Raw genomic sequence first — 50,103 nt, forward strand, 5'->3', positions numbered from 1 at the left:
TTTTAGAGAAGTGACCAGAGATAATGTCATCCATATGTTTTTGGAATAATGGACGCATGATGTCTTTTAATTCTTCAGCAGCATTGAAAGCAGCAATTTTAGCAGGATTAGATAAACGATCCATCATGTTAGTAATACCACCGTGTTTCAATCCTTCAGTAATAGTTTCCCAACCGTATTGGATTAATTTAGAAGCATATCCTGGCTCAACACCTTCAGCTACCATTTTGTCGAAACATAAAATAGAACCAGTTTGTAACAAACCACAAAGGATAGTTTGCTCACCCATTAAATCTGATTTTACTTCAGCTACAAAAGAAGAACGTAAAACACCAGCTCTGTGACCTCCTGTAGCAACAGCATAAGCTTTAGCTTGATCTAAACCTACTCCGTTTGGATCATTCTCAGGGTGAACAGCAATTAATGTAGGTACACCAAATCCTCTTTTGTACTCTTCACGTACTTCAGATCCTGGACATTTAGGCGCACACATAATAACTGTTAAGTCTTTACGAATTTGCATTCCTTCTTCAACAATATTAAAACCATGAGAGTAAGCTAAAGTAGCTCCTTGTTTCATTAATGGCATGATTGCAGTAACTACAGCCGTGTGTTGTTTATCCGGAGTAAGGTTACATACTAAATCAGCTGTTGGAATTAATTCTTCATAAGTTCCCACATTGAAACCATTATCAGCAGCGTTCATGAAAGAAGCTCTTTTTTGAGCAATAGCTTCTGCACGTAAAGCATAAGAAATATCTAAACCTGAATCTCTCATGTTTAAACCTTGGTTCAAACCTTGAGCACCACAACCAACGATAACTACTTTTTTACCTTTTAAGGCTTCGATTCCGTTAGCAAATTCTGATTGATCCATGAATTCGCAAACGCCTAATTGTTCTAATTGTAATCTAAGTGGTAATGAATTGAAATAATTTGCCATTTTTTAATATTTAATTTATGATTTTAATTCTTCTAATAATAAACTTGTTACTTCCATTTTTTCTTTTGAAACAGAAATTCTTCCTGAACGTACAAACTGCATGATTCCAAATGGTTTTAATTTAGCATACATTTCCTCGATTTCAGAACGTCTTCCTACTTTTGATATAACAAAAAAGTCTCTCGATACAGTAACAATTTCAGAGTGACTTTCTTTGATGATATTTTGAATTTGTCTTTCGTCAAATAGCAAATTGGAAGCAATTTTAAACAAAGCACTTTCCATATAGATAGTCTCTTCATCTACATGATAAAAAGCTTTAATAACCTCAATTTGTTTTTCAATTTGTCCAACAATATTGCGTACCCATTTTTCAGTTGTATCTACTACAATTACAAATCTCGAAACATTTTCAATTTCAGATTCAGATACATTTAAACTTAAAATATTGATATGACGTTTTAAGAATATCACAGATATTCTGTTTAATAAACCAACGTTATTTTCTGTATAAACAGATATAGTAAATGTTTTATTTTCTTCCATAATATTAACTTAATCGAATGTCAGAAACCGAAGCTCCTGTTGGAATCATTGGGAATACATTGTTTTCTTTCTCTACCATAACTTCAAGGAAGTAAGCATCTTCAGAAGCAAGCATTTCAGCAATTGCTTCATCTAATTCTTCTCTTTTCGTTACTTTACGAGCTTTGATATAATAACCTTCGGCAATTGCACAGAAGTTTGGATTAATCATTACTGTTGATGCATAACGGTAATCAAAGAATAATTCCTGCCATTGTCTTACCATTCCAAGGAATTCATTGTTCAATACCACAATTTTGACTGGAACTTTAGTTTGATGGATTGTTCCTAACTCCTGAATGTTCATTTGGAAACCACCATCACCAATAATTGCAACCACTTCGCGATCCGGTCTTCCCATTTTAGCACCAATAGCCGCCGGTAAAGCAAATCCCATGGTTCCTAAACCTCCCGAAGTTACATTACTCTTAGTTTGATTGAATTTAGCATAACGACAAGTAAACATTTGATGTTGACCTACGTCTGAAACCATAATAGCATCTCCATTTGAATGCTTGTTAATCATTTCGATAGTTTCTCCCATAGAAATCCCTTTTCCTTCTGATGGTGCTAACTCTTCATTGATAACAGCTTCTAATTCGATGTCGTATTTCTTTTTGAATTCATTATGCCATTCTTCATGTGAATTTTTTTCAATTAAAGGCAATAAAGCAGTTAATGCTTCTTTCAAATCAGCTAATACAGCGACATCTGTTTTTACGTTTTTATCAATTTCTGCAGAATCGATTTCAAAATGAATAACTTTAGCTTGTTTAGCATAAGTTGCTAAATTACCAGTAACACGGTCATCAAAACGCATTCCTAAAGCAATTAAAACATCACATTCGTTAGTTAAAATATTAGGACCGTAATTTCCATGCATTCCAACCATTCCAACATTCAACTCATGATCTGTTGGCAAAGCAGATAAACCTAAAATAGTCCATGCTGCAGGAATTCCTGATTTTTCAATTAAAGCTTTTAATTCTTCTTCTGCTTTACTCAAAATAACCCCCTGACCAAAAACAATCATTGGTTTTTTAGCCTTATTCATTAATTCAGCAGCTTCTTTAACCTTATCCATTTTCAGGACAGGCTTAGGATGGTAACTTCTGATGTCAGAACATTTTTTGTAACTAAAATCTAAAGTGTCAAATTGAGCATTTTTAGTAATATCTACCAATACCGGTCCCGGACGTCCTGAACGTGCAATATAAAATGCTTTTGCCATAATTTCAGGAATTTCATCAGCCTCAGTGATTTGATAATTCCATTTTGTTACCGGAGTTGAAATTCCGATAATATCTGTTTCCTGAAAAGCGTCAGAACCTAACAAATGTTTACCTACCTGACCTGTAATACATACCATTGGTGTAGAGTCAATTTGCGCATCAGCAATACCTGTAACCAAGTTTGTTGCTCCTGGTCCTGAAGTTGCAATAGCCACACCTACTTTCCCTGTAGCTCTGGCAAACCCCTGAGCAGCGTGTGCAGCTCCTTGTTCGTGACGCACCAATACGTGGTGTAACTGATCTTGAAATTTATATAATTCATCATAAACCGGCATAATAGCTCCACCTGGATAACCATAAACCAAATCTACGCCTTCGGCTAATAAGCATCTGATAACTGCTTCTGCTCCTGATATTTTCATTCTTTTTTTATTTATATTTTGACAATTTTTTAAAATCAAATTGTCTGTTATTTATCTGTTACGCAACCTTTAGAGGCGCTTGAAACTGATTTTGCATATTTTAATAAAACTCCTTTTGAAGCTTTTAATGGTGGTTGAACCCAATTTGCTTTTCTCTTAGCAAATTCTTCTTCAGAGATTTTTAAATCGATGGTGTTTTTAACTGCATCAATTGTAATCACATCTCCATTCTCAACTAAGGCAATCGCCCCTCCATCATAAGCCTCTGGTGTAACGTGTCCAACCACGAAGCCATGTGAACCACCGGAGAATCTACCATCTGTAATCAAAGCAACGCTATTTCCTAATCCTGCTCCAATAATAGCCGAAGTTGGTTTTAGCATTTCTGGCATCCCCGGACCACCTTTTGGTCCACAATACCTGATGACGACTACATTACCTGGCTGAACCATTCCTTTGGCAATTCCTGGAATAACTTCGAATTCACTTTCAAAAACTACTGCAGTTCCTTCAAAAAATTCTCCTTCTTTTCCACTAATTTTTGCTACACAACCTTCAGAAGCCAGATTTCCGTATAAAACCTGAATGTTTCCTGTAGGTTTTAAAGCTTTGTGAATTTCATAAATCACTTCCTGACCGTCTTGTAAATCTGGAACTGATTCTAAATTTTCGGCTAATGTTTTTCCTGTTACAGTTAAACAATCACCATGAAGATAACCTTCTTTTAGTAAATATTTCATCACAGCCGGAACACCTCCTACTGCATATAAATCTTCCATCATGTATTTACCACTTGGCTTTAAATCAGCCAAAACCGGTGTTTTATCGTTGATAGCCTGAAAATCATCTAAGGTAATTTCAACATCTACTGAATGTGCCATAGCAATTAAGTGCATCACCGCATTCGTTGAACCTCCTAAAACAGCAACTATTGTAATTGCATTTTCAAAAGCCTTACGAGTCATGATATCTCTTGGCTTAATATCTTTTTCAAGTAATACTCTAATTGCTTTTCCTGCTTCAGCACATTCCTGTTTTTTTTCGGGACTTAATGCAGGATTAGATGAACTATAAGGTAAACTCATCCCTAAAGCTTCAATTGCCGAAGCCATCGTATTAGCCGTATACATTCCGCCACAAGCACCCGCTCCTGGACAAGAATTTTGAATTACTCCTTTAAAATCTTCAGGAGTAATGGTGTTATTTAATTTTTTTCCTAAAGCTTCAAAAGCAGAAACAATATTTAAAGATTCACCTTTCCATTTTCCGGAATGAATGGTTCCACCATACACCATAATAGCAGGACGATTTACTCTACCCATTGCCATTACTGCTCCAGGCATATTTTTGTCGCATCCTGGAATTGCTATCATACTATCATACCACTGCGCTCCCATTACAGTTTCAATAGAATCTGCAATTACATCACGAGACACTAATGAAAAACGCATTCCGTCAGTTCCATTAGAAATTCCGTCACTTACACCAATAGTATTGAATATTAAACCAACTAAATCAGCATCCCAAACTCCTTGTTTTACATCTTTAGCTAGGTCGTTCAAGTGCATATTACAAGTATTACCTTCGTAACCCATACTTACAATACCTACTTGTGCTTTTTTTAAATCTTCTTCATTCAAACCAATTCCATACAACATTGCTTGCGCTGCCGGCTGAGTCTGATCCTGAGTGATCGTTTTGCTGTATTTATTCAATTCCATTTAACTAATGTTTTATATATTTAATATAAATCCAAAAAAAAACTCCCAATTTATGGGAGTTATATAATATTAATTTTCAATTATATTAATAGCTTCCCTTATGCGTTTGTTTTTACAACAACGACATTAATGACAGAAACTAATACGATTGAATTTTTCATTTTTTTATTTTGATGGAACAAAAGTATAAAAACCTTTATATTTAAAAAAATAAAAAATGAAATTTTACGAATTTCTTATCATTAATTTTAATTATCTGTCAAAATAGTATTTATACTATTGTTGACTGTCCTAAATGTACATTATCATTATTAAAATACATTAGGTCATCTTTGTTTAAAATAAAATTCGAAATAAACTCCCCTACTTCATTAGTCCCAAATTTAGAATCCGGATTTAAATCTATAGTAACAACGTTATACTCTATTGCTTTTTCAACTCCCTCACATACTTTTTTAGCTTCTTCAGTTAGACCAAAATGTTCCAACATCATAGCTACCGAAAGTATTGATGCAAATGGATTAGCAATGTTTCTTCCTTTTGCATGAGGATAAGAACCATGAACCGGTTCAAATAAGGCATTTTTTTCTCCTAATGAAGCCGAAGCTAAAACCCCTATAGATCCCGTTATTACACTTGCTTCATCCGACAAAAGATCACCAAATAAATTACTAGTTAAAACTACATCGAATTGCTTAGGATTTGAAATAATTTGTTTAGCGGCATTATCAGCTAATAAGAAATCTAAACTTACTTCGGGATAATCTGCACTTATTTTATACACTACTTTTCGCCACAAACGAGAAGTCTCCAAAACATTCGCCATATCAACTAATGTCAATTTTTTTCTTCTTTTTTGTGCTGACTGAAATGCTAAATGAGCTATTCTTGTAATTTCATCTTCAGTATACTCACATAAATCAGAAGCAATGGTTCCCGCCTCATTTAATTTTTTTTTACCAAAATAAATACCAGCTGTTAATTCTCTGAAAATCACAAAATCAACTCCTTCCACAATTTCTCTTTTCAAGGGAGAAACATCAAGCAAACCTTTAAAAGGCTTTAAAGGCCTGATATTAGCAAACAATCCTAATTCTTTTCTCAATCGCAACAATCCTTGTTCTGGTCGAATATTTGAATCTGAATTGTATTTTGGATCCCCAATGGCTCCAAATAAAACCGCATCAGTATTTAAACAAAGATTTAAAGTTTGTTCAGGAAGAGGCGATCCCGTTTTATCTATTGCAATTGCACCAATTAGTGCATCTTCAAAAATAAAATCATGTTCATATACAACTCCAATAGCAGACAAAGCTTTTTTTGCCTGTAAAATTACTTCAGGTCCAATTCCGTCACCAGACAAAACTGCTATCTTTAAGTCCATGAGATTATATTTTTAAATTAAAATCTGAAATTTAATCAATTTTAAAACCTTTATCCCGAAACTACTCTAAATTATCGTTTGATTAAATCACCTTCAATTTTAGAAGCTGCAATAATTAAATGAATATCATCATCTAAAATTTCCTTTTTTACATCAGCAAATTTCAAAAACTCAACATAAACTACATCTAACTGTGCTTTTGTTAACTCGTAACCTACTTTTTTAGCACGATATGCTAATGCAGCTCTACCACTTCTTGCTGTTAAAACGATTGATGATTCATTCACTCCTACATCAGCAGGATCGATAATTTCGTATGTTGCTCTGTTTTTAATAACTCCATCCTGATGAATTCCTGAACTATGTGCAAATGCATTTGCTCCTACAATTGCTTTATTAGGCTGTACCATCATACCCATACTCTCTGAAACCAAACGACTCATTTCGTTTAATTGTTTTGTATCAATATCGGTATACAAATTCAAATCTGGATGTTGTCTAAAAATCATTACCACTTCTTCAAGAGCAGTGTTACCAGCTCTTTCCCCAATTCCGTTAATAGTACATTCTATTTGTCTGGCACCATTAATAGCACCTGATATTGAATTAGCGGTAGCCATTCCTAAATCATTATGACAGTGACAAGAAATAGTAACATTTTCTATACCTTTTACATTTTCTTTAAGGTATTTAATTTTCGCTCCGTATTCATCAGGTAAACAATAACCAGTTGTATCGGGAATATTAAGTACAGTTGCTCCTGACTTAATAACTTCTTCACAAACTTGAGCTAAGAATGCATTATCAGTTCTTCCGGCATCCTCAGCATAAAACTCTACATCTTCTACATAGGATTTTGCATGAGCAACAGCTGCTTTAGCTCTAGCTATGATATCTTCTCTAGTTGTGTTTAATTTATGTAATATATGAGAATCAGATGTCCCGATACCTGTATGTATACGAGGTTTTTTAGCATGTTTCAATGCTTGAGCTGCTACGTCGATATCGTTTTTTACCGCTCTTGTAAGACCACAAACTGTTGCATTTTGAACAATTTTACTAATCTCAGTAACAGATAAAAAATCACCAGGACTTGAAACCGGAAAACCAGCTTCAATAATATCAACACCCATATTGTCTAAGCGTTCCGCTATAACAAGTTTTTGTTTGGTATCTAATTTACATCCCGGAACTTGTTCTCCGTCTCGCAAAGTGGTATCAAAAATTTGGACTTTATCTCTATTCATTTTAATTAATTTAATGTAATTTCACATCTTGATAACAAAAATATATTCTTTACTTTGAACTGAAAATTCATTTTCATTGAATATACTGTTTATAAGTCAAATAAAGACAATTTAAACAACTGAAAATCAATAATTTACATCTATTTATTTTACAATGGCTAACCATCAAAAAGATTTTTTATTCGTTCTTATAAAGTCCTTATCTAAATCTGAAAAACGACAATTTAAAATTTTTGCCAGTCGTTTAGAGACAAGTTCGAATACAAAATTCATTGAATTGTTTAATATTTTAGACAAATCTGATAATTATGATGAAAAACTTATTCTTAAAAGTGGAAGCATAAAAAAAGTACAATTATCAAATTTAAAATCTTATTTATACAAACAAATATTAGTTAGTATCAGACTAAATATTCCAAGTCAAAACATCCGATATCAATTAAGAGAACAAATTGATTTTGCTACAATTCTTTATAACAAAGGATTATACAAACAGAGTTTGAAAATATTGGACAAAACCAAAACACAGGCCATTGAAAACGACGAAAAATTAATGGCTTATGAAATTGTCGAATTTGAAAAACTAATCGAATCTCAATACATAACAAGAAGTATTCAAGGAAGAGCTGATGAATTAGTAGTTCAAGCTAAAGAGCTGAATTATCAAAATATTATTTCGAGTAAACTCTCTAATTTATCGCTTCAATTATATGGTATCATGCTTAAAACAGGTTATGTGAAAAGCGATGAAGAATATACTTATATTGATGATTATTTTAATAAACATACCGCAAAATTAGACGAGAATAAATTTGGTTTTCGTGAAAAATACTGGTTTTACAATGCTAATCTTTGGCGCAGTTTTTTGGTTCAGGATTTTTTAGCCAGCTATAAATTTGCCTCAAAATGGGTAACTCTTTTTTATGATAATCCCAATATGATTTTCTTAAATCCTGTTTTCTTCTTAAAAGGGAATCATTATTTACTGGAATCATTGTACATGTTAAAATACCAGACGAAGTTTAAAAAATACCTTGCATTGCTTGAAGACACTATAAGAGATTCTCGTTTTCCTATAAATGACAATATCGCCTGCCTTTCATTCCTGTATGTTTATAACAATAAATTGAATTACCATATCATGGAAGGTACATTTGCAGAAAGCGAATATTTAATTCCGGAAATTTTAAATAAACTAAAAATTCACAATGAGCATTTGGACGAACATCACGAAATGCTGTTTTTCTATAAATTTGCCAGTATTTATTTTGGAATAGGAAAATACAACGAATGTATTTTTTATTTGGAAAAAATAATAAACAATAAGAATTTGAGTATGCGCGAAGATTTAATGTGTTTTGCTCGTATTTTATGTTTAATTGCTCATTACGAATTAGGTAAAGATTACTACTTAGAAACACAATTAAAAAACACCTACAAGTTTTTAATTAAAATGAACGATTTGCATGAAGTACAAAAAGAAATCATTCGATTTTTGAAAAACTTAAATTCAATTTATCCAACCGACATTAAAAAAGAGTTTATTAAAATGAAAGAACGTTTTACTGAACTAGAGCAAAACACCTATGAAAAGAGGGCTTTCTTATATCTCGATATTATCTCTTGGTTAGAAAGTAAAATTGAAAATCGAAAAATTAGTGATATAATTAAGGAAAAAGCTAAGCTTTACAACCGATAAAACAGAAGAGAGAAACTTCCCTTCTCTCTTTTGTTATTGGTTAAATTCTTTTCGTCCCCTTATAATATCTTCAAAAGAACAGCATTTTACTAACTCTTCTACCCCATCAATCAACATAGGTAAGTGGATATATTCAACTTCTGATAAATCTTCTTTTAAATAAAATACAATATCTTCAAAACTAAAAAACCATTCTCTGTCGAATTGTACCTTATTTATAGTAGCATCTTTTATTAATAATTTCTCTTTTAAAATTCTCATAGTACTGTTTTCTATTATTTCTCAAAAATATATTGGTCATTTTGTAAAAACAAATAATCTAACACAAACAAAAAAAAATCATTAAAAACACCTGTATATTTACAGGATCCATTTAATAATAAATAACATTAATTATAACAAAAATTTAGCGATTAAAATTGCTGCTGTTTTATAAATTTAAATACTTTTGCAGACTTAACTAATTTAACTAATTAATAATGAAAAAATTATTTTTATTTCTTTCTGCCTCTGCTCTACTAGTTTCATGTAGTAAAGTTGGTAAAGGTGAGTACATCATCACAGGAACTGCAAAGGGAATTGAAAACGGAAAAACGATCATTCTTCAAACACAAGATCCTAGCGGAATGGGTGGTTTGATTAATATTGATACTGTAAAAGTTGAAAATGGAAAATTTGAAATTTCAGGAAAAGTTACTGAACCTTCTTTCCACGTACTTCAATTAGAAGCGGCTAATCAGCCTATTCCATTTATCCTTGAGTCAGGAGAAATCAATATTGAAATTAATAAAGATAGTATTCAAAATACTAAAATTTCAGGTACTTACAACAATGATGAGTATGTGAAATTTAACGAAGAAATGAAAGTGGTTCAAAAGAAATTAATCGATTTCCAAAAAGCGAATACACTTAAAATGAACCAAGCTCAACAGGCTAAAGATACTGCAACAATTAATAGCTTAATGGGTGAGTTCCAAAAATTGCAACAAGAAGTTGGTGAAAAATCTAAAGCGAAATACATCACTTATTCTGAAACACATCCTAAATCACTTATTAGTGCTTTAATTCTTCAAAGTATGTTAGGAGATCCAACTGCTGATATCAAAAAAGCAGAAAAAATCTACGATGGTTTTGAAGAAGAATTAAAAAACACTAAACCAGGTAAAGCAATCAAAGAAAGATTGACTGCAATTAAATCTTCTGTTCCTGGAGCTGCTGCAATGCCAGCTGCACCAGCTACTAAATGAAGAGCTCCTAATTTTTCAGCACCAAACACTGAAGGAAAAGTAACTTCTCTGAAAGAAAGCTTAGGAAAAGTAACTATTATTGATTTTTGGGCTTCTTGGTGTGGACCTTGTAGAAAAGAAAATCCTAATGTGGTTGCGATTTACAAAGAGTTTCATTCAAAAGGTCTTAATATAATAGGTGTTTCTTTAGATCAGGATGCAAACAAATGGAAAGAAGCAATTGCTAAAGATCAATTAATCTGGACGCAGGTTTCTAACTTAAAAGGTTGGGGAGATCCAATTGCGGCTCAATATAAAGTAGAAGCTATTCCAGCAACTTTTATCTTAGATGCTTCAGGAAATGTAGTAGCGAAAGATTTAAGAGGTGATGAACTAAGAGCAAAAATCAAAGAACTTTTAGGAAAATAATCGCTTTTTAAGCACATAATAAAAAAATCTCCCTTGCGGAGATTTTTTTATTATATTAAAGACCAACACTTTAAAAAAAGATTAAAAAAACTTTAAAATTAAGCACTGAAAATGTTTGCAAACGTCAAAAGTGTTGCTATATTTGCAACCGCTTACAACAAGTAAGACAAGCAAAAAGTCGGTCCGGGAAGATACTCAAGCGGCCAACGAGGACGGACTGTAAATCCGTTGGGAAACCTTCGCAGGTTCGAATCCTGCTCTTCCCACCAAAAACGCTTCAAGCAATTGGAGCGTTTTTTATTAATAAATTTAGTTCTTTAAAATATAGTTTGCATAGGTCAAAAGTGTTTCTGCCTTTGCAACCGCTTACAACAAGTAAGACAAGCAAAAAGTGGGTCCGGGAAGATACTCAAGCGGCCAACGAGGACGGACTGTAAATCCGTTGGGAAACCTTCGCAGGTTCGAATCCTGCTCTTCCCACTAAAAACGTTTCAAGAAATTGAAGCGTTTTTTTTTGCTCAATTCTTTTTAGGATTTTAACTTTAAAATTCTAATTAAACTTTTTATTAAATACATTTGTGAACCAAAGAAAATAGTTTCTAATTTATAAACGTAAATACTCCATGCAAAATATTCCCAGTGTTGATTTAGGTGACTTTCTTTCCAATGATCCTATTCGCAAAGAAAAATTCGTTAAAGAAATAGGACGTGCTTTTGAAGAGATAGGTTTTGTTGCTTTGAGAGGGCATTTTTTAAACCAGCAATTAGTAGAAGAATTATACAACGAAATCAAAGCTTTTTTCAATTTACCTTTAGAAACTAAAAAAAAATATGAGTTCCCTGAAAATGGTGGACAAAGGGGGTATGTTTCTTTTGGAAAAGAACACGCCAAAGGGCGAAAAGAAGGCGACTTGAAAGAGTTTTGGCATTTTGGTCAATATGTTTCACCTGAATCAAAATACGCAGTAGAATATCCTGAAAACATTCTGGTAGAAGAATTACCTCGTTTTAATACAATTGGAAAAGAAACTTATCAAATGCTTGAAAAAACTGGAATCTATGTTTTGAGGGCTTTGGCATTACATTTAGGTCTAGATGAATTTTACTTTGACAAATATGCCTATGAAGGAAATTCTATTTTAAGACCAATACACTACCCGCCTATTACTTCTGAACCTCAAAATGCTATCAGAGCAGCTGCTCACGGTGACATTAACCTGATTACACTTTTAATGGGCGCTCAAGGTAAAGGTTTACAGGTACAAAATCACGATGGAGCATGGATCGATGCTATTGCCGCCGACGATGAGTTGGTTATCAATGTTGGAGACATGTTATCCAGACACACCAACAATAAATTAAAATCGACAATTCATCAGGTGGTAAATCCGCCAAGAGAATTATGGGGAACTTCAAGATATTCGATTCCTTTCTTCATGCACCCTGTAAGCGATATGCCTTTAAACTGTTTAGAAAACTGCATCGATGAAAATAATCCAAAGTTGTATGAAGATATTACAGCTGGTGAATTTTTACATGAGCGATTAGTAGATTTAGGATTAATTAAAAAATAAACCGAAAAATTCCAAAATTTAAATTCCAAATTCCAATTATCAGTTTTGGATTTTTAGATTTTTAAAATTTAATCTTATTTTTTAGCATAAAAAAATTATGGACTTACAAGACCAATTAAAAAACTTATTTCCAGACCACGTACCTAGTAACGAACCGGAAACAACTGAAGATACAAAACACGAATTATTTGTTCAAAAAGAACCTATGATTTGCAAATTCGAAAAAAGAAAAGGCAAACCAACAACCATTATTGAGGGTTATGAAGGTGAAGATGAAGATTTTAAAATCCTCGCCAAAGAAATCAAAACCAAATTAAGTGTAGGAGGAAGTTTCAAAGACGGAGCAATAATTATCCAAGGTGATTATCGTGACAAAATCATGAAACTTTTGCAAGAAAAAGGATTTAAAACAAAACGTGTTGGTGGCTAATTAATTATAGAATTTAGAATTCAGATTTTAGACTTACAGAAACAGAAATATTGCAAAGCCTATAATCTCTAAGCACCCCAGAATTTCTTAAATTATAAAAATGATTGCAGCATCTGAACTCATATTAAATCCTGACGGTAGTATTTACCACTTGAATCTTAAGCCTGAAAATATTGCTCAGGATATTATTTTCGTAGGCGATCCTGATCGGGTTGAAAAAGTCACATCCTATTTTGATTCAATTGAATTTTCTACCCAAAAACGAGAATTCAAAACACAAACCGGACATTACAAAGGCAAAAGAATTACAGTGATTTCAACAGGAATTGGTCCTGACAATATTGATATTGTTTTAAACGAATTAGACGCTTTAGTTAATATTGATTTTAAAACAAGAAAAATAAAAGAACAATTAAGTTCTTTGAATATTGTTCGAATAGGAACATCAGGCTCTTTACAGGCGAATATTCCAGTTGACAGCTTCGTAATGAGTCAATACGCCATCGGTTTGGATAATATGCTTCGGTCCTATCAAATTAATTCCGTTTCCGATATAGAAATTGAAACAGCTTTCATTAAACAGACGAATTGGCAGCTGCAAAAAGGTCAACCTTATGTAGTTCACTCCAATGAAAATTTAAAACAAAAATTTGATTCAGTAGAGATACACAAAGGTTTTACCGCAACGGCTGGCGGATTTTACGGCCCTCAGGGAAGAATATTGCGTTTGGATATTCAGGATAATGAACTCAATAGCAAAATGGATCAATTTGAATATAATGGCATACAAATGACAAATCTCGAGATGGAAACCGCTGCCATTTATGGTTTAGCTGCACTTTTGGGACATAAGGCTATTTCTTTGAATGCTATTATTGCAAATCGCGCCAATGGAACTTTTAGCGATAATCCATATGATGTAGTTGAAAAATTGATTTGTTATACTTTAGAAAAGTTGAGTAATTGAATTATTTGAAGAAATGTTAAACAAAATTGAAATTCAATTTTTTAAACTAAAAATTAGCAATAAAATAGGTACTTTTGATAAAATAGTCAAAACAGTTTCGTTTTACTTTTTTGCTTCGCATGATAAATTTTAAAAGATTTAATTTTCAAGATATTAAACAAAAGCTTCAGCTCAGAAAACCTTGGGATGAAATAATTATTTTTGTTTTAAATATTTTAATTAGTATCCCGACTTTTATCATTGCGCATCAAAATTTAATCGAATTCAACTGGCCTTTCAATCTGGATCGTTTCCTTTTATTTATTTTTATTTTAATTGGAATTCAGTTATTACTTCGACTACTTAGAACAATAATTATTATTTGTATCGTTTTTTATATTTTAATTCTCTTATACGGAACGATATCCGGAAATTATGGATTTCAAAGTGTTTACGAAGATTATGATTCAATGGTTTACACCATGTCTGACAATCCATTTCCACAGGATATTATCATTTCAAAACTATTACCATTCCCAAATAAATCATTAATAATTAATGCCATTGAATATCAAAATCCTAAGGTTCGAAATTTTGCCGTTATGGCTGTCAATAAAAATTTTAAAGATCTAAAAGGCTATTCAGATTACAGAACAATCATTCAATGTTTTGCTGTTTTCAAAGAAATCAATAGCAGATGGAATTATGTTAGCGATCCTAAAGACGGAGATTATATTGCTACTGCTAGTGAATCTTTAAATTATTTATCCGGAGATTGTGATGATCATTCCATTTTAATGGCAGCCTGTGTACGTGCTATTGGAGGAACACCACGTTTAATACATACTAAAGGTCATATCTATCCCGAAATTCTTATAGGAAATAAGAACGATCTTGAAGCAGTCAATTTTTTAATTAAAAATAAACTCTTTGAAAAAGAAAGCTACGGCAAACAATTGCATTATCATATAGACGAACGCAATCAGGTTTGGTTGAATTTAGATTACACCGCTAAATACCCCGGAGGACCTTTTATGTCCGAAGAAATTTTAGGGGCTTTAACACTCAATTAAATTTGTTTCTCTTTATGCAATTCGCTCAAAATTTCAAATGAGCGCAATCTGGCGTCATGATCGTAAATAGCACCAGCAACCATTAATTCATCAATTTGAGCAAATTCAATAAAACGATTCAAATCGGCTTTAATTTTTTCTGGTCCACCAATAAAAGTATATTGAGTCATTTGTTGTAAAGCGGCTTCTTCCATTGCGTCTCTAAAATCTTCTTCAGGTTTTACAGGCGGTTTTAGTTGTTCTCTTTTACCAGTAATTATTCCCCAAAATAATCGTTTAAAAGAAGTAGCTTGTTTTTGTGCTTCGTAATCGGTATCTCCGGCAATTACATTAACACAGGTAATCACATAAGGCTTTTTTAAGTTTTCAGAAGGTTTAAAATTATTTCTGTAAATAGTAAGTGCTTTATACAATTGTGCCGGAGCAAAATGACTCGCAAATGCATAAGGTAAACCCATTGAAGCTGCTAAATAAGCACTATCTGTACTAGATCCCAAAATCCAAATAGGAATATTTAAACCTTCACCTGGAATCGCACGCACTCTTCCGTTTTTATTCCCTTCAGACAAATACAAATGTAATTCTTCCACATTGGCTGGAAATTCCATTGCGGCGTGATCATCTCTTTTTAAAGCTGCTGCAGTAAATTGATCCGTTCCCGGAGCACGTCCTAATCCTAAATCAATTCGGCCAGGAAAAAGTGTTGCAAGGGTTCCAAATTGTTCCGCTACCACCAAAGGAGCATGATTAGGAAGCATAATTCCACCCGAACCTACTCTTATAGTGGAAGTTCCTGAAGCAATATGACCAATCAATACTACCGTAGCACTACTAGCTACACCTTGCATATTATGATGTTCAGCCAGCCAAAAACGTTCATAACCCCATTTTTCAGCATTTTGTGCCAAATCCATACTGTTCTTAAAAGTATCGGATGGATTTCCTCCGTCTCTTACGATTGCTAAATCCAAAACGGATATTTTAACTTGTGAAAGTGATTTTGAAGCCATGAACTAAAATATAAATTAGGAATGACAAAAATAAACATTGTTTCAGTCTTTCATTCGCAAGGAAATACTAATGCTAAGTTAAATTTGAATATGAAACAAAAAAAACTCCAACATTTCTGTTGGAGTTTCTTGTGGGCGATGAGGGGTTCGAACCCCCGACCCCCTCGGTGTAAACGAGGTGCTCTGAACCAGCTGAGCTAATCGCCCTATTTTAAATAAATCTTTCGATTTGTGGGTAATGAGGGGTTCGAACCCCCGACCCCCTCGGTGTAAACGAGGTGCTCTGAACCAGCTGAGCTAATCACCCTTGTGCTATCATTTCCTGATTGCGACTGCAAAAATACAGTTAGATTTTGTATTTCCAAGCAAAAAAAGAAAATAAATTTACATTTTTTCAAACTTATTTTCTTTATCACTCAAAAACAACTGATTAGACAACATCTCTAACTTCACTTTTTTTTGCAATCACTCGCTGAGAGTAGTATTTTTGTAATCTAATTTAAAATTAAATGGCAAGATTCAAAGAAAATGATTTACCCAAATCAAAAATAACCGCTACTTCGCTAACTAAAGCAAAAATTATTTTTAAATACGCCGGTAACAACAGTTGGAAATTCTATGTTGGACTACTTTTTTTATTATTAACTAGTGTCACCGCCCTAGCCTTTCCTAAATTCATGGGAATGCTTGTAGATTGTGTCAATAAAAAAGACGCTTCTTCAGCCAATCAAATTGCTCTGGGACTAGGATTAGTTTTAATATTACAATCAGTGTTTTCATTTTTCAGATTGTACTTATTTGTCAATTTTACAGAAAATACCTTAGCTAATGTTCGTTTAGCCTTATACACCAATTTGGTTAAACTGCCGATGACTTTCTTCTCTCAAAAAAGAGTTGGCGAACTAAATAGCCGTATCAGTAATGACATCACACAAATTCAGGATACTTTAACGACAACAATTGCTGAATTTCTCCGTCAATTTATATTGATCATCGGAAGTTTTGTAATGTTGGCCAGTATTAATATCAAATTGACCATTATGATGGTTTCTATTGTTCCGTTAGTGGGAGTTGCTGCGGTTCTTTTTGGTCGTTATATTCGAAAATATTCCAAAAAAGTTCAAGATCAGGTTGCCGAAAGTCAGGTGGTAGTTGAAGAAACCATGCAAGGAATTAGCATTGTTAAAGCTTTTGCCAATGAATGGTACGAAATTGCCCGCTACAGAACAAAAATCAAAGAAGTTGTCAAAGTTGCCATCAAAGGCGGACAATTAAGAGGATACTTTGCTTCTTTTATCATCATTTGTTTGTTTGGAACAATTGTAGCAGTTGTTTGGTACGGAGTACAATTAAGTATTGCTGGCGAAATTACCGTTGGTGAACTTTTTACCTTTATTTTATATTCCAGTTATGTGGGTGCTTCTTCAGGTGGAATTGCCGAATTGTATGCTCAGGTTCAAAAAGCGATTGGCGCTACCGAACGTGTATTTGAATTATTGGATGAAAAACCAGAAGAAATCAACGCTGTTGCTCACATTCATAATATAGAAAAAATAAAAGGAGATGTTAGTTTTCAAAATGTAGCCTTTAGCTATCCATCCCGAAAAGAAATTCAGGTTTTAAAAGACGTTAATTTTACTGCCGGATCCGGACAAAAAATTGCCGTTGTAGGACCTAGTGGTGCCGGAAAATCGACTATTGCTTCTTTGTTGTTACGCTTTTATGATACTGACAAAGGAAGCATTCTTATCGATGATAAAAACATTTATGATTATGACCTGGAAAATCTTCGTGGGAATATGAGTATTGTTCCTCAGGATGTAATTTTGTTTGGTGGTACCATCAAAGAAAACATTGCTTATGGAAAACCAAATGCAACCGATGAAGAGATTATTTTGGCGGCCAAACAAGCTAATGCCATTAATTTTATTGAAAGTTTCCCTGAAAAAATGGATACTATTGTGGGAGAAAGAGGAATCAAACTTTCCGGTGGACAAAGACAACGTATTGCCATTGCAAGAGCCTTATTGAAAAACCCAAGTATTTTAATTTTAGACGAAGCTACTTCTTCTTTAGATAGTGAAAGTGAAAAATTAGTTCAGGAAGCTTTAGAGGTTTTAATGGAAGGAAGAACCAGTATTATTATTGCGCACCGTCTTTCAACTATTCGTTCCGCTGACCAAATCTTGGTAATTGATAATGGAGTTATTAGCGAACAAGGAACTCACTCTGAATTAATTAATTTAGAAAACGGAATTTATAAAAACTTAAGCAATTTGCAGTTTAGTCACTCGTAATAAAATAGTTTAAGTTCAAAATATGAGACCTAGAAAATTATACTACGACAAAAGTTTAATTATCGAATTTTTAAAAGAATTAACGATAGTTGAGACATTAGAAAACAATTGGTCAACTAAATATTTTAATACTAAAACCGGACTGTATTGGTTAAAATCTCAAATTAATTCAGAATATCATGGAGGTGGAAATAGCATTTTAATTCAACTACCTGAACCTTCTACCGATGAGTTAATAGAAATTACTCTTTTTTCTATAAATGAAGATGAAGTTATAGCTGCTTCATTAAGACTTCGTGATAACGAACAATATCATGAGATAGATTATAGACAAAAATTAATCGATAAGTTGAACGAAATTGATCTTTATGATCTACATTACTCTGAAAAAAAACGATTAATTAATATAATTGAATATAGTGAATTGGACAGTGAAATAAATCGAAGAAAAATTTTAAATAAACATTTTGATGAAGTTCAAAATGACGCAAACTATTTCAGAAATATCGCAAAACAAGCTGATACAATTTTGAGACGCTTGGACAGAAAGTAATACAAAATAGATCCACATATGACAGAAAATGGAAAAAAAAAGGGATGATTTCAAACCATCCCTTTTTTATTGAATTTATCAGAAATTACTATCTAATTAATTTTCTGTATTTGATACGTTTTGGAGTTAAATCACCACCTAAACGTTTCTTTTTGTTTTCTTCATATTCCGTAAAACTTCCTTCAAAGAAATACACTTCAGAATCTCCTTCAAAAGCTAAGATATGTGTACAAATTCTATCTAAGAACCATCTGTCGTGAGAGATTACCACCGCACAACCTGCAAAATTCTCCAAACCTTCTTCTAAGGCACGTAGCGTATTCACATCTAAATCATTCGTAGGCTCATCCAGTAACAATACGTTACCTTCTTCTTTCAAAGTCATTGCCAGGTGTAAACGGTTACGTTCACCACCGGAAAGCATCGATACTTTCTTATTTTGCTCACCACCACCAAAATTGAAACGCGACAAATAAGCTCTTGAATTCACTTGTTTTCCGCCCATCATAATCAATTCCTGACCATCAGAGAAATTTTCCCAGATTGATTTATTTGGGTCAATATTAGCATGTGATTGATCTACATAAGCGATTTTTACCGTCTCTCCTACTGAAAATTCTCCACTATCAGTATTTTGCTCTCCCATAATCATTTTGAAAATAGTTGACTTACCAGCACCATTTGGCCCAATAATTCCAACAATTCCTGCTTGCGGCAAAGTAAAATTCAAATTATCATATAGTAATTTATCTCCAAAAGCTTTCGCTACATTTTTAGCTTCGATAACATTTGTTCCTAAACGAGGGCCATTAGGGATATAGATCTCTAATTTTTCATCTAGTTGTTTTTGGTCTTCGTTTAATAATTTATCGTAGTTCTGCAAACGTGCTTTTTGTTTGGTTTGACGGCCTTTAGCTCCCTGACGCACCCAGTCCAACTCACGCTCTAATGTTTTTCTTCTTTTAGAAGCTGTTTTTTCTTCTTGCTCTAAGCGTTTTGATTTTTGATCTAACCAAGAAGAATAATTTCCTTTCCATGGAATACCTTCTCCTCTATCTAACTCTAAAATCCATCCCGCTACATTATCAAGGAAATAACGGTCGTGCGTTACTGCAATTACTGTTCCTGAATATTGTGCAAGATGTTGCTCTAACCAAAGTACCGATTCCGCATCCAAGTGGTTGGTAGGCTCATCCAAAAGCAATACATCCGGTTGTTGTAATAACAAGCGACATAATGCTACACGACGGCGCTCTCCACCTGAAAGATTCTTGATAGGTGTATCACCATCTGGAGTACGTAAGGCATCCATTGCGATTTCTAATTTGGTATCGATTTCCCAAGCACCTAATGCGTCAATTTTATCTTGCAAAACTGCTTGACGCTCCATCAACTTATCCATTTTATCCGGATTAGAATAGTTTTCTTCTAAACCAAATAAATCATTGATTTTGTTGTATTCGTCTAAAACCGCCATAGTTTCAGCAGCACCTTCACGAACAATTTCGATTACGGTTTTAGAATCATCTAAGATTGGTTCTTGTTCTAAGTAACCTACTTTATATCCCGGTTGGAAAACCACATCTCCCTGATAGTTTTTATCAATTCCAGCAATGATTTTTAAAAGAGAAGATTTTCCAGAACCGTTTAAACCAAGAATACCAATTTTAGCACCGTAAAAGAAACTCAAGTAAATATTTTTAAGAACCGGCTTATCGGCTCCTTGATAAGTCTTACTCAATTTTTGCATTGAGAAAATTACCTTTTTATCGTCTGACATTTGTATTGTGTTTTTAATTTTAAAAAGAATACAAATATAGAATTATTGCAGAAATAATAAATACATTGAAAGACATTCAGTTTTAATTTTTTTTATTACTATTTCAACTTATATTCTCTATCAGTCAAGGTTTTCATAAAAGCTGCTAAAGCTTTCATTTCTTTAGGAGATAACTCTAATTTATCAGAAGGTAACGTTTGATTTTCTACATTTAAACTAAGACCAACTCCTCCTCCTTTATTATAAAAATCAACAACTTCTTCAAGTGTTGTAAAAACTCCATTATGCATATAAGGTGCTGTAACAGCAACATTTCGCAATGAAGGTGTTTTAAAAGCATTTTTTAACTGAGGCATTTGATATTGAATATACCTGCCTAAATCCGGACTGATTTTCTTTCTCTTTTTATCATCAGGAGTTCCTATCACTTCCTGTTCTGTTTTTTGAAAATTAGGCGGAACAGTTCCGTTAAATAAAGGAATAAAATGACAAGTGGCACATTTAGCTTTTCCAGCAAAAAGATTAAATCCTAATTTTTCTTCGACAGTAAAATCATTCGAATCCCCACGCATAAAGTTATCAAATTTACTATCAAAAGCATTCAATGAACGAATATAACTGGCTAAAGCATTTTGAACTTGCCATTCTTCAATCTTCTTTGATTTTGGAAAGGCTTTTTTAAATAACTGCTGATACTTTTTATCTGTATTTAAAACAACAATTGCTTTAGAAATACTGCCATGCATTTCATCTTTATTCTGAATTACATCTAAACTTTGTTTTTCCAAATCCAATTGCCTCATATCCCAAAATTGAGCGTTTTGCAAAGAAGCGTATGTTAATGTTGGTGTATTTCTACTTAAAAGACTTCCACTTAATGATTGATTAGTTTTCAAGCCATCCGTAAAAGCTTTTTCTGGATTATGACAACTCGAACAGCTACGTGTATTACTATTTGAAAGTGAATTATCATAAAACAATTGCTTACCTAAATCTGCTTTTTCAGTTGAAAATTGATATTCTTCCGAAGGAATAAATGCGTTTACATTAAATGCTTTTTTATCAAATATAGATGTTGCTTCAGGATTAACAACACTATTCCTGTTACTCTTTTCAATTTTATTAATTTTTTGAAAAATAACTAAGTTTTTACTAATCGGATTGAGGAAGTTTTTAATGAAATAAACCCTGTCAAAAGTCTTAAAATCAGTATTTTTTAAACAAAATTTTTCTGCATTATCAATCAAATTTGTTATTTCTTCTTCACACTTAATTGATTGCGGATTATCGAAACTCATTTTTGAAATTAATGTTTTCAAAGATGTCAAACTCACTGCTGCTTCCGGAACAGATTGAAAGGCTATTGGTGAATCAAAACCAGTAATTCCTAATGCTAAAATCCGATTCACTTCCATTTTTGAAGCATCCATAATATGCGAATTGGAAATGCTAATAGCACTAAAATGTTGCTCAATTTGCTTTAAATTTCCATTTAAAATTTTAATTTTTCGAATCAATTCCTCTTTGTTTTCAATTGAACAATTCGGATAAATAAGTTCTTCAATAACCTGAAAGCCATTAGGAGGGAAAAAGGTATTTTCGGCAACTTCCAATTCGTCCAATGCGGGACCATTAATAAATCGAGCCGGATCAGGAGCAAAATATTCTACCGCCCACTCTATTTTTTTATATTCCAAACGTGCCTGATTGAAGGCATGTTGTATTTTTTTTTCATCATTACTTTTTTCAGCAACATTTTCAAAATCTACAACTTTCTGATTTAGTTTTTGAATATTCGAAATCAATTCTTCCTGAATTGTCAAATCAGTATATTTTTTTTCGCATGAGGTAAGTAGCACAATAAATGCTAAGCTTACAACAAGTAATCTGACTTTTATCCAATAATTGGTATGCAATTTCATTTTCTTCTTTAGGTAAATAAAACAAAAAAACAACCCTGTAAAAGGGCTGTTTTTCTATATTCATTAATCAAATATTATCTTTGAACATTTCTAATGATCACAGTTTGACCACCTTCTTTATTAGTGTTAACTTTACTTCCGTCAGCATATTGGAAAGCATCTTTTTGCCAAGTATGAGGGTGGATATTCACTAAAAATGTATTTGGAACACCAATAACATCTGAAATATCTTCCATAGCACCATATTCCCAGCTACCAAACTTCATTACACCTGTTTGGTTGTAATTTGCATTCCAAATAGCATCATCACGTTTGTGGTTCATTGTTAACCAAGGTTTGTTTACCTTAGTAGCAATATTATATTGCCAGATATAAGAATCGTGTTTTGCTGCAGTGTAATAAGAATCACCATCTTCCTGGATGTACACATAATTTTCAGTTACACAAAGGTTATCCGGATTAATAATTCCAGTTCCCGGTGTAGAATCTCCTTCAACTACTAGTTCTAATTTTCCTTTCAACGGATCTTTAGCATCTAAGTTTAATTTATAAACTCTTCCCCACATAGTATATCCATCTACAGGAGCATTGCTTGTAGCTTGTCCTGTTGCTGTGAAATATATTTCGCGATTGTTTTTTGCAGATCCTTTAAGGTAATCTACGTCTTCAACTCTGGAAAAACGAATTGCACCTAAACTGTTTACTGTAGTGTTAATTTCAGCACCTGTTAAATTTTTAGCATTAGGAATTTCTACAAATGAAACATCAAATGAAATACCTACACCCATAGTAGTTTCAACCTGATTTCCATCGTTTCTTTTTAAAGCATATAATTTACCATTGTTTAAATCACCAACTGTATTACTTACATACATAATTACTTGTCCAGCACTAGCATGAGAAGTTCCGTAAGATTGATCTTCACCAATTAAAATAACTGTTTTACCAGGAAAAGCATCTTTAGTCAATGGAACAGCATTTTCCATACTAGCTTTTCCAAGTGCAGGTAAAACTCTGTCTTTTCTGCTTTTATCAGTTGCTAAACCTAGTGGATCAATACCGTGAACCATACTTTCTTCACCACTTTCTCCGGCAGTTAAAAACAAAGGTCCAAAACCATTAAGAGCTGGAGTAGCTAATGTAGCCGAACACAATCTAGTCATACCACCAATTCCATCAACGATATACTCTCCTTTTACTGCTTTTAAAGTTTTATCAAAATAAACTCTGGAAACAGATTGTAAGATTTCGTGGTTAGTTATCATTATATAACCATCACCATTAGGGTCTTTCATAAACCCAGCTCCATCAGGTTGTGCTCCGTAAACGAAACTTGGGGAACCAGATAATACATCTGTACTACTTATCATTGCAGTAATATTCAAATCTTCAAAACCTTCTTTAGCCACAACCAAAGCTGGCTCTACTGAAGCATTGGAAAAATCAATATCTGCATTTGTTTTTTTTGAATCATTTTCATCATTCTGACAGCTGATAACAGCTAAACTTAACAAAGACAAAACCCCTGCTTTTTTTAGGTAATTAAATTTCATAGTTTTTTTTTATTTTTTATTTCTGTCAAAACTATAATCTAAAAACCGAGTGGAGGTTAAGTAATATTATTAAAATAATGACCTTTGAGTTAAGAAAATTCAACAAAAAAAGACTAAAAGTTAAATTAAAGTAAATAACAACAGCTAAGCATTTAGATCCCAAATACTTCATAAAAATTCATAAAAAAAACAGCTATTACTTTTATATAGTAACAGCTGTTTATATTTATTGGAGATTTTATTTAAACCCTACCTTTAAGGGAACTAAAGACCCAGGCAATTGCGAAAAAGCCTATTCCAACTGCAGCAAAACCAATGCCTGAAATTTCACTGTATTTAAAAACGCCAAGGCCTATCAAAATCAATCCCATGATTATCATTATAAAAGTTGCCCATCCCAAGATGGTGTTTTTATTCATTCCCATTTTTGCTTAATTTAGTTTCTGGAATTACAAATATCGATAAATTAAATTTCTAATTAAAAATATGAAATAGCATTTCTTTTAATAAATCACCATTTGATAAAGCATTCGCACCTACTCCTTTACTTTTAACGTCAGTTTCACGAAGCGCAGCTACAATCTGACTTACTTTTCGCATCGGATAATTACGAAGTGCCAAATCGTATTCTTTCAAGAAAAAAGGATTTACCCCCAAAACCGTGGCGACATTTTTGGGATTTTTATCTTTTAATCCGTGGTATTTCAATAATTGGACAAAAAAACTAAAAATCTGTGCATTAATAACCACCATCGGGTTGTCTTTTGGATTATTGGCAAAATGCTCTGCAATAGTGTAAGCTTTTAACTGATTGCGCTCTCCAATGGCTTTTCGCAATTCAAAAACATTAAAATCTTTACTGAAACCGATGTTTTCTTCGATATCTTTTGGACTAATAGTACTTCCTTTAGGTAAAATGATTTGCAATTTTTCCAATTCATTATTAATCTTACTCAAATCGGTACCTAAAAACTCTACCAACATAGCTGATGCCTTAGGCTCAATAGCATATTTTTTACCGGACAACACCCTTTTTATCCAGTCACCTACCTGATTTTCATATAATTTTTTACTCTCGTAAATCAAACCTGTTTTGGCGATATTCTTAGTAACTTTTTTTCGTTTGTCTAAGGTTTTGTATTTGTAGCATAACACCAAAACCGTTGAAGGCATTGGATTTTCGGCATAGGATTCTAACTTATCAATGGTTTTAGTCAAATCCTGCGCTTCTTTTACAATCACCACTTGACGCTCTGCCATCATAGGGTAACGCTTAGCTGTACCTACAATATCTTCTACCGAAACATCACGACCGTACATTACCGTTTGATTAAATCCTTTTTCATCATCAGACAAAATATTTTCTTCAATATATTCTGAAAGCTTATCTATATAATAAGGTTCTTCACCCATCAAAAAATAGATTGGCTTTATATTTCCGGCTTTGATATCATTTACAATTTTTACGACTTCGTCCATTTTTTAGAATACAGATTTTAGATTTCAGATTTCAGATTTGAAAAACTGCTATCTTTAAACTTATTTAATATTTTTGCATCATGCAAAAACTCAATTTCCCTTCTTATACATTTCGTTTCAAAAATAGCGAAAATAAAACGGCTATTTTTGATGAAATCAGGAAAAAATTCATCATTCTGACTCCTGAAGAATGGGTACGCCAACATGTAGTGCGTTTTTTATTGGAAGAAAAACAATACCCAAAATCCCTAATCAATGTTGAAAAAGTACTTTTGGTCAATGGTTTACGAAAAAGATACGATGTTGTGGTTTTTAAACCTGATGGTTCTATTCATATTTTAGTAGAATGTAAAGCTCCAGAAGTTAAAATTACACAACTCACTTTTGACCAAATTGCCCGATATAATATGACAATGAAATCTAATTTTTTGATGGTAAGCAACGGATTGAATCATTATTTTTGCCAAATGGATTATGAAAATGAAAAATATGATTTTCAGCCGGAATTACCTGATTACAAAATTGAAAACAAAAAAATACTTTGAAAAATATAGCCGTTGTTATTCTTAATTGGAATGGAGTACAATTATTGGAGCAATTTTTGCCTTCTGTTGTCCAATATTCTTCTGAAGCTGAAATATATGTTGCTGATAATGCTTCTACTGATGATTCCATTTCTTATGTAAAAGAACATTTTCCTAGCGTGAAAATTGTTGAAAACAAAGGCAACTATGGATTTGCCAAAGGATACAACGAAGCTTTACAACATATTGATGCTGAAATCTATGCCTTAGTGAATTCGGATATTGAAGTAACTGAAAACTGGTTATCCACTATTATAGAAATGTTTGAAAAAGAACCGCAAACAGCTATCATCCAACCTAAATTATTAGATTTTAAAAATAAAGCCTATTTTGAATATGCCGGAGCAGCAGGAGGATTTATTGATAAATATGGTTATCCGTATTGTCGTGGGCGCATTTTTGAAACTATTGAAAAAGATAACGGACAATACAATGATGCCTGTGAAATAAGCTGGGCTTCGGGAGCTTGTTTTTTTATCCGAAGCCAAGTTTACCATGAATTAAAAGGATTTGATGCTGATTTTTTTGCCCATCAGGAAGAAATCGACTTATGCTGGCGCGCTAAAAACAAAGGTTACACTATTAAATACAATCCCAATTCTAAAGTTTATCATGTAGGTGGTGCTACTTTACAGCAAGGAAATCCGAAGAAAACATTTCTAAATTTCCGAAATTCTTTATTAATGTTAGTTAAAAATTTACCGAAAGGACAATTGTTTTTGGTTTTATTTATTCGATTAATACTGGATGGAGTTGCTGGAATACATTTCGTTTCACAAGGAAAATTTATTCATTGTTGGGCCATTTTAAAAGCACATTTTTCTTTTTATCGTTTATTTTCAACAACTTACAACAAGAGAGGAAAATATCAATCAAAAACATACTATAGTCTAAAAAGTATCGTTATCTATTATTACTTAAAGAATGGCAAGGTCTTTGCTAAATAATTTAACAATAATTTATATTTAATTTCCGGACATTAAAATCTAAATTTGTAAAAACTCAAAAACTAATAAAATTTATGAAAAAAGTTGTAATTGCCCTTTCGGTACTCGCTCTTTTAACTTCTTGTGTATCCAAAAAGAAATACGCAGCTTTAGAAGCCAAAAACAAAGAAACTCAGGACTTATTAAACACTGCTACAGTAAAATTAAATTCTTGTCTTGAAGAAAAAGCAGGACTTACTGCTAGAGTTGAAGGTTTAAAAGAACAAAATCAAGGTTTAATCAGTACATCAAAAGATTTAACTATGTTAACAGCTAAAGGAGCTGAAAACTTAGAAAAATCTTTGGAAAGCTTAAAAGAAAAAGATCTTAAAATCTCAAGACTTCAAGACGCTTTAACTAGAAAAGATAGTGTAACCCTTGCAGTTGTTACAAGTTTGAAAAGTGTAGTAGGATTAAACGATGAAGATATCGAAATCAATGTTGAAAAAGGAGTAGTATTTATCTCTATCTCTGATAAAATGTTGTTTAAAACAGGTAGTTATAATGTAACTGACAGAGCAAAAACTGTTTTAGCTAAAGTGGCTAAAGTAGTAAACGATAAACCAGATTTTGAATGTATGGTTGAAGGACATACTGATAATGTTCCTTACATTGGAAACGGAGTTTTATTAGACAACTGGGATTTAAGTGTGAAACGTTCTACTTCAATTATCCGTGTATTAACTAACGAATTAGGTGTTAAACCAGAGCAATTAATTGCAGCAGGTAGAAGTTCATATGTTCCTTTAGTAGCTAACAATTCAGCTGAGAACAGAGCTAAAAACAGAAGAACTCGTATCTTAGTTTTACCTAAAATTGACCAATTCTATGATATGGTTGAAAAAGAAATGAAAAAACAAAAATAATCTGTTTTAGATTTCATCATAAAAAAACGTCCCGAATATATTCAGGACGTTTTTTTTATATTTTAAAATCGCAACTTTGTAATTTTTAATTCTATAAATATTTATTACAAAATATCCAAATCTCCTTTTCCTTCACGAATTACTTCCGGCTCATGACCTGATAAATCAATAATCGTCGACGCCACATTATCACCATATCCGCCATCAATGACCATATCGACTAGATTCTGCCATTTTTCAAAAATCAATTCCGGATCAGTAGTATATTCTACAACATCATCTTCATCACGAATAGACATCGTAACAATTGGATTCCCTAATTGGCGAACAATTTCAAGTGTAATATTGTTAGCAGGCACACGAATACCAACAGTTGTTTTCTTTTTAAATTCCCTTGGCAAATTATTATTTCCAGGTAAAATAAAAGTATAAGGCCCAGGCAAGGCTCTTTTTAAAATTTTAAAAGTCGAAGTATCAATCTGCTTCACATAATCCGAAAGATTACTCAAATCATTACAAATAAAAGAAAATTTTGCTTTTTCTAACTTTACCCCTTTAATCTTAGCAATGCGTTCTAAAGCTCTGGAATTAGTAATATCACATCCCAAACCATATACGGTATCAGTAGGATAAATCACCAAACCGCCATCTCTTAAAACCTTTACAACCTTAGCAATTGCTGCCTCTGAAGGTTTGTCTTCGTATATTTTAATGAACTCTGCCATTTTTAATATTTTTAAATCCTCGTCACTTCGAGTGATTTTTAATAGTAATGCGACAGCCTTACTATTAAAAATTGTATCGAGAAGTATTTTAATATTCTTAAGTTCTCGATACAATTTTTAAAGCGCAATGTTTATTCTTTACAAAAATATTTTTCCAGCTTTAAAAATCACTCGAACTGACGAATTATTATTTACTAAACTTCTTTTTTGCTAAATTAGGTAGTTTATCATACTCTTCATTAATTAGTGCTTCTTTTTTTGCTCTTGACCATTTTTTGATTTTTTTCTCTATATCAATTGCAAAATTTATATCTGTAAATTCACAATAAAAAACTAATTCAACAGGTCTTTTATTTACAGTATAACAATCGGGATAGAACCCCGTTTCGTGTTGAAAAAGCCTTTGCGTTAAATTACTCGTAATCCCAGTATAATATGAATTATCAGAACATTTTAAAATATAAACGTAAGATTGTTTCATAATATTTATCAATTCTTTTCATGTTAAATTTACGAATAACAAATAATATTACTAAAAAAAATCTGAAAATAACTTTATAAACGAAATTTAAAAAGTTCTCGATACATTTTTTGTTCGTCCCGAAGTATCGGGACCACCCAAAAAACACTCGAACTGACGTAAACTGAAGCTAACATTTAAAGACTACCCAATAACTTCCAACTTCGCAAAACGAAGTAATAACTTTTTAATTCCGCCAACTTCAAATTTGATTTCTGCTTTTTTATCAGCACCGGCGCCTTCCAGATTTATTACCTGACCGCGTCCAAAACGCTCGTGCATAACGATATTTCCGGCAGTCAATTGGTTATCAAATAAATTAGTCGCCCCTGATGAAGCCTGAGAGGAAACCGGTTTTAACTTTCTAATTGCAGCTTCCGGTTTAGGCTGATTATCGGTAATGTATTTTGGCGGTGTTGAACTCACTGGTTTTGATAAACGCAATTTTGACTTATCCACATCTCCAAAAATATCCTTATCCACCATTGGTTTAAAACGATAGTTAGTTTCAGCAGGAGTTAGATATTCGAGATATTGTCCGTCAATTTCTTCAATAAAACGAGATGGCTCACTATCGGTCAGTTTTCCCCAACGGTAACGCGATTGCGCATAAGTTAGATATGCCTGATGTTCAGCTCTGGTTAACGCCACATAAAACAAACGGCGTTCTTCTTCCAATTCGGAACGGGTACTCATACTCATGGCAGACGGAAATAAATCTTCCTCCATTCCTACAACAAAAACATGTGGAAATTCCAATCCTTTTGCCAAGTGAATCGTCATCAATGCTACACGATCTTCATCACTGGTATCTTTATCTAAATCAGTAGCCAAAGCCACATCTTCAAGAAATTCAGACAAAGAACCTCTTGCTCCGTCTACTTCTTTTTGACCTTCGGTAAAATCCTTAATACCGTTCAGTAATTCTTCAATATTTTGGATTTTGGCCATTCCTTCAGGAGTTGCATCCTTTTTCAATTCCTGAACCAATCCCGTTTTTTTAGAAACATGATCCGTTAGGTAAAAAGCATCCTGATTTTCATTAATCACCTGAAAACTTTGAATCATGGTCACAAAATCCTGTAATTTTTGTTTGGTACCTGAATTCAATTTCAAATCAATGCGATCAATATTTTGCATTATTTCAAAAATTGATCTTTTATAATGATTTGCAGCAACAGTCAACTTCTCAATAGTCGTATCCCCTATACCACGTGCCGGATAATTAATCACACGTACTAAGGCCTCTTCGTCTTTTGGATTGATTACCAAACGTAGGTAACATAAAACATCTTTAATCTCTTTTCTTTGGTAAAATGACAAACCTCCGTAAATACGATATGGAATATCTCTTTTTCGTAAAGCATCCTCCATGGCACGAGATTGTGCATTGGTACGATATAAAATAGCAAAATGTCCGTTATTTAGCTGATGTTGCATTTTTTGTTCAAAAATGGTACTGGCCACAAAACGACCTTCTTCGGCATCAGTCAAACTACGATGTACTTTTATTTTTGGTCCAAAATCATTAGCAGTCCAAACTACTTTATCCAATTTGGTTTTATTGTGATCCATCACCGTATTGGCAGCTTCCACAATATTTCGGGTCGAACGGTAATTTTGCTCCAATCTGTAGGTTTGAACTCCCTGATAATCTTTTTGAAAGTTCAAAATATTATTAATATTCGCACCACGAAATGCATAAATACTCTGCGCATCATCACCTACCACACAAATATTCTGAAATTTATCCGACAAAGCACGTACAATCAAATATTGTGAATGGTTCGTATCCTGGTACTCATCAACTAATATATATCGGAAACGATTTTGATAACGGGCTAAAACTTCAGGAAAACGAGTCAGTAATTCATTCGTTTTCAATAATAAATCATCAAAATCCATCGCACCTGATTTAAAACAGCGATCTACATAAGCCTGATAAATTTCGCCCATTCGCGGTCTTTTAGCCATAGCATCAGCCTCCTGTAAATCAGGATCATTAAAATAGGCTTTTACGGTAATCAAACTATTTTTGAAAGACGATATACGTCCTAAAATTTGTTTGGGTTTGTATATATCCTTATCCAATTGCATTTCTTTGATAATTCCTGAAATAGCACGAAGTGAATCCTGAGAGTCATAAATCGTAAAATTGGAAGGATAGCCTAATTTATCTGCTTCCGAACGCAAAATTTTAGCAAAAATGGAATGAAAAGTCCCCATCCAAAGGTTTTTTGCTTCACTTGCACCAACAATATCAGCAATACGATTTTTCATCTCACGAGCTGCTTTATTGGTAAAAGTCAGTGACAAAATATTAAAAGCATCCACACCCTGATGCATCAAATATGCAATTCTCAAGGTTAATACACGGGTTTTTCCTGAACCTGCACCCGCAATAATAATCATTGGACCTTCTTTTTGCAAAACAGGTTCGCGCTGTGCTTCGTTAAGTTGGGAGATATATTGTTGCATTCTATTTATCAGTTTGTGCAAAAATAAGTATTTAAGAATTAATTATCGTAGCATTGATTCATACTAATTCCCAACAAAAATTATATTTTTGCTATCAAAATTTATAAAAAATGAATCCAATCAATTTCGTGGAAATATTTGCTTATACCATTCCTTCAATAATTACAGGCGGAGTTGCCTATTTATTATTCAAAGCTCATTTTAAAGACCAACAAAACACCCGACGCTGGTTGTTGCAAAAAGAAAATCAAAAAGCAGCTTTACCCTTGCGCTTACAGGCTTATGAAAGAATGACTCTGTTGATGGAACGCATTCATCCTTCTCAATTGATGGTTAGGATTACGCCGATATCAAAAGGCAAACATGATTATGAAAATTTTATCATTGCACATATTGAACAGGAATTTGAACACAATATTGCACAACAAATTTATATAAGCGACGAATGTTGGACTATCATTTTAGCGGCTAAAAATGCAACCATTCAAATTATTAGATCGGCAGCAAAAAATGAAAAAGTTACTAATGCTGATGAATTACGGACTTTTATAATAAGTGAAGTAATAGAAAAAAACGCACCAAGTAACTCAGCTATAGTATTTATTAAAAATGAAGTTGCTGATTTATGGTAACTCATTTTTGAATTTCCAAGGCTTCACTTTTTCGCTTAGCATATTGAAAACCTTCCTCCCACCATTGAGTCATTTTTACTTTATTAAAAATCAAAGCATTATTGGTTAAATCAATGGGAGTGTAATACATATTGAGTTTTACATTATTATGAGAAGCTGATAATGTTCCTATAAGTATGTCATGTTTTTCAATTTGATCTAATTCAATTTGGAACAAATCAATCAATAAAGAAAAAGGATTTTTTCCAATAGCTACTCTGGGAGTTGATTTTTCTGTTTCTAATATTATCACATCTATTTCGGTTGCTCCTCTTTGTATAGCCTCCTGAATAGGTACTAAACTTGAAAATCCACCATCAGCATAATCGTATCCTTTGACGTTCACAATACTCATAAAAGGAATATAATTGCTGGAAATCCAAATCCAGTCACAAAATTCATCGTATGTACAATCTTTAATCGATTTGTATTCGGCCTGATTATTCGTCAGATTAGTAACCGTAACTACAATATTGGTTGCCTGAGCTTTTAAACGATTAAATTCTTCTATGGGTAAATTTTTCTTAATGTAAGAACGCAATTTTTTGCTTTCGCCAAAGGTTCTTTTCCCTTTAAAAAACTGCAATAACACATTGAAGTGATTGATACTTACTACATCGATTCCATTTTTTTTTCGGACGATAAACGGATTGATATTGAATATTTTTTTCATATTCACATTGGTATAAATACGATGTATTTTTTCAATATTTCCCAGAGCCAAATGAGGAATCAATAAACTTCCTGTAGAAGTCCCTATGAATAAATCGTATTTAACTTTTTTGTTTTCCAATAGAAATTGTGCTACACCGCCTGCAAAAGCGCCTTTGCTTCCTCCTCCTGAAATAACCAATGCCCGCATATCTTTTAATTTAGTAATCTATTCAGTTGAAATTGTTCTTTCTCGCTCAAATTAGGTAAAATTCGAATAAAAGCTGTCCTGTATTCCTGATTTTTCAATAATGTTCGAATGGTGTCACGACCAAATTTAGAAAACTGCCACATATGATGGGTTGTTGCTTTAACTAAATTAGTCAAAACTGCGTCGTTAATAATTTTAAAACCTAAAAGATTTTCTAAAGCATTTTGTCGGGTTGTAGCTTCATATTTCTCCGAAGAATAAGCTATCAACTCAGTAGTTATAGCCTCTCTGTCGCACTGATATTCTGGTGTCATCAAGACTAACGACAACCATAATGTACGTAAATTGAAATCATTGAAACCCATCCATTTTTTAGATTTCTCTAAATATTCTAAACGTTTATTTGGAAAATTTCTCCATAAATACAACAAAGCAATTTCCTGAGTTTGATACGAATCATCATCCAAGAGACTTTCATAAGAAGTTCTGAACTCTTCAGGAATTTTCGGTAAATTATAAGCTACAGCCTGGCGAAGCTGAAGATTGTTACTATCTAAAGCCAATTCTAATAAATCTTTTTTGGCCTCGAAATTCTCATTCCTGAGTTGGTTAATTACCATCTCTTTTAAGGAATAATGAGCATCAGACATGAGAATCATTTTGAAAAAACCTTTTTTGCTTGCTAAAGGTTCAGACTTTCTTTTGTTAACTTCCAACATCAACTTGGTTATTTTATTTTTAGAAAGTAAGTTATTGACTTTAGGTGTATTAATTACAGTTGATTCCAGCCATTCTTTAGTAAATGAATCCGTATCAAAATCACTTACTTTTCGAACTTCCGCTAAAAAATCATCTGTAGAAACATTTTTAAAAGCATATTTTTTCAAGTAGTTTTTAATCAGTTTTTTGAATTTTCTGTCTCCAATTTCCTGATGCAACACAAACAAAGCCCAGGCTCCTTTTTGATAATACGTAAGAGAACTGGCTTTATCACTCAAAATAGAAATAGTATCTGTTCTGGATGCAAATTTTATCTGCTGAATAGATTCATACATTTTAGCATAAAAATAGTCTTCTCCATAAATCGATTTCTCCGCCAATAAGGCATAATAAGTAGCAAATCCTTCCTGCAACCAATGATGTTTTCCACTGCTAGCCGTCACCAAATCTCCAAACCATTGATGAGCCAATTCATGAGCATCTACATTAGTGTAATTTCTATCTACATATCCAATCGAATCTACTACATATCGAGTAGCAAACAAAGTTGCTGAAGTATTTTCCATACCTGCATATAAAAAATCACGCACAGGTACTTGTTTATACACTTTCCATGGATATTTTACACCTATTTCTTTTTCAAGAAAATCAAAAATTCTTTTTGAATAACGATAGGTTGGCTCAAATTGGGAACTGTCTTTTGGCTCAAAATACAACTCTAACGGAACCTTGCTTTTGGACAATATTGTCTTTTTATCAAACCTTCCGATACCCAGCATTAATAGATAAGAACTCATTGGTTTATCCATTTGATATGTCCAAATAGTTCTGTTATCAATATTGTTTTTTTGCTTTAAAACACCACTACTAATGACTTGATAATTAGAATTAAAAGAAATTTCAAGATTAAAAACAACTTTCTCATTTACATCATCAAAACTGGGAAACCAATGGCTGGTGTATTTCCCTTGTCCCTGTGTCCATATTTGCAAATCATTTTCTTTTTCTGAACCAGTAAAATACAAAGTTTGCTTAGGTGTAGCCTTATATTCAAAACTAATTTGGTTTTTCCCTTTTTGAAACGGATAAACAATTAGCAACTGCTTTCCAGAATTAACAAAAGCTACTTTGTTATGATTTAGTTCTATTACCGAAATTTGCATGTTTTGTGCATCAATCTTCAAAGTATCCACCGGCTTTAAAACAGTAAATGCATAATCAACTTTGCCGGAAATTGATTTCTCAACAGTATTTAATTGTAAATGAGCTACAACTGAAGTAAAATCAATATTTTTTGTTTGTTGTCCAAAAACGAAAGCGGAAAGAAAAAGAAAAAAATATTTCATCAAATAAATTAATTGGGCCAGAATTTCAAAGTTACAAAGGTTTAACCAACAAATTGACCTATTTTTGTAGGTTTAGCTCTTAAAGTTTTAATAAAAATAAATTGAAAAAAGCCCTATTTAATTGGAGCAGCGGAAAAGATTCAGCATTAGCCCTATATAAAATCCGTCAAAATCCTGAATTCACAATTGACTGTCTTTTAACCAGTGTCAACCAACAATACCAACGTATTTCGATGCATGGTGTTCGAAAAGAATTATTAGAACAACAAGCACAAAGCATTGGCATTCCTTTAGAAATTATGCAAATTCCGGAAATGCCTTCAATGGAGGTTTACGAAAATGTAATGCAGCAAACTTTAGATAAACTAAAAGAAAAAGGCATTACACATTCGGTTTTTGGGGATATTTTTCTGGAAGATTTACGCCAATACAGAGAAGACAAGTTGGCAACAATTGGATTTGAAGCAGTTTTCCCAATTTGGAAAATCCCAACCAAAAATTTGATTCAGGAATTTATTGCTTTGGGTTTCAAAACCATTGTCGTTTGTGTGAACGAACGCTATTTAGATCAAAGTTTCGTTGGAAGAATAATTGACCAACAATTCATAGATGATTTGCCGGAAAATGTGGATGTATGTGGAGAGAATGGCGAATTTCACACCTTCTGTTTCGACGGACCTATTTATAAAAACCCAATTGAATTTGAAATTGGAGAAACAGTTTACCGAAAATATGAAAAACCAAAACAGGATTCCAGCAATACCGCTTGTGACACTAATGATTCAACGGCTTATGATTATGGATTTTGGTATTGTGATTTACTACCAAAAAAACAATAAAAAAAATCCAAATTCCAATTATCACTCTTAATTTCTCGAAGTGTTGTTGGAATTTGGATTTTAATTTTTGTAATTTTTGACTACAATTTCTTAGCGTGTTTTACTTTTTGATCGGTAATAGCAATAGCCAAAACTTCGCTCATTTCTTTTACATAATGAAAAGTAACACCGCTTAAATATTCCTGTTTAATTTCATCTACATCACTTTTATTTTCATGACATAAGATGATTTCTTTGATATTAGCCCTTTTAGCAGCCAGGATTTTTTCTTTTATTCCACCTACAGGCAATACCTTACCTCTTAGCGTAATTTCACCTGTCATCGCAATGTGTTTTTTAACTCTTTTTTGCGTCAACAAAGACACTAAAGAAGTCAACATGGCAATACCTGCACTTGGACCATCTTTAGGCGTTGCTCCTTCCGGCACATGCAAGTGAATATTATATTTATTTAACACTTCTGTACTCAAACCTAATTGCTCCGCATTGGCTTTAATATATTCTAAAGCAATCGTTGCCGATTCTTTCATCACATTACCTAAATTTCCGGTAATACTCATACTTCCTTTTCCAGGAGATAATAACGACTCAATAAAAAGAATATCACCTCCTACACTTGTCCAAGCTAAACCTGTAACCACTCCGGCCACATCATTATTCTCATATTTATCGCGTTCTAATCTTGGTACACCCAAAACTTTCACAATATCTTCATCGGTAACTTTCTTATTATACTCTTCCTCCATTGCTACTGATTTAGCAGCGTTACGGATTACCTGAGCAATTTTAGCCTCTAAACCACGAACACCAGACTCGCGTGTATAGCCTTCGATGATTTTTTCCAATTGCTTTTTACCAATGGTCAAATCTTTTGAAGTTAATCCATGTTCTTTTAACTGACGTGGAAACAAATGCTGTTTGGCAATTTCGACTTTTTCCTCAATCGTATAACCAGACATTTTGATGATTTCCATTCTGTCACGTAAAGCCGGCTGGATAGCCCCCATATTATTTGAAGTAGCAATAAACATCACCTTAGACAAATCATAACCTAATTCTACAAAATTATCATAGAAAGCATTGTTTTGCTCCGGATCTAAAACCTCCAACAAAGCTGATGAAGGATCTCCGTGATTACTATTTGATAATTTATCAATTTCATCCAACACAAAAACCGGATTTGAAGTTCCAGCCTTTTTCAAACTCTGAATAATTCTTCCAGGCATCGCACCAATATAGGTTTTTCGATGTCCTCGAATTTCAGCTTCGTCTCGTAATCCTCCTAAAGAAATACGAACATATTCTCTACCTAAAGCTTCAGCAACAGAACGACCAATGGAGGTCTTACCCACTCCTGGAGGTCCTGTCAAACAAATAATTGGCGATTTCATGTCATTTCTCAACTTCAAAACAGCCAAGTGCTCAATCATTCTTTTCTTCACTTCTTCTAAACCAAAATGATCTCTGTCCAGAATTTTTTGAGCATTTTTTAAATCAAAATTATCTTTAGAATATTCATTCCATGGCAAATCCAACAGCAGTTCTAAATAGTTTCTTTGAATACTGAAATCAGGAGCCTGAGGATTCATTCGACGCATTTTTGTCAATTCTTTTTCAAAAATTTGCTGCGTTTTATCGTCCCATTTTTTCTCTCTGGATTTCACTAACATATCGTCCATTTCCTCTTCCTGACTAGAACCTCCTAATTCTTCTTGGATGGTTTTCATCTGTTGGTGAAGAAAATATTCTCTTTGTTGCTGATCTAAATCAAAACGAACTTTGGATTGAATATCATTTTTAAGTTCCAGTTTCTGCAACTCAATATTCATGTATTTCAAAGTTTCTAAAGCCCTATCTTTTAAATCATTTATAGCTAATAAATCTTGTTTTTCTTTAACAGATAAATTCATGTTAGAAGTAACAAAATTGATTAGGAACGATTGACTTTCAATATTTTTAATTGCAAAAGTGGCTTCGCTTGGAATATTAGGACTTACTTTAATAATTTGAATAGCCAATTCTTTGATAGAATCCAAAATAGCTACAAATTCAGTATCATCACTTTCAGGTCTATCTTCAGCAAAATCTTTAATCACAGCCTGTAAATAAGGTTCTTCTGTGGTAATTGATTCAATTTCAAAACGTTTTTTTCCTTGTAGAATTACCGTTGTAGTTCCATCAGGCATTTTAAGTACTCGTAAAATACGAGCCACCGTTCCTATAGAATTAATATCTTCCTTCGTTGGATCTTCAATATCTTCATTCTTTTGAGCTACAACACCGATTATTTTCCCATCAGCATTTGCATCATCAATTAATTTTATTGATTTATCTCTTCCTGCTGTAATAGGAATAACAACTCCCGGAAATAAAACCATATTTCGCAAAGGAAGAATAGGTAAAGATTCAGGTAACTGCTCTTTATTCATTTCTTCTTCATCCTCTGGTGTCAATAATGGAATTAATTCTGCTTCCGAATCAAATTCTTGTTGTGACAAATTGTCAAGTGTAAGTATTTTATGTTTTGACATAGTAAAATTTAAGTCTTTTTGTCATTAAAATATAAAAAAGTGTTACCGTTCAAACAATAAAGTATGTTTTTAAAATATTGAAAATCAACAACAACACTACTATTCGCTTAATTTAAGCGTTATATAAAGTCAAGTTTTATGCCATAAGTTTATAAAAACAAAATGCCTTCAAGAAGCAAACTACTTATTGAAGGCATTTTGTTTAAATTAAATTGTACTTAATAAGCAACATCAAAGCTACCCTCAGTCACATTTATTGCTGGCGTTCCATTAGTCACAAAAGAAAATGTACCCTTAACTCTGTCATCAGTAATAGAAATTATTTTAACACTCCCTGAAACAGCCTGATGTTCTCCGTTATCATCTTCATAGGAAGCCTGAACATCATCCGTTAATCTATTGCTAGTGATTGGATAGGTTGTTCCGGCTACTAAATTATTTTTTAAAGAAACAGAAATAAAATTCATATTAGCATCTTGAGCACCAATTGCAATCCAATCATCTGTACCTACACCTAAAACACTCCCCATGATATCAGTACTTATGAAATTTACACCTCCTACTTTTGCAGAAAAAGAATCATCTGTTTCCTCTTCTGTAATATATGGCAAATCGGTAAAAACTCCATTAGTAAACTGAAGTGGTGATTTGGGATTATCTGAATCAGACCAATAACCTTTAAATTTAAAAGATCCTGAAATAGTTTTCTTTTCAGTATCAATTTTTGTAATGGTAATTGACCCAGTGTTTTCATCAGGATTATTATCATTCAAAGCTAAATATCCATATTTAGAACCTGCAGGTACATAACCCAAAAAATTGATATTAGCTTGATAAGTAGCTTCTGTTGCCCCTTCAATGATAAATGAAAAGACTTCTCCATTATCTTTAAAAGCAACTATTTCAATAAAATTTCCTGAAATTACAACTTGAGTCTCTTTAGCTGTCCATGTTTTGCCGCTAAAATCGGCCTTAAATACCCCAGAAGTATTTCCCCCTGTATCAGGAGCGCCTTCAACCGTTCCATCAATAGGTTCATAAACACAGGAAGTGAAAAGTGCTACAAAACATAACACTAGGTAAAAGAAATGATTTTTTAATACTCTCATAATTTGGTGCGTTTCTAGCACCAAATATAATTTTTTATTTTATTTTTCTTACTATTTCTTCGGTACTTTTCTTAACAAAAGAACCCCTATAAGAAAAAAAACAGCCAGAAATACGATTGAATATCTTGGACTACCAGTAATTTGATCAATTATTCCATAGACTAACATACCTATAATAATTCCTATTTTTTCGGCAACATCATAAAAACTAAAAAAAGAAGTAGTATCTTCAGTTTCTGGCAAAAATTTAGAATAGGTAGAGCGACTTAACGACTGAATACCTCCCATTACTAATCCTACTAGTGCGGCCATAAAGTAAAAATGAATTGGAAGTTTTATAAAATAGGCTCCAATACATAATAAAACCCAAATACTATTAATAAATATTAATGTAGAAATGTTTCCAAATTTTTGAGAAGCCTTCGATGTTGCAAATGCCCCAATTATAGCAACAATTTGAATTAATAAAATACAAATAATCAAACCTATCGTACTTTGATCTTTAGATTCCCAACTAATCTCTTGGGAACCAAAATAAGTAGCTACTAGCATAACTGTTTGTACAGCCATACTGTAAACAAAAAAACTGTTCAAATATCTTTTTAAACGAATATTCTCTTCTAGTAAACCCCAAACTTTTTTTAACTCTTTGAATCCATTAAAGATTATCGCTTTAGTAACTTTTTGTTTGGTATCTTTAGTTCCTTGTGGTAAATAATAATACGTATATTGACTAAATAAAATCCACCAAACCCCAACCATTACAAAAGAATATCGCATCGCTTTCATGGCAGCTGACTCCTCTGGAGTATCAGAAATATGAAACAACTCCGGTTTCATTACTATTGCCAAATTAATAATTAAAAGCACAACACTTCCTATATAACCTAAAGAATATCCTTTAGCACTTATAGCATCCTGCTGTTCTTCAAAAGCAATATCCGGTAAATAAGAATTATAAAAAACTAAACTACCCCAAAAACCAACCAAACCTAATAGATAAAACAATAAACTTAGGTAAATGTGATTCAAATCAAACCAATATAACCCCATGCAGGAAAGCGCTCCCATGTAACAAAAGAATTTCATAAAAAACTTCTTGTTCCCAACATAATCAGCAATTCCGGATAATAAGGGAGACAAAAAGGCTACTTTTAAAAATGCAATTGCAGTAACAAAACTTATTAATGCAGAATTTTTGACACTAAAACCTAAAACATTAATATAACGACCACTTTCAGAAAATAAAGCATCATAAAAAATAGGAAAAACTGCAGACGAAATAACCAACGGATAAACAGAATTGGCCCAATCATAAAAAGCCCAGGCATTTAATAATTTTTTATCTCCTTTTTGTAAATGAATCATATCGTTTTTTTTTTTTGACGAATTTATTATTTTTAAAATAGTTTCAACCTAAAACAACTAAAAAATAAAGTTTTGTTCATAAAAAAAGCCAATTCAAACGAATTGGCCTATAACTTTTTTTCCAGATTATCTTATTTAAAAACAACCCCAAATTTAGCTGCAACAGCTTTAGCTTCTGGTATCATTGCTTTTAAGTTTGCAATACGAGTAGCGTCTGAAGGGTGTGTACTTAACAACTCAGCCGGTGCTTGTCCTCCAGAATTAGCCGACATTCTTGTCCAGAATAAAATTGCTTCTTCAGGATTATAACCTGCAATTGCCATTAAAATCAAACCAATTTTATCCGCTTCTGTTTCATGGCTTCTGCTAAATGGAAGCATCCCTCCTACGTTAGATCCAATTCCGTAATATTGCTGCCACATTTGTTGTTTTTCTGCACTCATACTTCCGGTTGCAGCAGCAACACCTGCAGCACCTAAAGTTTGCAATTGAGAAGCACTCATACGTTGCGCTCCATGATTTGCTAAAGCATGAGAAACTTCATGTCCCATAACTGTTGCTAATCCTGCATCGTTTTTCGTAATTGGTAAAATACCTGAATACACTACAATTTTTCCGCCTGGCATACACCATGCATTTACTTCTTTACTATCAACTAACTTATATTCCCATTGGTAATCTTTTAAATAATCATTTTGACCAAGAGAAGCCAAATAACGTTCGGCTGCTGATTTAATCTTAATTCCAACAGTTTCAACTTTTTTAGCATCGGCTGTACCAGAAATTACTTTGTTTTCCTTTAAAAATGTTCCGTATTGTTGGAAAGAAGAAGGAAATAATTCGCTATTAGAAACGAAATTCAACGTTTTCTTTCCAGTTAACGGATTCGTTGCACAAGAATAAATTAGCCCTAAAGTAGCAATACCTACAAATACTAAATTTTTTTTCATCACAGTTTTTATTTTACTTTACTGACAAAAGTACAATTATTATCCAATAATATGCAAGACACTAAATTCCTTAGAAATTAATAAAGATTGCTCTATATTAAAACTATTTGTATCAAATTCAACATCCTCATTGTCAATTCGTACTTTTTGAACTTCAAAAGGCAATCCTATAAAATTAATTTTAAATTTCGAGTAATTCGTATTAAATTTTCCGTCTTTATGTAATTGAATGGACAACTCTTTTTCTTTCCCTGTCATTTGAAACGATAACAAACTAAACCTGCCTTTTTTATAATCATATCCATCCTGACCATCTTCATATACGACTGATTTTTCTTTTCCTTCTTTATAATACACGTCCAAAGTCAATTCTTCAATTTCAATTTCCCCCACATATTGTTGAACAGGATATTTAGGAATTATAGCTCCAGCTTTTACAAAAACGGGAATTTCATCAAATTTAGTATCCACCCACATTTCTTTTCCTCCTTTCACTAAAGTATTATTCCAATAGTTATACCATTGCCCTTTTGGAACATACATCCTTCTACCTTGAGCATTAGGTTCTAAAATTGGGCAAACTAAGATTTGGTTACCAAAAATAAATTCGTCATTTCTATAATGTGTTTGAATATCCTCTTGATCAAAATAAACCAGTGGTTTCAACATTGGAGTTCCTTCTTCAATATATTGCCAAAACATGGTATATAAATAAGGAAGTAATTGGTAACGAAGACTAACAAATTTTCGGGTAATATCAATAACTTCTTCATCAAAAGCCCAAGGTTCCTGATTTCCGTGATCACCAGATGAATGCGTTCTACAAAACGGATGAAATACACCAAGTTGAATCCATCTCGCATACAATTCACCTGTAGGTTGTTCTGCAAAACCACCAATATCTGAACCTGTAAAGCCCATTCCTGATATGGACATTCTTTGTACTTGGATATTAGCAATCCAAAGATGTTCCCAGCTCGCAACATTATCTCCCGTCCAAGATGAAGTATAACGTTGTGCTCCAGAATATGCCGATCTTGTAATAATAAATGGTCTTTTTGGATAAGCAAAACGTTTCACCCCATGATAAGTTGCTCTTGCCATTTGAGTTCCGTAAATGTTATGAGCTTTTCTATGACTACACGGATTTCCGTCATAATCGTGACGAACATCATTTGGGAATGTTTTATTAGGAACCTCCATTACTGCAGGTTCATTCATATCATTCCAAACTCCTTTTACTCCTATTTCTGAAATTAATTCTTTAAATAATCCAGCCCACCATTCTCTAACTTCGGGATTTGTAAAATCTGGAAAATTACATTCTCCTGGCCAAACTTTCCCTTTCATATAAGGACCATCGGCTCTTTTACAAAAATAATCTTTGGCTAAAGCTTCTTTGTATACCCAATAATCTTTATCAATTTTTATTCCTGGGTCAATGATAACAATCGTTTTAAAACCATCTTCAGCTAACTCAGAAACCATTCGTTTAGGATCAGGAAAATATTCTTTATTCCAGGTAAAACACCTGAATCCCTCCATATAATCGATATCTAAATAGATAGCATCACAAGGAATTTGTAGTTCTCTAAATTTGGCAGCAACTTCTTTAACATTACTCTCAGGATAATAACTCCATTTACATTGATGGTATCCTAAAGCCCATAAAGGTGGCAACTCTGGTTTTCCAGTCAAATCAGTATAAGATGTAACCACGTCCTGCATACTAGGTCCATAGAAGAAATAATAGTTCATTTCTCCACCATGAGCCCAAAAACTAGTTACATTTCTTCGTTCATGACAAAAATCAAAAAAAGATTGAAATGTATTATCAAAGAAAATTCCATATGCTTGTTTGTGATGTAAACCTATATAAAATGGAACTGCTTTATATAATGGTTCTTGTTCTTTTTGAAATGCATATTGATCAGTTGCGAAATTTTCTACTCTTTTCCCTTTAAGATTCAATTGAGTAGCTTTATCTCCCAAACCGTAAAAACATTCTCCATCTCGTGAAGATTTACTCATTTTTACAATATTTCCCCCAAACTCGTAACATTCTTCCCAATGAAATCCTAATTCATCTTCTAAAATTATATTCTCTTTCAAATCTAATATAGAAGCTCTTAAATCAGCTTTTTGAATTTTACAAACGATTTTAGTAGTCGTGATTTTATAATATGTTGTTTCTTCACTAATTTCTAAATGATTATAGCCATGAGAATGGCTTTTGTCAATTGCATATGAAAAATCATTACTAAAATACCCTTTAGTTGTAAAACGAAAACGAATCAAACTATCTCTAAGTACTGTTAATTTTAAAATGACATTATTATCAGTATAAAAATATACAGAATCAACATCTTGGGTATAGGAAACTATTTTAGAAGGATATAAATCTCCTTTGTATTCTAATTCAGTATTTGTAATCATCTTTTAGGGTTTTCATTAATAATGTACTCATTCTCTCAAACTTACGAAAAATCTTTTTTATAAATAAATATTAGTTTTTTTATTCACGAAAACGTTGTAGTTGAGGAATTCACAAAAAAAAGAAGTATTAACTTTTATATTAATACTTCTTTCACTTTAAAATTATTTATCGTATATTCTTATTATTTAGACACATACAAAATAGTTAAGAAAACTTATAAACGGTAACGCTTAACGGAGGAAGTATCAATTCAACCGAATAATCTCTACCTCCATATGGACTCGATTCTACTTTCAATTTAGAAGTATTGATAACATTACTACCTTGATACTTTTCTAAATCACTATTAAAAATTTCTTCTAATATACCTTTTCTAGGAACTCCTATTCTGTAATTTTTGCGAACAATTTGGGTAAAATTGCAGACAACTATTAAATCATTGTTAGAATCATTTCCTTTTCGAATATATGAAAGAACTGCGTTTTGATGATCAGAATAATTAATCCATTCAAATCCCTCATGACTAAATTGTTTTTCATACAATGCAGGCTCTGATTTGTACAAAGCATTTAAATCTTTAACAAATTGTTGGGCTCCTTTATGCACTGGATATTGCAATAAATGCCAATCTAAACTTTCTTGAAAATTCCATTCAGCCATTTGACCAAATTCACCTCCCATAAAAAGTAAATTACCTCCTGGATGTGTAAACATATAACCATAAAGCAGACGTAAATTGGCAAATTTTTGCCATTCATCACCAGGCATTCTATCTGCAATAGATTTTTTTCCATAAACTACTTCATCATGTGATAAAGGCAACATGAAATTTTCCGTAAAAGCATAAGTCATAGAAAAAGTCAAATCATTTTGATGGTATTTTCTATAAACAGTAGCTTTTTGAAAATATTTTAATGTATCATGCATCCATCCCATCATCCATTTCATACCAAAACCTAATCCACCAACTGAAGTTGGTCTAGAAACCATTGGAAATGAAGTACTTTCTTCAGCAATAGTTTGAACTCCTTCAAAATTTGAATATACTACTTCATTAAATTCCTTTAAAAAGCTTATAGAATCTAGATTTTCATTTCCACCAAAAATATTTGGCTCCCATTCTCCATCGTTTCTTGAATAATCTAAATAAAGCATTGAAGCAACTGCATCAACTCTCAAGCCATCAATATGATAATGCTGTAACCAAAAAAGCGCATTACTTATTAGAAATGATCGGACTTCATTCCTTCCATAATTGAAAACTAAACTTTTCCAATCAGGATGATAACCTTTTCTTCTATCTGGATGCTCATATAAATTAGAACCATCAAAATATCCTAGTCCATGCGCATCATCAGGGAAATGTGAAGGAACCCAATCCAAAATAACTCCTATTCCGGCTTGATGCAATTTATCTACTAAATGCATAAATCCCTGCGGATCACCAAAACGGGAAGTTGGAGCAAAATAACCTACTAATTGATATCCCCATGATGGATCATAAGGATATTCCATTATTGGCATAAATTCGACATGAGTAAAACCCATATCTTTAACATAGCTCACTAAATCTTCGGCTAAGTCATGATAACTCAAAAATTGATTTCCCTCGGCACGTTTCCATGAACCTAAATGAACTTCGTAAACCGAGTATGGTTTATCTAGTGCATTATACTCCTTACGGTTTTCCATCCATTTTGAGTCATCCCAATCATAATCTAAATCCCAGATTATAGATGCTGTATGTGGGGGTTTCTCACAGTATAAAGCAAAAGGATCCGCTTTTTCAGTCACTAATCCTTGATTGTGAGATATAATTTTGTATTTATATGTAGTTCCTTTTTTAATATTAGGAATAAAACCTTCCCAAATACCAGAGGAATCCCAGCGCACATATAATTCATGTTCTCCCTGATTCCAGTAATTAAAATCTCCTACTACAGAAACCGAAGAAGCTGTAGGCGCCCAAACAGCAAAATAAACTCCTTGAACCCCATCTAATTCAATTAAATGTGCACCTAACTTTTCATACAATCTAAAATGTTTTCCAGCTTTGAATAAGTTAATATCAAAATCAGTAAAAAGGGAATGCGAAATAACTTTACTCATAGTATTGTTGGTATAACTCTAAATTTTAGAAAATAGAATGTTGATATATAATTTGTTGTTAACTTATCCAATTTTAAAATTATCTGGTAAAGTCACTCCTTTCTTAATTACAACAATACCCTCTTTTATAGCATACAATTCATTTGTTGTATTTTCTAAATGACTACCACCGTTAATATGTACATTATTACCTATACGACAGTTTTTATCAACTAAAGCATTATTGATGTAACAATTTTCACCAATACCAACTAATATTTTATTATTCTTTTGATCCTCATTCATATCTTCAATACTCTGATAAAAATCATTACCCATTACATAAGTATTTCTAATAACAGAATCTTTTCCTACTCTGGCACGGATTCCTATTACCGAATGAACAATCTCTTTAGCATTAATAATACATCCTTCAGAAATCAATGATTTGTCTACCAAAGTGTTCTTAAACTTTGAAGGAGGTAACATCCTTGGTCTTGTATAAATCTTGTTGTCATTATCAAACAAATTAAATTTAGGAACATCTTCGGTTAAACCAATATTTGCTTCAAAGAAAGAATCAATATTTCCAATATCAGTCCAGTATCCTTCATATTGATAACTTAGAATTTTTTGCTTACCAACTGCTTGAGGAATAATTTCTTTACCAAAATCTTTAGTTTCCTTATTCGACATAAGTTCTACTAAAAGATCTTTATTAAAAATATAAATACCCATTGAAGCTAGATAGTTTTTACCTTCAGCTTTCATTTGATCACTTACATTCGATTCCCAATCAGGCAATAATTCTTTTGCAGGTTTTTCAATAAAAGACTCAATACAACTATCGCTATTCGTTTTAAGTATTCCAAATTCAGGTGCATCTTTAGCATTTACTGGCAAAGTAGCAATTGAAATATCAGCTTGTTTTTTAATATGCTCTTCAATCATATCGTTAAAATCCATTTGATACAATTGATCTCCTGATAAAATTAAAGCATAATCAAAATCATGATTCAAAAAATGAGGCATACATTGTCTTACAGCATCGGCAGTTCCCTGAAACCAAGTTGGATTATCAGGAGTTTGCTCTGCTGCTAATATATCTACAAATGCCTGACTAAAAGCACTAAACACATAGGTATTCTTAATATGAGCATTTAAAGAAGCAGAATTAAATTGCGTTAAAACAAACATTCTATAAATATCTGAATTCATACAATTAGAAATTGGAATATCTACCAATCTATATTTTCCTCCTACCGGCACTGCAGGCTTAGATCGGGTTTCGGTTAATGGGTATAATCTTGATCCTTGCCCCCCTCCTAAGATAATAGCAATGACATTTTTTCTTTTTGCCTTCATATTTTGTTTCGTATTAAGTTGTACATATCTATATATTCCTGACTGGCTTTTTCCCATGAATGATCAATACTCATTCCTAATTTTATTATTTTGTTTAAATGTTCTTTGTCATTATACAAATTAACCGCTCTTTGAATGGAGTAACAAATATCTCCAACCGAAGCTTGATTATGGCAAATTCCATTTCCATCATCTCCAAAATCAATTACAGTATCTTGCAAACCTCCTGTTCTTCTTACTATTGGTATTGTACCATAACGCAAGGAATACATCTGATTTAATCCGCATGGTTCAACTCTGGAAGGCATCAATAAAAAATCGGCTCCAGCATAAATTAAATGTGCTAATTCTTCATTATAACCAATAAAAGTATTATAATTACCTTTGTAATCAACCAGAAGACTATTCAACTGATTCTCAATATATCCACTACCAGAACCTAAAATTAAAATGTTTATATTCTTATAATTTTCAGAAAGTGCCAAAGCCGATGCCTGCGGTAATAAATCTCCCCCTTTTTCATCCCACAAACGACCTATAAAACTAAATAATGGTTTTGTAGGATCTAGATTAAATAGACCACATAGAATTTCTTTGTTTTCTTGCTTTCCTTTTTCAAAATTTTGAATAGAATAATTTTTTTCAAGCATTTTATCTTTTGCTGGATCCCAAACCTGAGTATCTATTCCATTTAAAATACCCTTCGATTTATAACGAACGAGATTAAACAAAGATTCTAAACCATTAGCTGACTGATTGATTTCATCCAAATAGCTTGGAGAAACAGTCGTAACTGCCGAAGCACATTTAACTCCTACAGCTAAGGAATTTATGCAATGACTCCATTCAAGTATTTTTACATGAGATAAATCAAATTCAGGTAAATAATGTAATTTATCAAAATTAAACTGTCCTTGATACAAGCCATTATGAATGGTAATCATTGAAGGTGTATTCAATAATTTATGATACTTATGACAATATTGCATCATAAATGGAATCAATCCAGTATGGTGATCATGACAATTTATCACGTCTGGCATAGATGCCCTACCTATGATCCAATCTAAAGTTGCAATTTGAAAAGCAACAAAACGTTCAATATCATCCTCATAACCATAAACATCTTTCCTATCAAAAAGTTCAGGAATTTCCATAAGATACAACTCAAAACCAAGTTTATCAGTTGTCTCTTTAAGTACACTAAATGGAAAATTAAAATTTCCTAATTTGACAGTACCCCAATGAACACATTCGAAATCATTTTCATTCCTGAATTTGGTTTCATAGCAAGGCATCACAACTCTTAATTCATGAGCCGCTTTACTTTGATATTTTGGCAAAGCACCTACTACATCCGCTAAACCTCCAACTTTAGCTACTGGATAACACTCTGCGCTAATATGAAAAATCTCCATGTATTTGATTTAAGTTTTTTATGGTTAAAAAAATAATAAAAAGTCAAACAGTCTAAATTCTTTTATATCGACTAGAAAATGATTAAAATAATATCTTTTAACTTTTTCTAAATATAGTAAAAAATCTAAACAATTAAAGTAAAATTTAAAAAATATTAAGACTAATTATTCATTTATTTGTCTTAAAATATTAATATAAAGTCATATAATTAAAGAGTATTATAGTTTAATAATATTTTAAAAAACACATCAAATAATCAATATATTCTCAAATTTAAATGCTTAAAATTAAACAAATATAATTCAGTTAAAATCTAAATATTTTAAATAGTAATAATTTGATAACCTAATCAAACATTTATCAGACCAAAAACAAATTAATTATTAAATCTCAATATGAAATACATGAAAAAGAATGTTATTAGGAGAAAAAAATGTATTCTATTATAAAATATAAATGAATAATAATAACATTTACCAAATAGCATTTTAATATATTCCTGTAATATATTTATTAAAAATAGTTATATAAAACCTTATACCTAAATCAAATCATTGATATATAAAATTGATTTTTTTCGGATCAATCTCAAAACCTGGGGGCAAATATTTAAAAAAAAAGAAGAACTTTGTCTTTATAAGAATTATTGATGACTTCTATAGAACTTTTAAAATTTATGCTGCCTGATTTTTTAGTAGAATACTTTGAAGTGATTTCCGCTAATAACTCAGAAG

At 32.5% G+C, this 50,103-nt stretch carries 39 protein-coding genes, 4 tRNA genes and 1 pseudogene (1 of these 44 cut by a window edge); 16 read left to right on the top strand and 28 right to left on the bottom strand.

Features of this window, described 5'->3' with window-relative positions; genetic code table 11:
• From ilvC to AAEO59_RS04400, 6 genes are all read right to left on the bottom strand, one after another.
• Nucleotides 1–943, bottom strand: the 5' portion of a protein-coding gene (gene ilvC / locus AAEO59_RS04375; protein ID WP_341699524.1) for a ketol-acid reductoisomerase. It extends 530 nt beyond the left edge of the window; only the first 943 of its 1,473 coding nucleotides appear in the window; it begins with the start codon at nucleotides 941–943; the stop codon falls past the left edge of the window.
• Between the two features lie 15 nt (nucleotides 944–958).
• Nucleotides 959–1,489 carry an acetolactate synthase small subunit gene (gene ilvN / locus AAEO59_RS04380; protein ID WP_341699525.1) on the bottom strand — a complete coding sequence of 177 codons (531 nt, stop codon included), beginning with the start codon at nucleotides 1,487–1,489 and terminating at the stop codon, nucleotides 959–961.
• A gap of 4 nt (nucleotides 1,490–1,493) precedes the next feature.
• A complete protein-coding gene (gene ilvB, locus AAEO59_RS04385) occupies nucleotides 1,494–3,182 on the bottom strand; it encodes a biosynthetic-type acetolactate synthase large subunit (protein WP_341699526.1) in 1,689 nt (562 codons plus the stop codon).
• 47 nt (nucleotides 3,183–3,229) lie between these two features.
• Nucleotides 3,230–4,903, bottom strand: coding sequence for a dihydroxy-acid dehydratase (gene ilvD, locus AAEO59_RS04390; RefSeq protein WP_341699527.1), 1,674 nt, complete (start codon nucleotides 4,901–4,903; stop codon nucleotides 3,230–3,232).
• A gap of 271 nt (nucleotides 4,904–5,174) precedes the next feature.
• A complete protein-coding gene (gene leuB / locus AAEO59_RS04395) occupies nucleotides 5,175–6,287 on the bottom strand; it encodes a 3-isopropylmalate dehydrogenase (protein WP_341699528.1) in 1,113 nt (370 codons plus the stop codon).
• A gap of 71 nt (nucleotides 6,288–6,358) precedes the next feature.
• A complete protein-coding gene (locus AAEO59_RS04400) occupies nucleotides 6,359–7,534 on the bottom strand; it encodes a 2-isopropylmalate synthase (RefSeq protein ID WP_341699529.1) in 1,176 nt (391 codons plus the stop codon).
• 154 nt (nucleotides 7,535–7,688) lie between these two features.
• Here AAEO59_RS04400 and AAEO59_RS04405 point away from each other — a divergent pair, with 154 nt between their 5' ends.
• On the top strand, nucleotides 7,689–9,233 hold the full coding sequence (locus tag AAEO59_RS04405; RefSeq protein WP_341699530.1) for a hypothetical protein: 1,545 nt from the start codon (nucleotides 7,689–7,691) through the stop codon (nucleotides 9,231–9,233).
• 33 nt (nucleotides 9,234–9,266) lie between these two features.
• On the opposite strand, the gene AAEO59_RS04410 is transcribed toward AAEO59_RS04405, so the two are convergent.
• A complete protein-coding gene (locus AAEO59_RS04410) occupies nucleotides 9,267–9,494 on the bottom strand; it encodes a hypothetical protein (protein WP_341699531.1) in 228 nt (75 codons plus the stop codon).
• 218 nt (nucleotides 9,495–9,712) lie between these two features.
• Here AAEO59_RS04410 and AAEO59_RS04415 point away from each other — a divergent pair, with 218 nt between their 5' ends.
• The 8 genes and pseudogenes from AAEO59_RS04415 (at nucleotide 9,713) to AAEO59_RS04450 (ending at nucleotide 14,911) form a co-directional block, all read left to right on the top strand.
• Nucleotides 9,713–10,480, top strand: coding sequence for a DUF4369 domain-containing protein (locus tag AAEO59_RS04415; RefSeq protein WP_341699532.1), 768 nt, complete (start codon nucleotides 9,713–9,715; stop codon nucleotides 10,478–10,480).
• 12 nt (nucleotides 10,481–10,492) lie between these two features.
• A pseudogene (locus AAEO59_RS04420) lies at nucleotides 10,493–10,888 on the top strand (TlpA family protein disulfide reductase); the annotation flags it as partial.
• Nucleotides 10,889–11,073: 185 nt separating this feature from the next.
• Nucleotides 11,074–11,157 (top strand) — tRNA-Tyr (locus AAEO59_RS04425).
• Nucleotides 11,158–11,287: 130 nt separating this feature from the next.
• Nucleotides 11,288–11,368 (top strand) — tRNA-Tyr (locus AAEO59_RS04430).
• 143 nt (nucleotides 11,369–11,511) lie between these two features.
• Nucleotides 11,512–12,462: an isopenicillin N synthase family dioxygenase gene (locus tag AAEO59_RS04435; RefSeq protein WP_341699533.1), complete on the top strand. Its 951-nt coding sequence runs from the start codon at nucleotides 11,512–11,514 to the stop codon at nucleotides 12,460–12,462.
• Between the two features lie 97 nt (nucleotides 12,463–12,559).
• Complete coding sequence (locus AAEO59_RS04440; RefSeq protein ID WP_341699534.1) at nucleotides 12,560–12,892, top strand: translation initiation factor; 333 nt, start codon at nucleotides 12,560–12,562, stop codon at nucleotides 12,890–12,892.
• A gap of 100 nt (nucleotides 12,893–12,992) precedes the next feature.
• Nucleotides 12,993–13,859 (top strand): nucleoside phosphorylase, encoded by an 867-nt coding sequence (locus AAEO59_RS04445; protein WP_341699535.1) that lies wholly within the window; start codon nucleotides 12,993–12,995, stop codon nucleotides 13,857–13,859.
• 119 nt (nucleotides 13,860–13,978) lie between these two features.
• Nucleotides 13,979–14,911 (top strand): transglutaminase, encoded by a 933-nt coding sequence (locus tag AAEO59_RS04450; RefSeq protein WP_341699536.1) that lies wholly within the window; start codon nucleotides 13,979–13,981, stop codon nucleotides 14,909–14,911.
• Here AAEO59_RS04450 and AAEO59_RS04455 read toward each other — a convergent pair.
• From AAEO59_RS04455 to AAEO59_RS04465, 3 genes are all read right to left on the bottom strand, one after another.
• Nucleotides 14,908–15,921 carry an LLM class flavin-dependent oxidoreductase gene (locus AAEO59_RS04455; protein ID WP_341699537.1) on the bottom strand — a complete coding sequence of 338 codons (1,014 nt, stop codon included), beginning with the start codon at nucleotides 15,919–15,921 and terminating at the stop codon, nucleotides 14,908–14,910. The two genes, AAEO59_RS04450 and AAEO59_RS04455, sit on opposite strands and share 4 nt — an antisense overlap.
• 132 nt (nucleotides 15,922–16,053) lie before the next feature.
• Nucleotides 16,054–16,128: transfer RNA gene (locus tag AAEO59_RS04460), tRNA-Val, on the bottom strand.
• 25 nt (nucleotides 16,129–16,153) lie between these two features.
• Nucleotides 16,154–16,228: transfer RNA gene (locus AAEO59_RS04465), tRNA-Val, on the bottom strand.
• 202 nt (nucleotides 16,229–16,430) lie between these two features.
• On the opposite strand from AAEO59_RS04465, the gene AAEO59_RS04470 reads away from it, so the two are divergent.
• The gene (locus tag AAEO59_RS04470; RefSeq protein WP_341699538.1) at nucleotides 16,431–18,218 is read left to right on the top strand and encodes an ABC transporter ATP-binding protein; all 1,788 of its coding nucleotides are present in this window, start codon (nucleotides 16,431–16,433) and stop codon (nucleotides 18,216–18,218) included.
• Nucleotides 18,219–18,240: 22 nt separating this feature from the next.
• Nucleotides 18,241–18,771, top strand: a complete 531-nt coding sequence (locus AAEO59_RS04475) for a hypothetical protein (protein ID WP_341699539.1) — start codon at nucleotides 18,241–18,243, stop codon at nucleotides 18,769–18,771.
• An 88-nt stretch (nucleotides 18,772–18,859) separates the two neighbouring features.
• Here the strand turns inward: AAEO59_RS04475 and ettA are convergent, their stop codons facing one another.
• From ettA to holA, 5 genes are all read right to left on the bottom strand, one after another.
• Nucleotides 18,860–20,551 carry an energy-dependent translational throttle protein EttA gene (gene ettA, locus AAEO59_RS04480; RefSeq protein ID WP_341699540.1) on the bottom strand — a complete coding sequence of 564 codons (1,692 nt, stop codon included), beginning with the start codon at nucleotides 20,549–20,551 and terminating at the stop codon, nucleotides 18,860–18,862.
• A 98-nt stretch (nucleotides 20,552–20,649) separates the two neighbouring features.
• On the bottom strand, nucleotides 20,650–21,981 hold the full coding sequence (locus AAEO59_RS04485) for a cytochrome-c peroxidase (RefSeq protein WP_407934918.1): 1,332 nt from the start codon (nucleotides 21,979–21,981) through the stop codon (nucleotides 20,650–20,652).
• A 566-nt stretch (nucleotides 21,982–22,547) separates the two neighbouring features.
• Nucleotides 22,548–24,026, bottom strand: a complete 1,479-nt coding sequence (locus AAEO59_RS04490) for a PhoX family protein (RefSeq protein ID WP_341699542.1) — start codon at nucleotides 24,024–24,026, stop codon at nucleotides 22,548–22,550.
• Between the two features lie 242 nt (nucleotides 24,027–24,268).
• Nucleotides 24,269–24,445: a CAL67264 family membrane protein gene (locus tag AAEO59_RS04495; protein ID WP_341699563.1), complete on the bottom strand. Its 177-nt coding sequence runs from the start codon at nucleotides 24,443–24,445 to the stop codon at nucleotides 24,269–24,271.
• A gap of 55 nt (nucleotides 24,446–24,500) precedes the next feature.
• Complete coding sequence (gene holA, locus AAEO59_RS04500; RefSeq protein WP_341699543.1) at nucleotides 24,501–25,505, bottom strand: DNA polymerase III subunit delta; 1,005 nt, start codon at nucleotides 25,503–25,505, stop codon at nucleotides 24,501–24,503.
• Nucleotides 25,506–25,585: 80 nt separating this feature from the next.
• Here holA and AAEO59_RS04505 point away from each other — a divergent pair, with 80 nt between their 5' ends.
• The 3 genes from AAEO59_RS04505 to AAEO59_RS04515 all read left to right on the top strand — a co-directional run bounded on the left by AAEO59_RS04505 (nucleotide 25,586) and on the right by AAEO59_RS04515 (nucleotide 27,941).
• Entirely contained in the window at nucleotides 25,586–26,050 is a 465-nt protein-coding gene (locus tag AAEO59_RS04505) for a type I restriction enzyme HsdR N-terminal domain-containing protein (protein ID WP_341699544.1), read from the top strand.
• Nucleotides 26,047–27,036: a glycosyltransferase family 2 protein gene (locus tag AAEO59_RS04510; RefSeq protein WP_341699545.1), complete on the top strand. Its 990-nt coding sequence runs from the start codon at nucleotides 26,047–26,049 to the stop codon at nucleotides 27,034–27,036. The genes AAEO59_RS04505 and AAEO59_RS04510 overlap by 4 nt, the downstream gene beginning before the upstream one ends.
• Nucleotides 27,037–27,110: 74 nt before the next feature.
• Nucleotides 27,111–27,941: an OmpA/MotB family protein gene (locus AAEO59_RS04515; RefSeq protein ID WP_341699546.1), complete on the top strand. Its 831-nt coding sequence runs from the start codon at nucleotides 27,111–27,113 to the stop codon at nucleotides 27,939–27,941.
• 104 nt (nucleotides 27,942–28,045) lie between these two features.
• Here the strand turns inward: AAEO59_RS04515 and AAEO59_RS04520 are convergent, their stop codons facing one another.
• The 3 genes from AAEO59_RS04520 to AAEO59_RS04530 all read right to left on the bottom strand — a co-directional run bounded on the left by AAEO59_RS04520 (nucleotide 28,046) and on the right by AAEO59_RS04530 (nucleotide 31,664).
• Entirely contained in the window at nucleotides 28,046–28,666 is a 621-nt protein-coding gene (locus tag AAEO59_RS04520) for an L-threonylcarbamoyladenylate synthase (RefSeq protein ID WP_341699547.1), read from the bottom strand.
• A 187-nt stretch (nucleotides 28,667–28,853) separates the two neighbouring features.
• Nucleotides 28,854–29,147, bottom strand: coding sequence for a GIY-YIG nuclease family protein (locus AAEO59_RS04525; RefSeq protein ID WP_341699548.1), 294 nt, complete (start codon nucleotides 29,145–29,147; stop codon nucleotides 28,854–28,856).
• 183 nt (nucleotides 29,148–29,330) lie between these two features.
• Entirely contained in the window at nucleotides 29,331–31,664 is a 2,334-nt protein-coding gene (locus AAEO59_RS04530) for an ATP-dependent helicase (protein WP_341699549.1), read from the bottom strand.
• Between the two features lie 110 nt (nucleotides 31,665–31,774).
• Between AAEO59_RS04530 and AAEO59_RS04535 the strand changes: the two genes are divergently transcribed.
• Complete coding sequence (locus AAEO59_RS04535; RefSeq protein WP_341699550.1) at nucleotides 31,775–32,296, top strand: DUF7935 family protein; 522 nt, start codon at nucleotides 31,775–31,777, stop codon at nucleotides 32,294–32,296.
• A gap of 1 nt (nucleotide 32,297) precedes the next feature.
• Here the strand turns inward: AAEO59_RS04535 and AAEO59_RS04540 are convergent, their stop codons facing one another.
• A complete protein-coding gene (locus AAEO59_RS04540) occupies nucleotides 32,298–33,197 on the bottom strand; it encodes a patatin-like phospholipase family protein (protein ID WP_341699551.1) in 900 nt (299 codons plus the stop codon).
• A gap of 5 nt (nucleotides 33,198–33,202) precedes the next feature.
• Nucleotides 33,203–35,263, bottom strand: a complete 2,061-nt coding sequence (locus AAEO59_RS04545) for a M1 family metallopeptidase (RefSeq protein ID WP_341699552.1) — start codon at nucleotides 35,261–35,263, stop codon at nucleotides 33,203–33,205.
• Between the two features lie 101 nt (nucleotides 35,264–35,364).
• Here AAEO59_RS04545 and AAEO59_RS04550 point away from each other — a divergent pair, with 101 nt between their 5' ends.
• Complete coding sequence (locus AAEO59_RS04550) at nucleotides 35,365–36,102, top strand: Dph6-related ATP pyrophosphatase (RefSeq protein ID WP_341699553.1); 738 nt, start codon at nucleotides 35,365–35,367, stop codon at nucleotides 36,100–36,102.
• Nucleotides 36,103–36,182: 80 nt separating this feature from the next.
• Here AAEO59_RS04550 and lon read toward each other — a convergent pair whose 3' ends face one another.
• The 8 genes from lon to AAEO59_RS04590 form a co-directional block, all read right to left on the bottom strand.
• Complete coding sequence (gene lon / locus AAEO59_RS04555; RefSeq protein ID WP_341699554.1) at nucleotides 36,183–38,633, bottom strand: endopeptidase La; 2,451 nt, start codon at nucleotides 38,631–38,633, stop codon at nucleotides 36,183–36,185.
• Nucleotides 38,634–38,851: 218 nt separating this feature from the next.
• Nucleotides 38,852–39,742, bottom strand: a complete 891-nt coding sequence (locus AAEO59_RS04560) for a DUF6252 family protein (protein WP_341699555.1) — start codon at nucleotides 39,740–39,742, stop codon at nucleotides 38,852–38,854.
• A 51-nt stretch (nucleotides 39,743–39,793) separates the two neighbouring features.
• Nucleotides 39,794–41,110 (bottom strand): MFS transporter, encoded by a 1,317-nt coding sequence (locus tag AAEO59_RS04565; protein WP_341699556.1) that lies wholly within the window; start codon nucleotides 41,108–41,110, stop codon nucleotides 39,794–39,796.
• 131 nt (nucleotides 41,111–41,241) lie between these two features.
• A complete protein-coding gene (locus tag AAEO59_RS04570; RefSeq protein ID WP_341699557.1) occupies nucleotides 41,242–42,060 on the bottom strand; it encodes a M48 family metallopeptidase in 819 nt (272 codons plus the stop codon).
• Between the two features lie 39 nt (nucleotides 42,061–42,099).
• Entirely contained in the window at nucleotides 42,100–44,496 is a 2,397-nt protein-coding gene (locus tag AAEO59_RS04575) for a glycoside hydrolase family 31 protein (protein WP_341699558.1), read from the bottom strand.
• A 205-nt stretch (nucleotides 44,497–44,701) separates the two neighbouring features.
• On the bottom strand, nucleotides 44,702–46,606 hold the full coding sequence (glgB, locus tag AAEO59_RS04580) for a 1,4-alpha-glucan branching protein GlgB (protein ID WP_341699559.1): 1,905 nt from the start codon (nucleotides 46,604–46,606) through the stop codon (nucleotides 44,702–44,704).
• A 63-nt stretch (nucleotides 46,607–46,669) separates the two neighbouring features.
• Entirely contained in the window at nucleotides 46,670–47,950 is a 1,281-nt protein-coding gene (locus AAEO59_RS04585) for a glucose-1-phosphate adenylyltransferase (RefSeq protein WP_341699560.1), read from the bottom strand.
• A complete protein-coding gene (locus tag AAEO59_RS04590; RefSeq protein WP_341699561.1) occupies nucleotides 47,947–49,368 on the bottom strand; it encodes a glycogen synthase in 1,422 nt (473 codons plus the stop codon). The genes AAEO59_RS04585 and AAEO59_RS04590 overlap by 4 nt, the downstream gene beginning before the upstream one ends.
• Nucleotides 49,369–50,103 lie beyond the last annotated feature (735 nt).

It is taken from the genome of Flavobacterium flavipallidum, assembly GCF_038289905.1.
GTDB classification, from domain to species: domain Bacteria; phylum Bacteroidota; class Bacteroidia; order Flavobacteriales; family Flavobacteriaceae; genus Flavobacterium; species Flavobacterium flavipallidum.

Excerpts from the sequence above, each read along its gene's own strand:
- AAEO59_RS04565 (WP_341699556.1), bottom strand. The coding sequence starts at position 41,110 with ATGATTCATTTACAAAAAGGAGATAAAAAATTATTAAATGCCTGGGCT.
- AAEO59_RS04455 (WP_341699537.1), bottom strand. The coding sequence starts at position 15,921 with ATGGCTTCAAAATCACTTTCACAAGTTAAAATATCCGTTTTGGATTTA.
- ilvN (WP_341699525.1), bottom strand. The coding sequence starts at position 1,489 with ATGGAAGAAAATAAAACATTTACTATATCTGTTTATACAGAAAATAAC.
- AAEO59_RS04470 (WP_341699538.1), top strand. The coding sequence starts at position 16,431 with ATGGCAAGATTCAAAGAAAATGATTTACCCAAATCAAAAATAACCGCT.
- AAEO59_RS04590 (WP_341699561.1), bottom strand. The coding sequence starts at position 49,368 with ATGGAGATTTTTCATATTAGCGCAGAGTGTTATCCAGTAGCTAAAGTT.
- AAEO59_RS04405 (WP_341699530.1), top strand. The coding sequence starts at position 7,689 with ATGGCTAACCATCAAAAAGATTTTTTATTCGTTCTTATAAAGTCCTTA.
- AAEO59_RS04530 (WP_341699549.1), bottom strand. The coding sequence starts at position 31,664 with ATGCAACAATATATCTCCCAACTTAACGAAGCACAGCGCGAACCTGTT.
- leuB (WP_341699528.1), bottom strand. The coding sequence starts at position 6,287 with ATGGACTTAAAGATAGCAGTTTTGTCTGGTGACGGAATTGGACCTGAA.
- ettA (WP_341699540.1), bottom strand. The coding sequence starts at position 20,551 with ATGTCAGACGATAAAAAGGTAATTTTCTCAATGCAAAAATTGAGTAAG.
- AAEO59_RS04435 (WP_341699533.1), top strand. The coding sequence starts at position 11,512 with ATGCAAAATATTCCCAGTGTTGATTTAGGTGACTTTCTTTCCAATGAT.
- AAEO59_RS04525 (WP_341699548.1), bottom strand. The coding sequence starts at position 29,147 with ATGAAACAATCTTACGTTTATATTTTAAAATGTTCTGATAATTCATAT.
- AAEO59_RS04490 (WP_341699542.1), bottom strand. The coding sequence starts at position 24,026 with ATGAAATTTAATTACCTAAAAAAAGCAGGGGTTTTGTCTTTGTTAAGT.
- AAEO59_RS04585 (WP_341699560.1), bottom strand. The coding sequence starts at position 47,950 with ATGAAGGCAAAAAGAAAAAATGTCATTGCTATTATCTTAGGAGGGGGG.
- AAEO59_RS04540 (WP_341699551.1), bottom strand. The coding sequence starts at position 33,197 with ATGCGGGCATTGGTTATTTCAGGAGGAGGAAGCAAAGGCGCTTTTGCA.
- AAEO59_RS04475 (WP_341699539.1), top strand. The coding sequence starts at position 18,241 with ATGAGACCTAGAAAATTATACTACGACAAAAGTTTAATTATCGAATTT.
- lon (WP_341699554.1), bottom strand. The coding sequence starts at position 38,633 with ATGTCAAAACATAAAATACTTACACTTGACAATTTGTCACAACAAGAA.
- AAEO59_RS04400 (WP_341699529.1), bottom strand. The coding sequence starts at position 7,534 with ATGAATAGAGATAAAGTCCAAATTTTTGATACCACTTTGCGAGACGGA.
- AAEO59_RS04415 (WP_341699532.1), top strand. The coding sequence starts at position 9,713 with ATGAAAAAATTATTTTTATTTCTTTCTGCCTCTGCTCTACTAGTTTCA.
- AAEO59_RS04410 (WP_341699531.1), bottom strand. The coding sequence starts at position 9,494 with ATGAGAATTTTAAAAGAGAAATTATTAATAAAAGATGCTACTATAAAT.
- AAEO59_RS04485 (WP_407934918.1), bottom strand. The coding sequence starts at position 21,981 with ATGGATGCTTCAAAAATGGAAGTGAATCGGATTTTAGCATTAGGAATT.
- AAEO59_RS04515 (WP_341699546.1), top strand. The coding sequence starts at position 27,111 with ATGAAAAAAGTTGTAATTGCCCTTTCGGTACTCGCTCTTTTAACTTCT.
- AAEO59_RS04520 (WP_341699547.1), bottom strand. The coding sequence starts at position 28,666 with ATGGCAGAGTTCATTAAAATATACGAAGACAAACCTTCAGAGGCAGCA.
- AAEO59_RS04505 (WP_341699544.1), top strand. The coding sequence starts at position 25,586 with ATGCAAAAACTCAATTTCCCTTCTTATACATTTCGTTTCAAAAATAGC.
- AAEO59_RS04440 (WP_341699534.1), top strand. The coding sequence starts at position 12,560 with ATGGACTTACAAGACCAATTAAAAAACTTATTTCCAGACCACGTACCT.
- AAEO59_RS04560 (WP_341699555.1), bottom strand. The coding sequence starts at position 39,742 with ATGAGAGTATTAAAAAATCATTTCTTTTACCTAGTGTTATGTTTTGTA.
- AAEO59_RS04535 (WP_341699550.1), top strand. The coding sequence starts at position 31,775 with ATGAATCCAATCAATTTCGTGGAAATATTTGCTTATACCATTCCTTCA.
- AAEO59_RS04495 (WP_341699563.1), bottom strand. The coding sequence starts at position 24,445 with ATGAATAAAAACACCATCTTGGGATGGGCAACTTTTATAATGATAATC.
- glgB (WP_341699559.1), bottom strand. The coding sequence starts at position 46,606 with ATGAGTAAAGTTATTTCGCATTCCCTTTTTACTGATTTTGATATTAAC.
- ilvD (WP_341699527.1), bottom strand. The coding sequence starts at position 4,903 with ATGGAATTGAATAAATACAGCAAAACGATCACTCAGGATCAGACTCAG.
- AAEO59_RS04445 (WP_341699535.1), top strand. The coding sequence starts at position 12,993 with ATGATTGCAGCATCTGAACTCATATTAAATCCTGACGGTAGTATTTAC.
- holA (WP_341699543.1), bottom strand. The coding sequence starts at position 25,505 with ATGGACGAAGTCGTAAAAATTGTAAATGATATCAAAGCCGGAAATATA.
- AAEO59_RS04575 (WP_341699558.1), bottom strand. The coding sequence starts at position 44,496 with ATGATTACAAATACTGAATTAGAATACAAAGGAGATTTATATCCTTCT.
- ilvB (WP_341699526.1), bottom strand. The coding sequence starts at position 3,182 with ATGAAAATATCAGGAGCAGAAGCAGTTATCAGATGCTTATTAGCCGAA.
- AAEO59_RS04545 (WP_341699552.1), bottom strand. The coding sequence starts at position 35,263 with ATGAAATATTTTTTTCTTTTTCTTTCCGCTTTCGTTTTTGGACAACAA.
- AAEO59_RS04450 (WP_341699536.1), top strand. The coding sequence starts at position 13,979 with ATGATAAATTTTAAAAGATTTAATTTTCAAGATATTAAACAAAAGCTT.
- AAEO59_RS04570 (WP_341699557.1), bottom strand. The coding sequence starts at position 42,060 with ATGAAAAAAAATTTAGTATTTGTAGGTATTGCTACTTTAGGGCTAATT.